Raw genomic sequence first — 57,671 nt, forward strand, 5'->3', positions numbered from 1 at the left:
CATTCACGTGCCAGAAGGAGCAGTACCAAAGGATGGACCTTCAGCAGGAATTACTATTGCCACATCAGTTTTATCTGCACTAACAAAAAGACCTGTTAGAAGTGATGTCGCCATGACTGGAGAAATTACACTTCGTGGCAAAGTCCTTCCAATAGGTGGTCTAAAAGAAAAACTTTTGGCAGCGGAAAGATATGGCGTTAATACAGTAATAATTCCATCTGAGAACAAGAGAGATCTAAGAGAAATCGAAGAAGCAGCAGTAGAAAGACTTAATATAAAAACTGTTTCAACTTTTAAAGAAGTTGCAGAAATTGCAATAGGTGATTTTAGTGAAGATAAGTAAAGCAGAATTAGAAAAAGTTGCCGTTTTAGAAAAACAATATCCAATTTCAAATCTTCCAGAATTTGCCTTTGCAGGAAGATCTAATGTAGGAAAATCCTCCTTTATAAACGCAATGTTGAACAGAAAAAATCTTGCGAGGACATCTTCCACACCGGGAAAAACTAGGACAATTAATTTTTACAAAGTAAATGAAGCACTTCGCCTTGTTGACCTGCCAGGTTATGGCTACGCAAAAGTTGCAAAGACAGAAAAAGAAAAGTGGGCAGGAATAATCAATAGATATTTAGAAAATAGAGAAAATCTTTTGGAGACAATTCTACTTGTAGACATTAGACATGAACCTACAAATTTAGATAAGCAAATGTATGACTACATTATTCATTCAGGATTTTCTGGAATAGTCATTGCAACGAAAAAAGATAAACTAAAAAGATCACAAGTAGATAAACAAATATCTCTTATTTCCAAAAAACTTGGAGTTGAACATAGGGAAAATATAATACCTTTCTCCTCATCAGAGAAAAAAGAAGTAAAGGACATGTGGTTTATATTTGAAGACATGATGAAGTTTCACGAAGACAAATAAAGGGCGAACTTAGTTGGCTTCCTATTTGTATTATAATAAAAAATTAAACTTTCACATAAATTTTAAATATTAATCATATACCTATGCTAAGATGTAACAAGTGGAGGAGATTATGAAAATTAGGAATAAAATAATTATAGTGGGACTTTCTTTACTAATGCTTCCAACTGCAGTTTTTGCAAAATCAGATAAAGAGATAGTAACTCTCGGAGCTGATTTAAGCGAGACTCAAAAAAGTGAAATGCTTCGTGAGATGAAGGCTGACGAAAATGCAAAGATTATCGAAGTTACAAATAAGGAAGAATACAAATATTTAGGGGACGTGCTTTCCTCAAAGGAAATTGGGAACAAGGCTATTTCTTCTGCAATTGTAAAATATAAAAAAGCAGGTAGTGGAATAAACATTGAGCTTTCAGACAATATTCGCATTGTAAGTGAAGCTGCATTTTTAAATGCACTTAATACAGTAGGAATTGAAGATGCAGATATTTATGTAACTGCACCAGGAAAAGTTAGCGGAACAGCAGCACTTACTGGAATTTTAAAATCCTATGAAGAAAATACTGGCAAGAAACTTCCTGAAGATTTGAAAAAAGTTGCAAATGAAGAATTAGTTGTGCAAAGTAAACTTTCTGAAGAACTTGGCGATAATAAGACTAACGATATTATATACGAAGTAAAAGACGCAATGGCAAAAAATATGCCAAAGGACGAAAAAGAAGTTAGAATTTTAATTGAAAATGTAGCTAATAAATACGATATTAACTTGACCAAAAATCAAGAGGACAAACTTGTAAATCTATTTAACAATATGAAAAATGCCGATGTGGACTGGAATAGAGTTGCTGACACTGCAGTAAAATACAAGGATAAGGCTTCAAAATTTTTAAATTCCCCCGAAGGAGAAAAGGCTGTAGAAAATACAAAAAACTTTTTAGAAAAGTTTATCGACTTTATAGTTTCACTTTTTAAATAATTAAGAAAGTTCACCTTAGGGTGAATTTTTTTGGCTCTATAATATCTGTTGGGGAGTAAAATCTCTAACAGATATTTTTATGTAAAAAAATTGCACTTATACGCATTTAGTCCTAAACTTAAAATAACAACAAACTTTGTTAGGAGGTGCATATAAGTGCAAAATAATAATAACACTAATTTGTTGGGTTTTAAAGATGTAATTTTTGATAGTTTTTGTGAGGATAAGGAATTTGTTCACATTCATGCTTCTGTTACAAAGATGGATACTTGTCCTCACTGTGGTTCTACAAAGATTTGGGTTCAGGATCATAGAATTCAAAAAAACCTTCCTACTAAACTTAGGAAATATTTTAAAAGAAGTAAAAGTTTACTCACGAAGCCTGCTGCTAAGTTAACTTCTGAACAGGCTAAGGAAGTTACTTTAATGCTTGATTTAAACAACGATTTGAAGTTAGCATATAGGTTAAAGGAACTGTTTTACCAATATGTTCTAAGTCAACCCAATAGAGTTAGAGCATCTAAATCTTTAAGGGAATGGATAAGAAGAGCTGAAGAATCTGATTTAAAAGAATTTAAATCTTGTATCACTGCTTTTAATAACTGGTTTGATGAGATATGTAATTCTTTTGATTATCCTTGGTCTAATGGTCCACTTGAAGGTACTCATACTAAGATAAAGACTTTAAAAAGAAATTGTTTTGGTATGAAAAATTTCAATTTGTTTAGGAAGAGAATCATGTTTGCTTGTAAGTAATGATATGAAAACGGGAAAATTTTGCAAAACTCCTAGGGGTTTTGTTTGCTATACCTATTTTTAGTAATTTTTTAGTTATTTTAGTTTTGATATTCTAATAGCGCCTAAGTATTGATTTTTTAATGGAAAGAGAGACTCGAATTAACGAGTCTCCCCAATATTTGACATAGAGCCAATAATATTTTATAAATCTTTAAAATTTACTTTTAAAACTTCTTCAAAAATATATGGATTTTTTCTTTCATATTCAATTTCTAAGTCTGCAATCAACTGTCTAAAAACTATACCTTCGTTATAATATTCTTCCTCAGAAACTCCTTTAAATAAATCCAATTCTACTGATAATAACCCACTGCTAGATGTTATTATACCTGATTTTCTTTCAAAAATAACATGTACATCTTTTGCATTTCTAGTTTCTATATCGTCATAATAGGCTTTACTTTTATCATTTTCTAAAATTGTAAAAAGTTTAAATTGCATATCTTCTTCTTTTATATTTTTACATTGAGAAATATTAAAAACTATACATTCATAATAAGCTTTAGTAAAATTTTCAAAACTAACCTCTACTACATCTAGCTTATTTTTTAAATATTTAATCATTTCATCTTGAGTTTTTACACCTATATTAACAAATCTTTTAAACTTTTTTTACTTTCTTCATATCTCATAAAATTTTATTCAACTCAATTAATTTATTTTTGCTAATACAGGAGTCATATATGCGGATTGCCAACCAGATTTTAGGTTGTATCCCTTTAAATCCTCTATTATAACTCTAGCTTCTTTTTGATTATATGGGATTTTTACATTTGCTATCTTTACAGAACCAATCTTTTTTGCCGGATTTACTCTAACACTTCCTGAGCCTATGGTTGCGAATTTTTTTATAATTTAAAGCCTGTCCATTATCTACAGTTATACTTGAAAATTTCCAATTACTATATGTGCCAGTCCCACCCCAATACAAGTATACTTCACATTCTCTTGTTGTCCCATTTCTAATTACTCTTCCATAAAAATCTTTTAAATGTTTATTTATCTACTGCTATAATAACATTAATTATTATTTTTTCAAACGATAAAGTCCATATAATTGTGTAAAAAGTAAAAAGGTCATATAAGTCCCTTTTTGGTACAATATATTAAATAAACAACATACAAAGGAGGACAAATATGACCCAAGTACATTTTACGCTAAATCAAGAAGATATACAAAACATAATTAATGAATCAGTAGAAGATGAATTGAGCAAGAATATACTCACTAAAGTCTTTAATGAGCTAATGGAAATGCAAAGAGATCAATATATAGGTGTAGGAGAATATGAAAGAGGAGAACAAAGAAGGAGCCAAAGAAATGGATATTACCAAAGAGATTATACTACCCAAGTAGGAACTTTAAACTTGAATGTACCTAGAACAAGAGATGGCAAATTTTCAACAGATCTTTTTGAAAGATACCAAAGAAATGAAAAAGCCCTTATCGCTAGTATGCTAGAAATGTACATCCAAGGAGTCTCTACAAGAAAAGTATCAAAAGTAATAGAAAATCACAAAGTAGTATCAAAAGCATGTCATATAGCAATAGGAATAAATGAAGAAGGTAAAAGAGAAATAATAGGACTAAGTTTAAGCGAGAGTAAGAGTTTAACAACATGGAATAACTTCTTTGAATATTTAATAAATAGAGGCTTATAGGGCTTAAAATGGTAATATCAGATGCTCATAAAGGATTAGTATCAGCTATAAAAGAAAGCTTCTTAAACGTAAGTTGGCAAAGATGCCAAGTTCATTTTATACGAAATATATTAAACAAAACACCAAAGAAAAACACTAAAGAATTCAGAGAAGATTTAAAAGCACTATTTAAAATCACGGATATAAACTTAGCAAGAAAAATGAAAGAAGAAATATTTAATAAGTATGAAGAGGATAAGAAATATCAAAAAAGCTTAGAAACATTAGATGAAGGATTTGAAGATTCCTTTGCTTACTTAAACGAAGAACAAATTCACTCAAGGATAAGAACAACAAATAGTCTAGAAAGATTAAACGAGGAAATAAGAAGACGAGAAAAAGTAATAAGAATATTTCCTAATGAAAGATCAGCAATAAGGCTAATAGGAGCTATATTAATCGATATAAATGAGGAGTGGATAACTACTCAAAAAAGTTACATTAAATTTTAGGTACTTATCATTTGCCTTAAAAGATTGTAAATACTAAAAAGAACCTGTCAAGGTACGCTTTGCTTTACCCCTTGACAGAACCTTTTAAGTATTTATTTGAAAATTAAGACAAATGATAGAAATAAATATTGTACTAGATTAATTTACACAATATTATGGACTTGACAAAAAAATCCGGAAAACCGGATTTAATTAAAATTTATTGTAGTGAACTTTTGGAGAAATATCAAATTCTTCGTGATTTTTTGTGCCTGATTTTTTGTATCCCATTGGTATTAAACATTGTGCTCTATATGGTTTTTTAACGCCAAAGTTTTCAGCAAAATATTCTTCGTAAGAAATTTTTTCGGCAGTGTTACCTTCTTTTACATTGATCCATGAAGATGAAATTCCTTCTTCTTCAAGTAAAAGCTGAAGATAAGCAGCTGTAAGAGAAGCTTCTTCTACCCAAGTTTTGCAAATTTCTGTGTTTGCGATAACTATTACGATTGTTGGAGCTTCTTTTAGATATAAAGTTGCGAAGGAATCCATTTGAGATAATTCTTCTATTTTATCTTTGTCGTCGACAATTATAAATTCAACGGGATGAGAGTTTCCGTTGCTTGGTCCCATGGATGCGTACATCAAAAGTTCTTCCAATTTTTTTCTGTCAATTTCTTTATCTTTATATTTTCTAACTGTTCGTCTTTTTAAAATTATATCTTTTAACAAAATATCACCTCAACTACATTCTACCATAAAAAGCACATAAAGTAATCTGTGCAAATATATTCATAATAATTTTTAATTTTAAAAATATTCATCTAAATATCAATACTAAATGTCTTTAATAAACAAAAATATTCTCTGAAAATATTTTCACAAAAGCTTGACAAAAATAATTAAGTAAAGTATAATACAAGAGAAGTGAAAACTTCATCATCTTTTTTCTTCCCTTAGAGAACAGTTATCTAATTACATAATCTGTTCTCTTTTATTTTGTAAATTTTTAATTAAATTTTAAAATTCATTTTATAATTTTAATAACGCAAATTCTTTAATAGCCACTACATAAAGTATAAATTTAGCTTATATTTCAATAATATTACAATATATATTCTTTGTAACAGAAATTTAAAATAGAATCTCTTTCAAAAAGACATTATTAAGTTATAATAATATTGAAGGTGATAAAAATGAAGATTTTTAAAAAGACTTCATTGATCATTATCTCCACAACATTGATTTTAACAAGCACTGTATTTGCAAAATCCTTTAGAGACACGAGAGGTCATTGGGCGGAATCATCTATTGATTTTATAACAGACAAGGGAATAATGTCGGGTTACAATGATAATACATTTAAACCTAACGATAATATGACGAGAGTTGAGTTTTATGCTGCAGTTAATAATTTAATTGGCTATGATAAAACTTATACAGTTACCTTTTCTGATGTAAGCACTTCTGACTGGTATTATGGCGATGTAGCTAAGGGCATAAAAGCAGGATACATTGTTCCAACTACGGGAAAGCTAAATCCAGAGAGGGAAATTACAAGGGAAGAAGTTGCAGAAATTCTCGGTTACGTTTATTCGCTACAACAAAGGGTAAGTGCAACTAATGAATTTGGAGACAGAGGGAAGATTGCTGAGTCGGCAAGAGGTTATGTTGGTGCTTTAGTCGAAGCAGGAATACTTAGAGGTTATTCTGATGGAAATTTCTATCCGACAAGATCAATTAGGAGATCGGAAGTGGCGACACTTTTTAGGTCGATGATTTCTAATTACAATTATCCACAAAAAAAAGCTATAAATAATAGTAAAATTAAATTTGGAAGCAGAGATCTCTACGAATAAGGCAGGCGACTGTCTTATTTTTTTGCAAAAAGAAAAAAACTCGTGCAGATATAACATATCATTACAAATATACATCAGTTGCAAATCACATTTAAGATTAAAGAGTAGGAAGTTAATAGAAAGATTAAATGAAGAAATTAGAAGAAGAGAAAAGTAATCAGAGTCTTTCTAAGTATAAAATCACCAAACAGATTAATAGAAGCTATCCTAATAGATAAACATTAAAAATATATAAAATATACAAAAGTTATTCTCTTGTATGCTAAAATATTCTAATTTCTAAAAAAGGTAGTAAGAAAAATAAGTAAAACTTTGTACTATGAGTTTTACACAAAAATTTGGAGTTGACAGTTTCTTCATTTTTATTTTAAATTGAAAATTAAAGTAAAAAAAAGGTATAATTTTATATTATAAACAATAAATTATTTTTATTTACAAATTATTTTAAAAGGAGATATGAAAATGGATATTTCAAAAAGCGCTTTAATATTAATAGATTTACAAAATGGAGTAACAGCTGTTGAATTGAATCCCCACAAGGCAATACAGATTATTGAAAAGGCTAATCACTTAATAAATAAGTTTAGAGAGGAAAATGGGTTTATAGTTTTTGTTAGAACTGCTTTTATTGACAATAAAGATATCTTACCTGCAGATAAAAAATTACGATCCCTATCAGATGTAAAAGAAAGTTTTGATCAAATTGATAATAGATTAAGTATTAGACAAAATGATTATATTGTTACAAAAAGAGGATTTAGTGCATTTTTTGGTACTGATTTAGATTTGGAATTAAGACGTCATGGTATAGAAAATCTTGTATTTGCTGGAGTTTCTACACATATAGGCATTGATACATCGGCTAAAGACGGCTATCAACTAAACTACAATATATACTTTATAGAAGATGCAATATCTGCACCAAAAGAAAAACAGCATGAATTTATAGTAAAGGAAATATTTCCATTATATGGTAAAGTTATAAAAACAGAAGATTTAATATTAGATTAAAAAATAAAAAATGGAATACAAAAAATAAATTAGAAATATTAAGTGTAAAAAACTATTGCAGCACCCCAATAAATTTTAACGTAGACTAGGAGGAAAGCTTTTTCTGATTATTAAAAGATGTATAAGAGTCTGTAATAGTTTTGCGTGGTTCTGTGAAAAGTTTTGTGTATCAGCTCTCCTTATTAGGTTGAGCTGATATTTTCTACTTAATATATTCTTTGCAATTGGTTTAAAGTTATTTTTAGTTTAAAATAAACTAAATTAAAGTATTTTAATTATAAATTTCTAAAATAATTTAAAAGTATTTCTGATATTTCTTTGTCGTAATTTTTTAATACTTTTAATTTTTTATACATGTCAAAGCCGCCAGCACCTGTGGCTCTATAATTATTCATGACAATAGAAAATTTATCTTCATCTTCTATTTCTCTTTTTTTAAAATAAATTTTTCCAATTTTGTTTCCACTTTCTTTTTTCAGATTTAATTCAAAGCTTATGCCATAGAAAAAGTCGAAATTATAATGTTCTTCCTTTGGCTCTAAAAATATTTTGGCAATTTTGTATTCTCCATCGTACTCTATATAAGTGTAGTTTTGTTCAAGAGCCTTGCGAAGAGTTTTGCCGTCAATTTCAAGGACAATTGCAGTGTTCGGAAATCTATAAGTGTTTAGAACATCTCTTGTAGTTAAATTTTTCTTTAAGCCTGATACTACATTGGCAAAGGATGTAATTGAAATATCTGAAGATGTGTATTCTCTTTGAATTTTATTTATTAAATCAGCTAAGGCGGAACCTTCTGTTGCCATTTTTATTTTGTCTTCTGGAAGGTAATCGCGTGATAATTTTGCAATGGGCATGTCTAAATAGTCTTGAACTTTTTCTTCAATGCTTTCATATTTTTTTATTAAATAATTTTCTTCTAGCTTTGGTTTGATAAAGGAAGCTGAAATTTTTTTATCTTCTGTGTCTATTTCTATAACAGCTGCTTTTGTTCCATTTGCAGGAGTTTCTATTGCAAAGGTATTTTCTATCTTGCCAGATAGTTCCATGTGTTGATGTCCAGCTAAGATTAAATCATAGTCCAGTTTTTTTGCAATTTTCCCGCCTACATTTTCATTGGTATCGGAAAGCTTCTCGCCAGTTTTTAAATCAATTTCGTAGCCACCATGATAAATTAAAATGTTAAAATCTGTTTTTTCTTCTTTTAATTTATTTAAAGTTTCTTTTGCAGTTTCAAAGGAATCTTTTATTTCAAAATTTTCTAAATTTTCTTTTCTTTCCCAAAGATTTACCCAGTCTGTTACAATTCCTACTATGCCAATTTTAAATCCCTTAATTTCTTTTATTGCATAATTAGCTAAATTTATTTCGCCACTTTTGTCTATAACATTGGCACAAAGTAATTTTCCACGCATATTTTTTGTGTAATTTTTTAAATAATCGTAGCCATAATTAAAATCATGGTTGCCAAGAGTGTAGTAATCTACATTTTGCATCATATCTGCTAAAATTTCTGAGTTCATAAATTCTTTTACATAATATGCAAAGGATGAGCCTTGGAGAGTGTCGCCGCCATCAGTTAAAATTGTGAACTCATCTTTTTTTATATTGTTTAAAAGAGAGAGATAGCCAATAGCTTTTCTCTCTCTATCTAAGTAATCTGTGGGGAAAAAATATCCATGTAAATCCGATGTGTGAACTATTTTTATTTTCATTTTTCACCTACTAATTTTGCTCTAATTTTTGTTGAGAAAAATTCTATAAATAACACTAGGATTATTAATCCTAATAAAATTGCACCAACTTCACGCCATTTGTAGGAATTTATTGCAAACATGAGAGGAGAGCCAATTCCACCTGCGCCGACAAGTCCTAAGACTGCTGCATCTCTTAAATTTATGTCGAAACGATAAATTGTAGTGGAAGCAAAGTTTGCCCACAGTTGAGGAATTATTCCAAAGCGGATTTTTTGGAAAGTAGTTGCTCCAATTGAGGAAAAGGACTCTAATATGGACTTATTTAAATTCATTATATTGTCGGAAAATAATTTTGTGAGCATGCCAATGGAGGTGAAGCTCATAGTCATAAGCCCTGCAAAGGGACCAGGACCTGTAACTCTAATAAACATAAGACCATAGACTATGGAAGGTATTGTTCTTATTAAAATTATAAGGAGTCTAACTACATAGGCGATTGGTGCTGCAACAATATTTGATGATGCTAAAAAGCTAAGAGGAATGGAAATTATTGAACCCACAAGTGTGCCTAAGAAAGCGATACATATTGTTTCTAATAAAAGGTAGGGTACGCCCTTTTTTGTCAAGCTAAAGAGCATTTCTTTATTGGGATTTAAAATTCCCTTTATAATATTTTTTGCAACATTTATTCCTTCATCAGTTGCAGATTCAAAATTAATTACAGATGAGGACCAAATTACCATGAACAAAACTATGGCAACTATTAAAAAAATGTAGCCGTGATTTTTCGGTTCTGATTTTAGTTTTTGTATTACTTTTTCTGACATATTAATTCAACTTTCTTCTAAAGTGTGCACTGACATTTTCGATAATAAATACTGTTACAAGTAGTGTTAAAAGTATCATGCCCACACGGTTGTAATCTCTCCAGTTAATGTTTTCGTTTATTAGAAGTCCGAGTCCGCCGGCGCCTACATAACCGAGTATGGCAGCGTATCTTACATTTCCCTCAAAGTTATAGAGTGCTGTTGAAAGATAGAAGGGTAAAATTTCTGGAACAATGGATTTGAAAAAAGCCATAGTCCTTGTAAAACCCATGGAAATCATCGCCTCAAAGGCTCCCATATTAACTGTTTCGATTTGCTCATAAGTTAACTTTCCAACATAGGAAAAGGAAAAAATAAAAATCGCAACTGTACCTGCAAAGGCACCAAGACCAAAGACATATGTTGCTATAAGTGCAGATACAAGTGTTGGGATTGTACGAAGTACTGAAAATAGTAATTTTACAATCCAATTAATTATATTATTCTTCACCATATTATGTGCAGCCAAAAATGCAAAGGGAACAGACACCACTGCACCTAAAAAAGAACCGAGGAAGGACATTTTTATAGTATCTAATAGTGGTTCTACAACTGATGAGAAGTAGGAAAAATTTGGCCTAAACATTGGAGATAATATTGTAAAAAGTTTGTGGGTATTTTTCACAAGTATGTTAAGTGAAAACCCAGTGATTTTTACAGATACCATTGTAAACAATATTAGAACAATAATTATTGGAAGAGTAAATCCAGGATATTCATAAACTTCCCTTCCTGAAGGCATAATATATTTTTTTGGTTTAAAAATTTTATAGTAGAGGTTCATATTTCCTCCATTTTTAATTCCTCAAAGGAATCTCCATAAATAGATTTTAAAATTTTGTCGTCAACATCCCTTGCTGGACCATAATAAATTATTTCGCCATCTCGGACGCCGAGAACCTTTGTGGCATATTCAAGGGCAAGTTCAACATGGTGAATGTTAAGAAGGATGGTAATTCCGAGTTTTTCATTAATCTTTTTGAAATAGTCCATTACTTGTCTTGCAGTTACAGGGTCAAGGCTGGCGACAGGTTCATCTGCTAATATAATGCTTGGATTTTGAACAAGAGTCCTCGCTAGAGCAACTCTTTGTTGTTGACCACCAGATAAATTGTCCGCCCTTTCAAAAGCTTTCTCCAAGATGTCAACTTGTTCTAGAGCTTCTAAAGCCTTCAACTTACATTTTTTTGGATAAATGCCGAGAATTGACTGAACTGGGTTTAAATCGGGGACAAAGGAAGACATTACATTTTTTATAACAGAAATTCTTTCAACTAAGTTAAAAGATTGGAAAATCATTCCGATATTTCTCCTGAATTTTCTAAGTTCCCTTCCCTTTAAACTTTTCACATCAACTCCATCCACAGTTAAAGTTCCAGAATTTATGTCGTGCATTTTATTTATAGTTCTAATAAGAGTGGATTTACCAGCTCCACTTCGCCCTATTATGGCAACAAATTCGCCATCTTTTATAGTGAGATTAATATTTTTTAGTGCCTTAAATCCACCAGGATATACTTTATCTACATTTTTAAATTCAATCATAATACTCCCCATAAAAAAGAGCTTCTATTGAAGCCCCTTCTTAATTTTTAATTCTTTAAAGCTTTGTAATAAAAATTATATTAAATACAATGCATTAGTTTTTAAGATCTTTTAAAAGTTTTTGTGCTTCTCTTTCACTATCGTAATCAGAATCTTTTGCAACTTGATAGCCTTCGTGGTTGTAAATTGAAATGATCTTTTTACCTTCGTCAGTGTTTGCAATTTCAATGAAGGAATCAGAAAGAGCTTTTTTAAAGTCGTCAGTCATAATTTCTGAGTTTTTAGAAACTGAAATTGTGTCGTTGTAAATTTTATCAGTAACGCCAATTACATTCGTTTCGTCCCAGATGGAAGCAGTTTTATTAAATTCACTTTGCCATTTTTCAGCATTATCCATTCTGACATCAGCAAAGCCAACCATTACATCAACTTGACCAGAAGCAAGTCTAGCCATAGAAGAAGGATAAGAATCAGCTTGAACAATTGAAGGAAGATCAGTCAATCCCTTTTCATAATTTTTTTGTAACCAAAGGTATGGATAGATGTAACCCGCAGAAGAAGAGGATCCCATTACAGACCATTTAGCACTTGCAAGATCTTCCCAAGTTAAATTTTCACCATTGTTTACCTTAGCTGCAAGTTCTTTACCCTTTTCAGAAGGACCAGCAATTATAAGAGCTCTGTAGAAATTAACTTGATCCTCAACTTTCTCAGTTGGTTTTTTGTCGTTCCAGTCCTTAGGATTATCAGAATCAACAGAAAGTCCATTTCTAGTTGCAGTAAGAAGAACTTCAGCACCATCGTCATAGATTGCATAAGTTCCACCAGGAATAAATCCAATGTCGACACTTCCTGCACTTAAAGCCTCACCAGTAGCTTCATAATTTGTACCAACTGTTATATCAATATTTTTGACATCGTAACCCTTTTCGGCAAGTTTAGCCTTTAAGATTTCCTTTAAAGGTTCAGTTTGAGTAACAATTTCTTCAGGTTCCCTAGAAGGAACAAATTGAATTTTTAAAGTTTCAATTGCCTTTGCGTCTCCTTCAGCCTTTGCCTCTTCCTTTTTATTACCACCACAAGCAGTAAGAGTCATTAACATTACAAGGAGTAATACTAACCACGTTTTTTTCATATAAAACCTCCGTAAATTTAATGGATAGCCATTAGTAAAATTCTATCAAATTTATTATACCAAAAAAAGGAAAAATAAATATTAAAGTAGCATAAAAAATAAAAAATATTATGAAAATTATTTTAACTTATTAAATTGAGGAGAAATACATAATTTGATATAATTTTTTTAAGGAGTGAGGAAATGAGCATAATTGTTAAAGTAGAAGAGTCAAGATTCCCAAATGTATCTAGGGCAAAATTTGAAGGAAGAAAATATGAATTTAAGGGGGGAATAGTTGGGCAAAGAGTTGAAATTAAACAAAAAGGCAAAAGATCTAAAAAAGCAAAATTATTAAATGTAATTGAAAAATCTGAAATAGAAAAGGGAACTCCATGTCCTCACTTTGAAAAATGCGGCGGCTGCACTTATCAAACGCTAAAATATGAAGATGAGCTAGAATATAAAAAAGGTTTGGTAGAAAAACTCTTTAAAGAAAAGGGAATAGAAAGAGAACTGGAAATAATCCCATCTCCAGTACATAAATTTTACAGAAACAAAATGGAATATACCTTTGGCGATGAGTACAAAGGAGGACCTCTCGCCCTTGGACTTCATGTAAAAAATAGATTTCACGAAATAATAAACACAACTGAGTGCAATATTGTAGATGCAGACTTTAATACAATTAGAAGTGAAGTTAGAAATTATTTTGAAAAAATAGGCGAAGCCCATTACAACAGAAGGAAACACGAAGGATTTTTGCGACATCTTTTAATAAGAAAGGCTACAAAAACTGGCGAGATAATGGTTTTACTTTCCACATCAACGCAAAGTGAGTTAGACAAAGAAGCTTTCATAAAATTTTTACTTGAATTAGAGCTTGATGGAGAAATCGTGAGCATTTTCCATGTAAAAAATGACGCCTTATCTGACGCAATTGTGCCAGAAGAGATAAATTTAATCTATGGCAAGGATTACATTGTAGAAGAAGTTCTTGGACTAAAATTTAAAATAAGTCCCTTCTCATTTTTTCAAACAAATACAAAATCAGCAGAAGTTTTATACAAAAGGGCACGAAAAAAAATTGACACAAAAGACAAATTAGTCTTCGACCTATATTCAGGCACAGGCACCATTACACAAGTTTTAGCAGAATCTGCAAAAAAAGTAATTGGAGTAGAAATTGTGGAAGAAGCAGTAGAGGCAGCAAGAGAAAATGCAGTCTTAAATAAAATCGACAATGTAGAATTTATAGCATCAGACGTCTTAAAAGTCTTAGATGATTTAGAAAAAAATCCAGATTTAATAGTCTTAGATCCGCCAAGAGAGGGAATAAATCCAAAGGCAATAGAAAAAATAATTGACTTTGCACCAAAAAAATTTCTATATATATCCTGCAACCCAGTTACATTAGTACGTGATATAGGAGTATTTATGGAAAGAGGATACGAAATAAAGGAATTAGAAATAGTCGACCAATTCCCAAAAACTTCTCATGTGGAGACGGTAGCGCTTTTGTCCAAACTGGATGTCAATAAGCATATAAATATTGAAATTGAGCTGGATGAGCTTGATTTGACAAGTGCTGAAAGTAAGGCAACATATGCTCAAATCAAAGAATATGTTTGGAATAAATTTGAATTAAAAGTTTCGACATTATATATTGCACAGATAAAAAAGAAATGTGGAATAGAATTACGAGAACATTACAATAAGTCTAAAAAGGAGAAACAAATTATTCCACAGTGTACACCTGAAAAAGAAGAAGCCATCATGGATGCCTTGAGACACTTCAAAATGATTGAATAGAAAGGAATGACTGCCTATGACTCTCAGCATTTAAGACATTCATGCTCGGTATAGGAAGAGCTATTATTCCTTTCTTGCAAGGTATCAATTAGAAAATAGGCTCAATATAAAGATTGATAGGATCATTTTTATATTTAAACCTTTTGTAGGACTATATTTAATAAACCAACAAAAACTGTATTTTAAAGATTTGAAGGAAGCACTTAATTATGAAGAAGCAAGTCATGTTCAAGTGTTATGAAAATAATGAAATAGATAAATTGGAGTAGCCTATTCATATATTTATATCTTTTCGAAAGGATAAAACAATGATAGAAAGTAGACCTAAGTTTGATAAAATCACATCGTTTGATGAGTTTAATAAATACTATTGGTATCATGAAGAACTTTCACAGATATGCAAGTCATTAGGATTAGAATACAGAGGTACAAAACAAGAACTCACTTATATTATTGAGCAGTACTTTAAGGGTGATGTGATTAAAAAGTCATCAATAAAAAACATAAAGAAACAAGTTGATTATATTACTTTAGATATGCCTTTACTTGAGTGTGGATTTTCCTTTAATTCAAAATTCAGAGAATATTTTTCTGTTGTAACAGGTGTTTTGCCTTTTAAATTTACTGCAGATATGGCAACGGCTTGGAGAAAAGTAAAAAGACAAAATGATTTGAGTTTTACAATTCAAGATATGCTCAAAGTTTATTATGGAAAATCAGATTATGCTAAGTATGATAATTCGGTTTGTCAATGGAATCAATTTTTAAAGGATTTTTGTGCAGACGAAAATAGTTGTAACTACTCTAATAAAATACAAGTAGCTGCAATTCTTTGGAAAGAAGTCAGAGATTCAAAAAACAAAAAAGTTTATTCACGAGAACTTATAAAAAAATATGAGGATAAAATAGAAGACTATCACAAGTAAACAGAAACTATTTTTTTGAATGAAAAAAATTAATACAGATAGATGTTAGGCGATAGAAATTAAAAACTCTATCGTCTTTTTTTATATTAAAAATTAGGAAATTAAGGGGGTTGAAAAAAATTTTTATTGGTGGTATTATTAAAACGATAAGTACACATAAGTACACTTCTGAAACAGGAGGTGCAATATCAATATTATAATAAATACCGATTCTAGCGAACCGATTTATGAACAAATCGAAAATCAGATAAAAAAACAAATTATGATTGGAGATTTGAAAACTGGAGATTCTATACCATCTATGAGAGTATTGGCTAGAAATCTTAAGGTAGCTGTAATTACAGTTCAAAAAGCTTATGAAAATTTACAAAAAGATGGATTTATTGAAACTATTCATGGCAAAGGCAGTTTTATATCAGCAAGAAATATTGAATTACAAAAAATAGAAACATATAAAGAAGTGGAAGATTTAGCAAAGAAAATTGTCAAGAGCATACAATCAAGTTCTATTTCAATAGATGATTTGATAGATTTAATAAAAAAGATATATGAGGAGGGGCAATGATGGATTCATATGAAAATAATTTAGCATTAAGGGTATCTGGATTAAATAAAAAGAATAAAACAAATGATTTTTCTTTGAAAAATATAAATATTGAAGTACCTTATGGATCTATTGTAGGAAATATAGGAAGAAATGGAGCGGGGAAAAGTACTACTATTTCTTGTATACTTGGAATGTTTCAAAAAGATGAGGGAAAAGTAGAGATATTTGGTACTGAATATTGTAATCAAATAGATATTAAAAAACACATAGGTGTTGTTTTAGATGACCCAAACTATTCATTATTATTAACACCTAATGAGATAAATGAGGTAATGAAATTTAATTATAGTAATTGGGAAGAAGATAGTTTTAAAAATTATTTGAATAGATTTAATTTACCAATAGACAAGAAGACTAAACAATTTTCTTTTGGTATGAAAAAAAAGTTATCGTTGGCTATAGCATTGTCTCACGAAACAAAACTTCTCATATTAGATGAGATTACTTCAGGTTTAGATCCAGTAAGTAGAGATGAAATCTTATGTATATTATTAGAATTCATAGAAAATCCAGAACACTCGGTTTATATATCATCACACATTACAACAGATTTGGAAAAAATAGCTGACTATATAGTTTTTATGGACGATGGTAGAGTTGTGTTGAGTGAGGAAAAGGACGAATTATTATATAATTATGGGATACTTCGTTGTAATGATACGGATTTAGAAAAAGTGGAAAAAACGGACATCATTTCATACAGGAAGGAATTTGGAAGGGTAGATATTTTAGTAAAAGATATATCGAAGATAAAGAATAAGTATAAAGAATTTGTTGTGAATAAACCAAATTTTGATGAAATGTTATTAATATTAACATGGAAGGAGGACTAATAAATGAAAGGGTTGTTGTTAGAAATATATTATAAAAACATTAAAAATATTTATATAATGAATGCGTTTTTAATTTTAGTATGGATTCTAATAAATTTATTTGCTGACATACAAATGATTGTTTTTGCGTATTTTGCAGTAGTAATCTTCGCTAATAGTTTATTGCTACTTTTATCTCAAAGAAAAGATTATGATTTAAAATTATATAAATATGAATTCATGCTACCAATAAAAAGTAAAAATATAATACTATCAAAATATGTAAGTCAAGTAGTTATTATTCTCTTCTCTATATTGATGTTGATTATTTTGAATTATATATCAATTTATCTAGGTAAGCATTATTTTGATTATGGATCTTCAGACTTAATATCTTTGTTAAATGTTCTATTAGGTCTTATATTACAATTAGTATCAATCTTCTACTTAGCCATGTACTTTATTGATTTAGAGAAAGGTGATTTGTGGATGGTTTTAGGCTTGATTGGGTCTATAATGCTAGTATCAATAGAAATATTTACATTAAATAGGCTTGGATTTTCTAAGTCAGGTGGGAATATTGTACTTTGTATAATATACTTGGTAATATTTTCAATGTCTTTTGCATTGAACTCAAAGAAAATGGAAAATTTGAAATTAGACATTTAGGATAAATGATAGATATAGAATTAATAAGTGTAATAAGTAATTATAATATGATTCAGATCTGCTAGGATTAGAATATAGTATTGTAGTATGGAGATAAAAACTTATTAAATTAGAAAAATATTAAAAAATGGATATCTTAGGCGATAGAAATTAAAAATTCTATCGCCTTTTTAGTACCATAAATAGTGTAAGAAAGGAGTTTTGCATGAAAAAATTAGAACAAATAAGACAAGAATCAAAAAACATAAAAGATAAAATTGATCATACAGAAGAAAGATTAAGACAACTAAAAAATCAAGAAAAGAAGATATTAAAACAAGACATAGTGAAAAAAAGAAAAGAAAGAACTCATAGGCTAATAACAAGAGGAGCAATATTAGAAAGCCTTATAGAAAATGCAGAAGAACTAACAGATGAAGAAATAAAAATCCTACTAGAAGAAGCAACAAAGACAAAAGAATTTAAAGAAACACTAAGAATAATGAGAGAAAATTAAGAAAAATAAAATAACCAAATCTCCCTTAGATTTTCTAAGGGCGCAATTATACACCCTAAAGGGTGCTTGCGTGCCTTTGGAGCCAAACCCTTGCAGGGAGCAACAACCATTCGCTTTTTAAAAGTCAATGGTAAATAAACTCGCTAACGCTCGCCCTTGACTTTTAAAATTTGAAATGAACAAAACAATTAAGCCGACATACTGAAACAACAAAAATTAATTCAGTAGTCGGCTTTTTTAATTCTATCATTTCAAAACGCTCATTCACAAAGTGGTTATAGAAAATCTTCTAAGCCTCCGCCTAAAACAACAAAGAAAGAAAGGAAGTGATAAAAATGGCAGACAGTTTTCATTTTTCAGTAAACATAATATCAAGAGGAAAAGGCAAAAGTGCAGTAGCAAGTGCAGCATATATAAGTGGAGAAAAAATAAAAAATGAATGGGACGGAGTAACCCATGACTACACCAAAAAACAAGGAGTAATTAGCAAAGAAATATTTTTACCAGATCACGCACCAAAAGAATATAAAGACCGAAAAACATTGTGGAACTCGGTAGAACTATTTGAGAAAAACTCTAATGCCCAACTTGCAAGAAACTTTATCATATCCCTACCAAAAGAGTTAAATATAGAAGAAAATAAAAAGATGATAGAAGAATATATAAAAACCAACTTTGTAAAAGAGGGAATGATAGTAGACCTAGCAATCCATGATGAAAGTAGAGAGGGAAATCAAAACATTCATGCTCATATAATGACCATAGTAAGACCAATAAATGAAGATGGAACATGGGGGCAAAAAAGTAAAAAAGAATATATCCTAGATGAAAAAGGAGAAAAAGTATTAAACAAAAATGGAAAACCTAAGACAAGAAAAGTAGAACTAACAAGCTGGAATGATAAAGGCAATGTAGAAAAATGGAGAGAAAATTTTTCAGATCTTTGTAACAAATATTTAGAAAGAGCAGGAGCAGAAAAAAGAGTAGACCATAGGAGTTTTAAAAGACAAGGCATAAAACAAATACCAACAATACATCTAGGAGCAAGTGCTAGTGCAATGGAAAGAAAAGGAATAAGAACGGAAAAAGGAGATATAAATCGTGAAATAAAAAAACAAAATGAACTATTAAAAAACATAGGCAATGAAATAAAGAAAATAACATCATGGTTAGCAGGCTTTAAAGATAAGCTAAAAGAATCATATAGGGAATATAAAGACCAAAGTAAAAAGCAAATCGAAAATGAATCAGGACTCTTTAACCTCTATGAATATTTAAGCTTTTATCAAGAAATGCAAGAAAATAATAGAGGTGGATTATCATTTTATGGGAAAAGAAACAAGGCAATCTATGATCTAAAAAGATATGCAAGTGGAATAAATTATTTAAGAGAAAACAAAATAAAAACCATATCAGACCTACAAGGACATATAAACATCCTAAGAAGTAAAAACTCTGAAATATATAAGACCATAAAAGAAAACAGTCAAAAGATAGAAGACCTTAATAAGTGTTTAGCCTATGCAAAGACTGTAAGAAAAACAAAAGCAACCTATCAAGAGTATGAAAACAAGAAAATATTCAAAGAAAGCTTCTACAAGAATAACCAAAAGGAAATAGACCAACATATAAGGGCAAGAACCTTAATTGAAAAAATCAGTGGAAAGAAAAAATTAAGAGAAAAAGAATGGCTAGGTGAAATTAAAAACTTAGAAGATGAAATCAGTAAATTAAATACAGAATCAGAAAAGATAAGGGAAAGATACAAGGAAATAAACCATATTAAATATGCAGTAGAAGTAGTGAATAAAGAATATAGTATCGACCTATCCATAGAAATTGACAAGGCAATCAAGAGAGGAGAAAAAGAAAGTATCATAGAAAAGATAAAAGAGTATAAGCAAGATAGTGATAAGTTTAATAAAAAAAGACAAATGACTAAAGACTATTACAAAAATCAAGAAAGATAAGACCTGGTAAAAATATCTTATCCAAGCTATAATATGACCAAGAAAATAAAGGCAGATCTAGGAGGTAATAGAGATGAATAAAAGGCAAGAGCTAATAGATGAACTCACAAAAGCAAATGAAGATAACAAACTTAAAAGTAGAGGTTGCTTTAAATATGAATTGTAGGGAAATTAGTCTTTTCACGGTTATTAGATAAAGAGTGAGGCATCAAAAGATAGAAAAATCTTGCGAAATTTGGTATAATCAAATAAAGAAATCATTCCAAATTAGAGTGCTTTTGATAGATTAGGATAAGTATGCATGAAAGAATACATTTGGCTCTTCCCTATTATTTTTATTTTTCATGATATGGAAGAAATCATAGGTGCTAAAGTATGGCTAAATAAAAATTCAGATTTAATCAACCATAAATATCCAAGACTTCATAAAATGTCAAAAGATTTTAGTACAGAAGGTTTCGCATTTGCGGTTTTTGAGGAGTTGATTGTTTGTATCATTCTTTGCATTGCAACGAGTCTTATAAATAATTCGCTTGTATGGGGAATATGGTTGGGAGCGTTTATAGCGTGTACCGTCCATTTTGTGGTTCATATCATACAGGCAATCATTTTTAGAAAATATATCCCTGCTGTTATAACAAGCATTATTTCTATGCCTCCAAGTGTTTGGATTATCTTAAAAGTATTGGATTATTTTTCTGATTATCTATCAGAAATGTATGCTTTTATGGTAATTGGGTTTATAATCGTTTTTGTGAATTTGATTTTTGCTCACAAGCTGATGGGAGTTTTTACGAGGTATATCAATAAAAATGGGGATTAGTAAAAAGTGAGGTCAATATAAAAATTGCTTTTTTGGACAGAGATGGAACATACAAAACATATAAAAGCACAGAAGAAATAAGAGCAATGAACAATGAAGAAGTGCAGATTATATATTCCAACATGAAAAACTATCTATCAGATAAAAGAACACACATAAACTACTAAAGGTGGAAAGGCATTGTAAGCTATTTTAAAGTATAAAAGGTACAAATACCTAAGTAAGCTATAAAAACATCAAAAATAAGCATTCCACCACCAAGAACAACCAAATAAAAACAATCAAAGGGAAGTATAGAAAAATTAAAGTCTATACTTCCCTTTTTTAATTCAAACAAAGGAGATAAAACATGATAAACGAAGAAATAAGCAAAGAAGCAGGGCAAGCAGCACAAACCATAATAACATACACAATAAAGGCAGCAAAAGAATCAATCAACTTAGACAAAGAAATAAGAAAAAAGATGAATGAAACTTTAGAAAAAGCAAACGGAAACCTAAAAAGTCTTATGGGCGATGAAATGAAAATAAAAGACCTCTACAAGAAAGGACAACTAGAAAATATAAGCATAGATCAAAGCGACCTCAAAGACTTAAAAAAAGAACTAAAAAAACTTGGAGTAAGTTTCTCAGTAATGAAAAACAAAGAAAGTAAAAACTATGAAGTATTTTTTCAAGCTAAAGACATAAAAGTAATGGAATATGCCTTTAAGCAAGTTATAGCAAAAGAAAATAAAAAAGAAAAAGAAAGTATCCTAAAACAAATAAAGAAATACAAAGACCTATCCAAGAACAAGGATAAGACAAAAGAAAAAGTCAAAAGGAAAGTAAAAGAAAAAGTAAAACCAAATAAAAAAGATATGACCAGAGAAATCTAAGGGAGTAACGAAAAGTTACACCCTTAAATAACCACAATAACAAGACTTCCGAAAAGAAGAAGTCCAGAATTCCGAAAATCGGAAATCAAGAATTTCGATTATCGAAAATCAAGAAAGTAGCAGATATGGCAGCAAACAAAAGATATTATTGGATAAAATTGAAAGAAGAATTTTTCACAGACAAAATAAACAGAGGACATTGTCCTTAATGAGTCCAACCCATGTCCGACAAGAGATAGAGAAAGATATAGAGATAGATAAAGAGAGAGAGGGAGAGATAGAAAAAATTTAACATTTTTGGTATAATCACATTAATTAAACTAAATGTGTAATGATAAAATGAGCTTGTTTACCGTAAGCTGATTATGATAAAAAGATGTAAACTTCCACTATTGGTGCAAAAAACAGAATAAAATAAAAAATTAGATTGGAGTGATGAGAATGGATAAAAAAGATTTAGCTATTGTAGGAGATAGTGAATATATAAAAATGCTTGAGAAAATAAAAAAATCATATACAAGCAGGCAACTTAAAGCAGCAGTTTCGGTCAATTCTGAAATGCTAAAGTTTTATTATAGTTTAGGTGAAGAAATTATTAGCTTAAAGGCAGAAAGCAGATGGGGAAGCGGATTCTATAAAAAATTAAGTTCGGATTTAAAAAATGAAATTCCAAATGTCAAAGGATTTTCTGTTACTAATTTAAAATATATGAAAAAATTTTATGAAATGTATTCGCCATTAAATCGTCCACAGCTTGTGGACGATTTACAAATATCTAAAGTCGGTGGAGATTTTAATATGATTTTTAGTATCCCATGGGGACATCAAAGATATATTATGGATAGATGTGAGGGAAATTTGAATAAAGCATTTTTCTTTATATCTAAAACATTAGAAAATAGCTGGAGTAGAGCTGTGCTTTTAAATTTCTTGGATACATATCTATTTGAGAGACAAGGAAAAGCAATAACAAATTTCACAAATAATTTGCCTGCTACACAAAGTGATTTAGCCAATGAAATGACGAGAGATCCGTATAATTTTGACTTTATATCTATAAGGCAAAATTATGATGAAAAAGAATTGAAAGACGCTTTGATGGATAATATTCAAAAATTCTTATTGGAGCTAGGAACAGGCTTTTCGTTCGTGGGCAGAGAATATCGACTTGTAGTTGGAAATTCAGAAGAATTTATTGATATGTTATTCTACAACATTAAGCTACATTGCTATGTAGTTGTGGAGGTTAAAATTTCCGCATTTAAACCTGCGGATATAGGACAACTTGGAACCTATGTAACATCTGTAAACCATATATTAAAGGGAGATGGGGATAATCAAACAATAGGTCTTTTAATCTGTAAGACAAAGGATAATGTATTGGCAAAATATGCTTCTGAAAGCTCAAGAGAGCCTATTGGAATTTCAGAATATCATCTACAAAACTTAATTCCTGAAAGTTTAAAGGGAGCATTACCAACCATAGAAGAAATTGAAAACGAACTAAAATAAATTTTAAAAACATAATAAATGTACAAAAGGCGGTAGAAGTAAAAACTATCGTCTTTTTTATTTAAAGAAAGGTAGGAGAGCATGGCAGATAAAAGAATGTTTTCATTAAAGATAGTAGATAGCGACTTATTTTTGGATATGCCACTAAGTAGTCAATGCCTATATTTTCATCTATCAATGAGGGCAGATGATGATGGTTTTGTAAATAATCCTAAGAAAATCATCAAGATTATCGGAGCAAATGAAGATGACCTGAAAATACTTATTGCCAAAGGCTTTGTAATAGTCTTTGATCAGGGAATTATCGTCATTACTCATTGGAAGATAAATAACTATATTAGAAAAGACAGATATAAGCCAACAATGTATATAGAGCAGAAACAACAGCTTTATCAGACGGAAAATGGAGCATATATTTCAGAAGAAAAAGTTGGTTGTCATCTGGTTAACCAAAGGTTGTCAAGTGGTCAACCCAGTATAGATAAGGGTAGATTAGATAAGGTTAGTATAGATAAGGGGAGAGAAGAACAGTCCACCCCCATATTCTATGGAGAATTCAAAAATGTAAGGTTAAGCAAAGAAGAATATAAAAATTTAAAAGAAAAATTAAACTCACACACAGAAATAATGATAAATAAACTATCAAGATACATGGAAAGCAGTGGTAAGACCTATCAAAACCACTATGCGACAATCTTAAAATGGTATGAAGAAGATAAAGAAAAACTAACACAGAAAGGTTTAAATAAAAAAATGAACTATGATGTAGGAGAATCTTTATAGATAAAAAGAGGTGGAAAGCCACTATTAAAGACTTTAAGTCTAAAAAGGTATAAAAGTATGCCAGAGATAATAAAAATGTAAATATGACACTTAAAAGGCGATTAGAAAATTAAAGAAATGTTAGAAGACTTTTAGATGACAGTTACCAAGAGGGTCTAATTTTCACTGCAACTTATGCATTGGGAATTGGACCTTTTTACATAAGCAAATTCTATTTCAAAATTGGTTACCAAGAAAGACTTCTTTTCACTGTTAAGTATAAGAGGGTAATTTTAAAGAATTTTGTTTCATCAAGATAAGTATTTTCTGATGATCATATTTTAAAAAGATTAATAACTCTCGATAAATTTTGAACCTTAATAATTGAATAGACCAAGACAAGACGTTAATTATTTTTGGAGCGTAATAACCTATCCGTCAAGATCTTTCTGCTGAATAATTCGGCATAATAAGTACTGCTAAGCTAAAAGCAAGGGAAGAAGAAAGAGAGCGATAAGTAAGAGTTTGAATATAGGGAGGGATACCCTATCCGCTATGAAGAAAATGAGGATAATGATACTTCTAAGGTTGAAGCTGGCTCATCCGGAATAGAGGCGGAGGTGAGATTCCTATGTTGCTAATCCAAAGCACTTGTCAATGTCGTAAAACTTAATTAAACAAATAATTATTAGATATAAAACTTTAGAGAGAGGAGGTATATATTGGACAATGACTGGAATGGATTGGCTGATTTAATAGCAAATCTGATTGCAAAATATGCTGGTGTTTTAGATTTAGATAATCTGCCCGATCCAACGCCAGCAAAAAATCAAGAGATGAAAAATAGTTTTGACATGGCAAAAACACAAATTGAGACGGACTAATAAAAGTGTTATAATATACTTGAAATGATAGTCCAAACTTAAATTCGAAAAATTATATATGATATAGAAAAATTATATTGAGGTTAATGCTATGTTAAAAGAAAAAATAAAAGTATACCTCTATACACGAGTATCTACGTCAATACAGATAGAGGGGTATTCGTTAGAGGCACAAAAATCACGAATGAAAGCTTTTGCTATTTACAACAATTACGAAATTGTCGGAGAGTATGAAGATGCCGGAAAGTCTGGCAAGTCTATTGAAGGTAGAAAACAGTTCAATAGAATGATGGAAGATATAAAATCTGGAAAAGATGGAGTATCTTTTGTTCTTGTGTTTAAGTTATCAAGATTTGCAAGAAATGCAGCTGATGTTCTTTCTACACTTCAGATAATGCAGGATTATGGAGTTAATCTTATCTGTGTTGAAGATGGCATTGATTCATCTAAAGATGCTGGGAAACTAATGATTTCTGTTTTATCAGCTGTGGCTGAAATAGAAAGAGAAAACATTCGTATTCAAACAATGGAAGGTCGAATTCAAAAAGCAAGGGAAGGAAAATGGAATGGTGGCTTTGCTCCGTATGGATATAAACTTGAAGATGGCAAACTGTTTATAAATGAGGAAGAGGCAGTTGCCATAAGAACGATTTTCGACCAGTATGTAAATACTACGATAGGAGCCAATGGGCTATCTAAATACTTAGAGAATCATGGAATTAGAAAAATCCCAAGACAGAATGGTAAAAATCCTTTGTTTGATGCAGGTCTTATAAGAAAGATATTAAAGAATCCTGTATATAATGGGAAAATAGCATTTGGAAGAAGAACTTTAGAAAAAGTTCATGGTACAAGAAATGAATATAAGCAGGTTGAACAAGATGAATATCTAATATCAGAAGGAATACATGAAGCTATAGTTTCCGACGAAGTTTGGCAAGCTGCTCAGGTTAAGCTAAAATCTCAAGCAAAGAAATATGAGCATGTGAATAAAGGAAAAGATACACGCACACACTTGCTTTCTGGTATTGTAAAATGCCCTATATGTGGAGCGGGAATGTTTGGAAACAAGTGTACCAAGAAAAAGAAAGATGGCACAAAGTATAAAGATTTTTATTACTATGGTTGTAAACATAGGCAGATGATAAGAGGTCATAAGTGTACATTCCGTAAGCAAATTAGAGAAGAATTGTTAGATGATGCTGTTGCAGAGGTGATTGTCAAGATTGTAAGTAATCCGAAATTTGCTTCTATGATGCAAGAAAAAATCAACATGAAGGTGGACACCTCTGAAATAGAAAAAGAAATAGATAATTACCAAAAGGAATTGAGGAAGAGTCATTCTACAAAGTTTAAGCTAATTGAGGAAATAGATAATTTAGATGTTGAAGATAAGCATTATAAGAGAAGAAAACAGGATTTAGACGATAGACTTTATCGCATGTATGACAAAATAGATGAATTAGAATCATCACTAATTGATGCGAAAGCAAAGAAACAGACTATTGAAGCTGAAAAACTCACAGGAGATAACATATATAAGGTTCTGATCTATTTTGATAAACTCTATAAAGTCATGAATGATGTAGAGCGTAGGCAGTTAATTACAGCTTTGATTTCTGAAATTCAAGTTTATGAAGAAAAACAACCTAACGGACAATGGCTAAAATCGATTACTTTCAAGCTCCCAATTATAGATGATGACTTGAATATAAGTATGGACAATAATGAACAAGTTGAGACTATAGCGTTGATACAAAAGATATAAATTTAGAAATCCTGCATTTTAAGCAGTTTTATAAGCATTTTGTATTCGATAAAGATGAGGAAGGATACGTCAAAAAAACTCAAAAAAACTATATGGACGTAAGAGTAGTTTTGCAACTGGTATGAGGAAACACAAAAATATATTTAACTCATTTTGTACTTTCTACAAGAGTAGCTTAAAAGGCTGCTCTTTTTTTTGAAGGGAGTAAGGATTCGTTATATATGTTATATAAAATGTAAAACCATTGGATAATGACAATGTATTGACGTTGTACGAATAAACCTATATAATTATCCTAAAGGAGATGATGAAATGGCTACAACGAATTTGAATATAAGAACAGATAAAGAAATAAAAGAGGCAGCAGAAAAAATCTACTCCAGTTTAGGCTTAAATATGACTACAGCAATCAATATGTTTTTAAGGGCAAGCATTAGAGAAAGTGGTATTCCTTTTGATTTAAAACTTGATATTCCAAATGATGGAACTATAAAAGCTATAGAAGAAGGAAGAATGATAGCAAAAGATAAGAAGGTCAGAGCTTACGATAATATGGATGATTTGAGGAAATCCCTTGAAGTATAAAATAAAGTTTACAAGTAGATTTAAAAAACCTAAAGTAGGCTAAAAAGCAAGGAAAAGATATTGAAATGCTCTTTGATATTATTGAGAAGATAGCAAAAGATGAAACTCTTGATGAAAGATATAGGGAACTTTCATTAACCGGAAATTACAAAGGGACTCGAGAATGTCATATAGAGCCAGATTTTTTGTTAATATATGAAAAAATAGAAGAGGTTTTAATATTATCATTAGTAAGAACAGGCTCACACTCAGATATATTTAAGTAAAATAACACGAATGAGAGACTTCTATGACTAATACACCCTCTACAAACTTAAAAAAATGAGATAGATTGTGAAATCTTAAAAGAAGCAACGATTGACCTGAACCCCAAAATCCGGAATACGGATGGAGGGGTTTTTAAAAAAACAAATGTGATATAATTATAAAAATAAACTTCATCTTTACATAAAAAGGAGATAAAAGAATGAAAGTTAATTACAAAGGCCTCTGGAAAATATTAATAGATAAAAATATGAATAAAAAAGATTTATCTGAACAAGTTGGTTTAGCACCAGCGACTGTTTCAAAAATGGGGAAGGGTGAATTTGTGTCTATGGAAGTATTATATCGTATTGCTAAAAAATTAAATTGTGACTTTGGTGATATGGTGTCCATTTATTTTAGTCAGAAATAAGATTGGTGTTTATTTAAGGGGAGGTTGAAATGACTATTTTTTTGGGAGATTGGTTTCACTCTAGAACTACAGGGAAATTATCTGAGTTAGCTACAATTCAGAATCTTTATATTGCAAGTAGAAAAAATGAATATATAGGAAAAAGTTGGAGTATTGATCGAAGGAATCCCAAAAATGCTTGGTTATACAATTTCTCAGCTGAAGGAATAACAGGATCAAAATCTATACAACCTTCCACTATGCAAACAAAAATAAGAAATTTCATTCGATTAGGTTTCCTTGAAGATAGTACTTTATTACCTTTGAAATGGACTAGTCTTGGCTTATTATGGTCTAACTCAGTTAAAAATGGTGAAGGCGAAGATAGCAATTTGTTGTATAAAATGATTATTGCAAATTCTATTGCTACTCGTTCATTTACACACACAAATCGCGATTATGATGAATATCCTAATGAAGACACATTGGTTGTAAAAAAATTAATTAAATACTTGAGAAAAAATACAGTGATATCCTACGCTAAACTATCAGATTTAATTGATGGTGATACATCACGAGTAGGCAAAAACACTTCTTACTGGATCAATGATTTAATACAATCTGGATTATTTATTGAAAAAATTATGGAAAATGAACGAGTATATTCTTTAAATGCAGAGTATGAACCAATGATACAAGCAATTGAAGATTATGTTCCAATGAATAGAATTAGAGCCAAGGAAATAATTGCATATCCGTTAGCAATAGGTGCTCCATTTCGTGAAGGATTAATAACGATATTTAAGCAGTATGCTTCAGATAATTTACTAGAAGCAATAAATACTTTGAAAAACATTAATATATCTGACAAATTAATTGATGAAAGGATCTTAGATAGAACTATTGCTATTCAAAGAGGAAGAAATTCAGGCTGGGCCAATGATATCAAAAGTCTTTATGATTATAAATGTGCTATTCCAGGTTGCGATGCAGAAGGCTCTATTTTCATAGAAGCAGCACATATAATGCCACACAGAGTAAATGATATTTTGCGTCCTAACTCAAAGGAAGATTTAAATAATGGTGTAGCTTTATGCATGAGTTGCCATAAAATGTATGATGCGGGTTTATTTACTTTTGACTTAACAGGAAAAATTATCATTTCAAATTTTATTTATTCTTACGAAGCTGTACAAAATGTTGAACAGGAAAATGTTCAAAGAATTCTAATTAGTAGTAATAAAAAGCTAAACATGGGTCATGGAAGAAATCAATTTGATGGCCACTATACAAACTATCATAAAGAGCATATATTTTTAGGGGAGTAGATTAAGGTATGTATGAAGATACAGAGTTTTTAAAGGGACTTGAAGAAAAATATAAAATCTCTAAAAAAACAGAATACGAGAGTCATGTTAATTTTCAGGAGGCTATCAATCAACCTTACCAACGTTGGTATCCGTATAGAGAAGGATATTCATATTTGTTAATAGATAAAATAATAAGTGATAATAATATAAAAGGTAATTTATTGGATCCATTTGTTGGAAGTGGTTCTTCTCTTCTCGCAGGAAGAAAAAATGGATTAAGAACATTCGGAATAGATGTTAACCCATTATCAGCATTTATTTCAAATGTAGAAAATAGAATATATTCAGATCAAAATATAACAGACATTGAGGAAATTCAAAAACAATTTTTAACAGAGGAGCAAGATAAAAAATATCGTAAAACAAATTTTGATTTAGCTACAAAATACTTTAATCATGATATTTTACAAAGTTTATTGCAGTTTAAAGAAAATATACAGAGTATTGAAGATAACTATGTAAGAGATATATTTTATTTATCTTGGTTATCTATTCTTGAAAGTGTTTCAAACGTAAAAAAAGAAGGCAATGGATTAAAGTATAGAAATAGAAAAAGAAATAAAAAAGGGTATATCAATATACCAATTGAAGAATGGGAAAAAGAAAAATTTCCGGAAAATAAATTTGAATATATAAAGTCGGAGTTATTATCTAAAATCTATGATATTTTATTTGACTTGAGAAATTATCCTATTGAAGCAGCTGAGCCTAAAATTTATGTAGGAGATAGTATTGACATAACTCATGATTTTGATGATGTATTTCAATTGACGATATTTTCACCACCTTATGTAAACTTTTTTGATTACTTTGAAATACATAAGATTGAATTATGGATGGGCGATTTTGTTGATAGCAGAACTGAATTTTCAAACTTAAAGAAAACAGGATTTAGATCAACGTCTTCAGCATTAGGCTACAAAGAAATATCTTATAAAAACAAGTCTGTAGAACATTTAGTTAGCTTGATAAGTGAAAAAAAACTTTGGAGCAATAAAATACCTGAAGTTATAGAAGGTTATTTTGATGATATGCAGGCCTTGCTAATTAACATCTTTAATAAGACAGAACAAAATGGATATGTCTGTATTATTGTTGGAAACTCAGCTTATGGTGGAATCTTAGTACCAACGGATTTGTTAATAGCAGAAATTGCAGAAAATATTGGTTTTAGTGTAGAAGAAATAATAGAAACAAGACACTTAACCACTAGTCCACAACAAAGAACAAAACTTAATGATGTACTCGAACATATGAGAGAATCAATAATTGTTTTAAAGAAGAAGGAATATTGATAATGATAGAGAAAATTAAGTATGTAAAAGACCTTCCTTTAGAAATCGATAATGGTACAATTTTTAATATTGAAAATCAAGATGTCTCATATTTAACGCATGGATTCCATAAATATCCAGGAAAGTTTATACCACAAATCCCAAAATGGGCCATTGAAAAATATGCTAAAAAAGAGGAGACTAAAATCATCGACCCTTTTTGCGGAAGTGGTACTACCTTAGTGGAAGGTTTAATAAATGGGTATGATTCTGTTGGAGTTGATATCGATCCTCTATCTTGTTTAATTACGAAAGTAAAATCAACACCGATACAACCAGAAATTTTAGAAGAAATGATTTCTTGTGTTATCAAAAACTCTAAAATTGAAAATGAAGTTTTTCAACCGAAGACACACAACATAGACCATTGGTTCACTGAGAAGGCTCAAAGAGATTTAGGAAGAATAAGGACTAGTATCGATAAAGTACTAGTCAAATTTGAAACAATAGAAGATGTTGAAGACTATTATGATTGCTTAATTGTGCTTTTTAGCTCAATTATCCGACGTGTATCTAATGCAGATAATCAGTCCCAAAAGACTTATGTGTCTGGGACGAAGGAAAAAATTCCAGCTGAAGTAGATACACTTTTCAAAAAACAGTCACAATATTATCTTCAGAAGATTAATGAGTTATATGATATTTGGGATGGAAAAACAAAAGCTAAAGTTATTCAATCAAATGGAAGTCCAAATATTGGAGAGTTTGTGAATTCTGAATTTGATCTAGTTATAACTTCTCCACCATATATAAAATCAATTGATTATGTTTATAATCAAATGGCTGAATTGTTTTGGGTTGGAGACTTATTTGAGCTTGACACTCAAGAAAAACAAAATAAGAAGCGAAGAAATTACACAGGGACAACATTGATTTATAAAAAGGAATATGGTGATTTCGATATTTCCGATATAGAAATTGAATGTATTAAAGGTGTAATAGAAGAGATATTTAAGGATGAGAAAAATGGCCAAAAGCATGCCTATATAGTTAATGACTATTTTAATTTCATGAAGAAACATTTAGAGAGTATGTTTGATTTATTGAAAGAAAATGGGCACTATGTAATGGTTATTGGAAATAGTACTGTTAGTGACATTTTAGTCGAGTCCGCAGATTTGATTGTACGAATTGCTGAATTAGTAGGTTATGAATTAGAAAATCGCTGGTCATATGAAATAAAAAATCATTTCATGGGCTTTCATAGGTTGGGAAGAGGTGGGAAAATTAAAGAAGATCATGTGTTGATTTTTAGAAAACCAAATGAAGGGTGACGATAGATAGGATCTATAAATAATTTTGTGTATCAACCTAAATCCTGATATGAAGTGTACCCATAAAACTGGACACAATATTTAATTAATTAGTTGTAAAATGACTTAACAGTTTTTTGTATATCATTTCTTGTGTTAGGTGATAATGGATTTTCCCATACCAATAGTCTAAATATTAATCAAGTTCTACTTTTAAGAGTCTATACATTACACTATCCAAAAGTTTTTTAGCACATCTTGATTATCTTATACATTTAGAGGATTATATACCTCAGTTAACATTTTAGCTATTTTATTTTTATTCTTTCATTTCTAAATTTATTTGCCATTTTATTCTCTTTTATAAAATATATTTCGGGGTCTTAGGGTTCTCCCTAACAAGGTAAAAATTAAAAAAATGGAGCATTCCGTGAAGGTCTGCTCCATTAATTTTTTCGTAAGTGTCCGTACACTTACTGTGCTTGCTATTAAAGTTATAAGCGTTAAGCGTGTTATTTATAGTAAATAAAATTATACCATACTCAGAATATAAATTCAGGGCACTATTGACAAAAGTATAAGAAAATGATAATTTTTATTAAAGAACGAGTGTCGGTCAATAGGTGGTGAGGTTTTGGTAAAGAGAAATGTAAAAGATCCAGAAGAAAGAAAACAGGAGCTTATAAACATAGCATCCAGACTTTTCGAGAAATATGGGTATGAGAAAGTTTCTGTTAGAGATATTCTCGCAGAAGTTAACGGAGCGCCGGGAATGTTTTATTATTATTTCAAATCAAAAGAAGATATTTTCTTGGCTTGTATGGAAACATATTTTGAAGAAAAACTAAAAAATAAGTTGGATATACTTCAAAATAAGGAAATAGATTACGAAAAAAGAATAAAAATTTTAAGAGAACTTATAGTAAAAGATATCGGTCAGTTTACGACAAAATATAATTTTTCAAAAGAGAATTCAATTACAGATAACTCGTACAGGCTATGGGAATTGATTCATTACATTGGAAAATTTATAGATGTCTATTCAGAGTTTATAATTGAAGGAATTGAAAATAAAAAAATAGAAAATAATATGGGAATAAACAGGAAAAATGTGAGAAGTTTTGCAGCTTTTATTTTATACGGAGCTGTTGGAACAATATATAATGACTATATTATTAAGGGAGAAAACAAAACAAATTCAAGTGAAGCCTTTGGAATAATAAGCGAACTATTTCAAAGACCTCATTAGAGAAAAATAAAATATAAGGATTTTACAAGGGAAACATCAATGGTGTTTTCCTTGTATTAGTTTTAAGGCAAATGAACGAACTCGTTCGGTAAGGAGGTATGTTTTAGATGAAAAAGAAGAAATCAATCAAAGATATTATTTCCTACAGTGAAATAAAAAAAGGACAACTTGTAGGAGGGATATTATTTGTTAGTCTTGGTATGCTATTAAGTATTTGTCCAATTTTGGTGATATACAAAGTCATAAAATCTCTATTTTTATATGGAAAATTAGAACAAAGTACAATACAGTTCTGCATCTATGGACTTGCAGCAGTGGTATTGTCATACTGCTTAACTTACATTGGCGGTATTTTATGCCATAAGTTTTCTTATGTTTTAATAGCTAACTTAAAAAAGAAGATATTATTTCATATTGGGAATCTTCCTTTAGGATTTTTTACCGGAGACAACAAGTCAAAAATAAGGCAAGTATTAGGATCGGACATGAATCAAATTGAGGGTTATTTTTCTCATCAATTACCAAATCTAATTTCAACTTTAGCACTAATTTTAGCAATGATAATTGTTATGTTGAAGATAAATTTAATATTAGGTCTTACGACCTTGTTAATTATATTTGTAGGTTTAGGAATTCAGATTGCAATCATGGCAAAGATTATAAAGTCGGGTGGACTTGAGAAGAACTTTGCGATTCTGGATCAAATTAATTCAGCAACTACTGAATACGTTAAAGGTATGCCGGAAGTGAAAATATTTGGAACAGGAGCAAAATCATTTAAAACTTTTTCAAAGTCAGTAGGAGAATATAGAGACTTTACAAGTTCGATGACATCAATGATAAGACCGGGATTTGTTTCATTTAGAATGTTTATTTTATCTGTTGCTACATTCATAGTTCCAGTAGGAATACTTTTAATGTCACGAAATAATAACTTGGATTTTGCTACAGTTTTTATTTTCTATTTAATTCTTGCACCTGCCATTAGCGTACCTGCATTAAAACTTAGAGATTTTGCAGAAGGAATGAATTTACTAAATGAAGTTGTTTTGAGAATCTACGAAATTATAGATCAAAAAGAATTGGCAATTGAAAATAGCGAGGAAGAGATAAAAGGTCATGATCTTGAATTTGAGAATGTAAGCTTTTCTTATGGAGATGAAGAGGTTTTAAAGAATATAAGCTTCTGTGCTAGACAAGGAGAAGTTACAGCATTAGTTGGCTATTCGGGAGCTGGAAAATCCACAATTGGAACGCTAATACCGAGATTTTATGAACCTTCAGAAGGCTCTATTAAAATTGGTGGAGTCAATATAAAAAATATTCCGATGAACGCCTTAATGGAGAGGATAGCATTTGTTTTTCAAGACAGTGATTTAATCACAGATACAGTCTTCAATAATGTTGCTATGGCAAAGACAGGTTCTACAAAAGAAGATGTCATAAAAGCATGTAAAAAAGCAAGATGTCATGATTTTATTGTAAAACTTCCTGATGGGTATGACACTGTTTTGGGTAAAGGAACTTATTTATCTGGAGGAGAGAAACAACGTATTGCTGTAGCAAGAGCGATTTTAAAGGACGCACCAATATTAGTATTAGACGAGGCAACAAGTTTTGCTGATTCTGAAAATGAATATCTTATGCAGGAAGCTTTGTCTGAATTGGTTAAAGATAAGACAGTTATCATGATTGCTCATAGGTTAAATACCATAGAGAATGCAAATCAAATTTTAGTAATATCTGATGGAAAAATTGCAGAAAGAGGTAAGCATGAAGATTTAATCGTTGCAGATGGAATATATAAGAGACTCTTTGATATTTATAAGAAGACAAATATTTGGCAAATGGATATAGAAGGGAGTGAGAATGAATGATAAGAAATATTACTTTAGGAAAGATGAATAATATAAGAAAATCAATTATATTAAATGTTTTGGCATCTATTTCAAACCTTATACCATTTATTGCTTTGGCGAAAATTGTAGAAACACTATTTTTAAATAGAGGTGCAAATAGTATAGATACGAGCCTTTTATGGAAGTATTTTGGGATAATGGCAATATTTTTCTTAATAACATTCTTATTGGAAAATTTAGCCACAAAATATACCTATGAACTTGGATATAAGACAAGTGCAGATGGAAGAATAGAGCTTGCAGACCACATAAGAAAACTGCCAATAGGTTATATTTCAGGAAAAAGTTCAGCAGAGATCTTAGATACATTAATGAATGATTTTTTCAAAGTTGAAACGGCAGTAACTCATCAATTACCTCAATTTTTCAGTGGTATATGTGTAGCGGTTCTTTGCTCAATATTATTTTTGATAATTAATGTAAAAATGGGAATAGCAACACTTATTGGTTTGCCGATTTCTGTTTTACTTCTTACACTCATGCAAAACTTTCAGAAAAAAATTTATTTGAAAACAAAGAAAATGAGGATAAAAGAGGAAGAAGATATAAACGAATATTTGGATGCTATTAAGACTCTAAAAGCTTATAACAGCTTAGATGATACATTAACAAAGCTTGAAGAAGATATAGATAACTCGAGAGACGCAAATATTAAGAGTGAGAAAGGGGTTGGTTCATTAACTACTATAGCAAGTATGATTTTAAGAATAGGACTTCCTTTGATGAGTTTAGTTGGTTCCTATTTATTTATAAATGGATCTTTGGGAATTGATACATTTTTAATGTTCTTATTTGTAGGCACAAGGATTTTTGATCCCTTGGAGCTTGCACTTGTAAATTATACAGGTCTACAAATGGCATCAGTTTCAGGAGAGAGAATCATTAACTTACTTAACGCTAAACCTATGTCAGGTAATTGCGATGTAAACGAAAGCAACAAAATTGAAATCCACGATGTTTCATTTTCTTACAAGGAATCTAAGGTTATCGATAATGTTTCATTAGACATTAATGAAAATGAATTAACTGCTTTTGTTGGTTACTCTGGCTCTGGAAAATCTACACTAATTAAATTAATTTCCAGATTTTATGATCCTAATGAAGGGACAATTAAAATTGGTGGAGTAGATTTGCTAACAGCCGACCCTGATAAATTAATGGATAAATTTTCTGTTGTTTTTCAAGATGTGTATCTTTTTAAAGACACAATTTATAACAATATAAAATTTGGAAATGAAGATGCAAGTAAAGATGAAATCATGAATGCTGCAAAAATGGCAGGAGCTTATGACTTTATAGTCAAAAAAGATGATGGATTTGACACTATGATTGGACAAGGAGGAGCGACTCTGTCTGGAGGTGAGAAACAAAGAATATCAATAGCGAGAGCAATATTAAAAAATGCACCAATAATACTACTTGATGAAGCAACATCTTCACTTGATCCTGAAAATGAACTTATTATACAAGAGGCAATATCAAATTTAATTAAAAATAAAACAGTTGTGGTTGTAGCTCATAAATTAAGAAACGTAATGGGAGCTGATAAAATTGTTGTTTTAAACAAAGGAAAGGTAGAGGAAGTTGGGAAGCATGAAGAACTTATTAAAAATGAAGGACTATATAAAGACTTATGGAATTATCAAGAAAAGTCTAAAGAATGGAAGATTGTGCAGTAACAATCAATTTTAAAGGAGAAAACTTATGAAAACACAAAAGAAATCATCAAAAAACGCAGTTACAGCCGGTGTTTTAATTGCACTTTACTTTGTAACATATTTAGTAATTGGGGCAATATCAATGCCTGTCCCTGTTTTATTTTTACTAATGCCTATGCTTGTGGCACTACTTGCTGCACCAACCTATCATATGCTTCTTGCAAAGACAAAATCAGCTACTGCTATTGTAATCGCAGCTATATTACCAAGTATTTTATTAGTTGCAACTGGACATATTCCAATTGCTCCATTAGTGGCAGTGCCTGCTGGAATAATTGCTATGTTCATAGCAAAAGGTGGAAATTATACAGACTTTAAGAAAAATACAATTAGTCATATGTTTTTTTCTCTAAACTTATTTGGAGGATTCTTACCAATTTGGGTTATGAGAGAAGCATTTTTTGAAAGTGTAATAAAAGGTGGCTTAGATCAAAGCTTTTGTAACACAATAAGGGCATGGACACCAATATGGATGTTACCAGTTATGATTATAGGAACATTTATATTCTCTTTGATTGGTTCTTATTTTACAAAAAAATATTAAATAAAAAGTTGGAATCCGCAGGAGTTTTATAATGGATAATTCAAAGTTTGTTCTGGGGTCAAAATATGACCTCAGAACAAAACTTATCTTGCTTATAGGTGCGAATATTTTAATTTTTTTAGGGTTTGATTGGATCTATCAAAGTCTTATTACATTATTTTTTCTTGTCATTATTATTAGTGATGGTTATAAAAAATCCGCTATAAGGTATATTTTATTTTTTGTAATAAGTGTCGTATTAGAAAAATCTTTAGCCTATTTGAATATAAATTTTCTTATGAATTTAATTTTATTTCTCTTAGCAATTGGGAGAAAATTTTTGCCATGTATTATCGTGGGTAAATGGATTTTAAATTCCACATCTGTTTCCAGTGCAGTAGCAACTTTACAAAAATTAAAACTTCCAAAAGACTCGCTCATAATGATTTCTGTAATATTTAGATGTTTGCCTACGATTAAAGACGAATGGAGTCATATAAATATGGCGATGAAAACTCGAGGAATTAATTTTAACTTAATCAATTTAACAAGAAGACCAACATTAATTATGGAATATTTTTTTGTGCCCTTATTCGTAAGTGTGATAGAAATTGGGGATGAGCTCTCTCAATCAGCCATTATAAGGGGACTTGATGCTCCTGTTAACAAAACAAGTAGATATCTTATTAAATTTAAAAGAAAGGATATTTGTGTCTTACTTTCTATTATTTTAATTATGTTAATCGTTGTATTTATGAAAATCTCGGGGTGGGACTTATGATTGAAATTAGAGAATTAAGTTTTAAATACAAGGGAGGAGCTAATTACTCATTAAAAGGAATTAATTTGAATATAAAAAAAGGAGAATGCATTCTTCTATGTGGTAGGAGTGGTTGTGGAAAGTCTACTCTCTTAAAGCTTATGAACGGTATAATACCTGAGTTTTATGATGGGGACATTTCTGGCAGCGTTATGGTCAATGGTATGAATACATTTACCACACCAATTTATAAATTATCTAAGAATGTAGGTTCGGTTTTTCAAAATCCTAAAACACAATTTTATACAACCAATACAACCGATGAAATCGCTTTTGGTTTAGAAAATTACGGCATAGAAAGAGAAGTAATTAACAAAAGGATTGAAGAAGTTGAAAAAGAGCTTCATCTTGAAAACTTGATGAATAAAAATATATTCAATCTTTCTGGAGGAGAAAAGCAGAAGATTGCTATAGCAAGCATTTACGCATTAAACCCTGAGATATTTATTCTTGATGAACCATCTTCAAGCTTAGACATAAAGTCAATGAAAGAACTATCGCTTACAATAAAAAAGCTTAAATCTTTAGGAAAAACTATTATTATTGCAGAACACAGGTTGTGGTATTTAAAAGACATTGTTGATAGAGCAATATACTTAGAGGATGGAAAAATCATCAGAGAATATAGTATGGACGAAATTGAAAATCTAAGTGAAGATGAACGAAAGAGAACAGGACTTAGGCATTCTGATTATAAAGCTATTGAAAGATTTGATGATTTTGAAACTTCAAATAAAGGGACTTTATTAGAGTTAAAAAATCTGATATTCAAAAGAAATACCAGAATAATTTTGTCCATTGAGGATCTTAAATTTTGCTATGGGAATATTATTGGGATTGTTGGAGAAAATGGAATTGGGAAGTCTACATTAGCAAAAATTATATGTGGCTTATACAAAGAAAATAAAGGTAAAATTTTAAAAGATGATGAGAATTTAAATATAAAAAGTAGGCTAAATGAGAGCCTGCTTATTATGCAGGAAGTGAACTGTCAGTTATTCACGGACACTGTCAAAGATGAAATAGTATTAACATCAAATATTAAAGATGATAATGCTTTAGATACTTGGTTAAAAGAGATGGAGTTAAAAAATATCAGTGATAGGAATCCTCACACCTTGTCAGGAGGACAAAAACAGAGAGTAATTATCTTATCAGCTTTACTATCCGACAAGAAAATTCTATTTTTTGATGAACCAACTAGTGGATTGGACTATAGAAATATGAAAATAGTAGCTAAAAACATAAAGAAAGCAAAGGAAGAAGATAAGTTGATTTTAATAATATCCCATGATGTTGAGTTTTTAGAGTCAGTTTGTGATAAAGTGATTGATTTTACTTACTTATGAAAATGCATACATTAGTAAATTACAAGATAGACATATGATTAAAACGGAAGAAAAACGAGAAGTTATGAATAGTATTTTTTAGAATACCCTATAATATAAACTTTATAATATTTTTTTATTTTTGAGGATTTATGCCAGTAGCATAAGTCCTCTTTTTATGTTCAAATTAATCTTTAAAACTCAAAAATACTATAAAAAAATAAAAATTCTGGTTACCAAAGAGGGCAAATTTCACTTTATAAAGTGAGGGGTATTTTGTCATCTTTCTATAAAAATCCAAATACTTTGAAGTGTGAAGATTCTTGAAATTGATTATGTGAGATTAGTATATTTCAAATTTAATCCACTTATCAAGGTAAAAAAATAACTTACATAGGAGGTAAAATGCAAGCAATAAAGATTTATAGTTTGAGAGTAGCAATGTTATGTAGACTTTATGATCTTAAATTAATTAATGATAAGGAATATACAAAAATTAAAAACAGATTAGAAAATGATTATAAGAAGAGAGATAGAAAGTAGTTAATCTCGTGATATAATAACACTGTAGAAAGATACAAAATGGGAAGGAGGTAAAATGAATACTAAAGTAAAAGTAATAAAAGCTTCAAATACTGGAGCAAGAAATAGAAATGCACTAGATTTAGATTTAAAACGTGTTGCAGCATATTGTAGAGTAAGTACAGATAGTAAAGACCAGCTTGAATCATATAAATCGCAAGTTGATTATTATACAAATCTAATAAAAAATAATAAGAGCTGGACTTTGGCTGGTATATATGCAGATGAAGCAACAACAGGAACAACTGCTACTAAAAGAGCAGATTTTATGAGACTAATAAGTGATTGCCAAAATGGAGATATAGATATGATAATTACTAAATCTATATCAAGATTTGCTAGAAACACATTAGATACCTTAAAGTATGTAAGACTCCTAAAAGAAAATAATGTTGGTGTAGTATTTGAAGAAGAAAATATAGATACTTTGACAATGGATGGAGAGCTATTACTAACAATATTAAGTTCAGTAGCTCAACAAGAAGTAGAAAATACCTCAGCCCATGTGAAAAAAGGACTGAAAATTAAAATGGAAAAGGGGGAGCTTATTGGTTTTCAAAGTTGTCTTGGATACGATTATGATCCTACAACAAAAAGTATCTCTATAAATGAAGAAGCAGCCAAAATTGTTAGGTATATCTTTAAAAGATATTTAGAGGGCAATGGTGGCTCAGTCATTGGTAGAGAACTAGAAGAACAAGGATATCTCACCCCTAGAGGTAAAACAAAATGGTCTGACACTACAGTGTTAGGAGTAATTAAAAATGAAAAGTATATTGGCGATATACTAATGGGAAAGACCTTCACAGTTGATCCCATAACAAAAAGAAGACTAGCAAACTTTGGTGAATCTGATAAATACCGCATTGAAAATCATCACGAGCCAATTATATCAAGAGAAGACTTTGAAAAGGCACAGGAGATTAGACTAAGGAGAGCACAAAACAGAAACGCCATTGCTAATAAGGATAGAAAAAGAGAGAAACTATCAAGACAATACGCTTTTTCAAGTATGCTGGAATGTGGATTTTGTGGTGAAATACTTTCAAGAAGAACATGGCACACTAGTTCAATTTATAAAAAAATTAACTGGCAATGTGTAAAATCAACAAAAAAAGGTAAGAAATATTGGCTCTATAATATCTGTTGGGGAGTAAATCTCTAACAGATATTTTTATGCAAAAAAAATTGCACTTATACGCATTTAGTCCTAAACTTAAAATAACAACAAACTTTGTTAGGAGGTGCATATAAGTGCAAAATAATAATAACATGAATTTGTTGGGTTTTAAAGATGTAATTTTTGATAGTTTTTGTGAGGATAAGGAATTTGTTCACATTCATGCTTCTGTTACAAAGATGGATACTTGTCCTCACTGTGGTTCTACAAAGATTTGGGTTCATGATCATAGGATTCAAGAGATTAAGGATACTCATATTCATGGTAAGAAATGTCTTATTCATTTAAAGAAGACTAGGTATGATTGTAAGTCTTGTGGTTGTCGTTTTGAAAGAGAACTTGATTTTATTGCTAAGGGTCATACTATGACTTATAGGCTTGTTTTTGCTATTGTTGCTGAATTTAATGAACTTCATTCTAGCTCTTCTATTGCTAGTAGGTATAATGTTTCTTCTAATACTGTTTTGAGAATTTTACATTGTTTATGTGTTTCAAGAGCAAAACTTTCAAGTGTATTGTGTATAGATGAGTTTAAGGGAGATAGCGGAGGTTTTAAGTATCAGACTTCTCTTCTTAATGGTGATAACCACTCTGTCATTGATATTTTGCCTACTAGGGATAAGAACTTTTTGTTTAAATACTTTAAAAAAGTTCCTAACAAGGAGAGACAAGAAGTTAAGTTTTTTGTAAGTGATATGTCCAATACCTTTAAGTCTGTTAAGAATAGGTTCTTTAAAACTTCTATCCATATAGTTGATAGGTATCATTTCATAAGACAAGTTTCATGGGCTTTAGAGAATGTTAGAAAGAGGATTCAAAAAGATATTTCTTCTAATCTTAGAAAGTATTTTAAGAGAAGTAGGAGTCTACTTACAAAACCTGCTTCTAATTTAACAACTGAACAAGCTAAAGAAGTTTCTTTAATGCTTGATTTAAACAACGATTTGAAGTTAGCATATAGGTTAAAGGAACTGTTTTACCAATATGTTCTAAGTCAACCCAATAAAGTTAGAGCATCTAAATCTTTAAGGGAATGGATAAGAAGAGCTGAAGAATCTGATTTAAAAGAATTTAAATCTTGTATCACTGCTTTTAATAACTGGTTTGATGAGATATGTAATTCTTTTGATTATACTTGGTCTAATGGTCCACTTGAAGGAACTCATACTAAGATAAAGACTTTAAAAAGAAATTGTTTTGGTATGAAAAATTTCAATTTGTTTAGAAAGAGAATCATGTTTTCATGTAAGTAGTTGTTGGGAAAACAGGAAAATTTTGCAAAACCCCTAGGGGTTTTGTTTGCTATACCTATTTTTAGTAATTTTTTAGTTATTTTAGTTTTGATATTCTAATAGCGCCTAAGTATTGATTTTTTAATGGAAAGAGAGACTCGAATTAACGAGTCTCCCCAATATTTGACATAGAGCCGAAATATTGTCCTCATTCAAAGGGAATACAAGAAGCGGCAATAGAAAAAGCTTTTGTTGAAAGCTATAGGCAATTATGCCATGCAGATTCAACAGTAATAGATGACTTTTTAAAAATTGTTGAAGAAGAAATAAATGATAATACTTTAGTCAAGGATCTGAAAAAGATAGAAAATCATTTAAATAGAATCATTAGTCAAGAAAGAAAGTTAGTTGATCTCCATTTAGAAGATAGTATAGATGAAGAAGTTTATGCTAAAAAGTATAAAAAACTTATGAAACAAAAAGAAGAATTACTTGATGAAAAGAAAACACTAGAGCTAACTATCAAAGATGAAAACTCTATTAAAGAAAGATTAAAGCAATTTAAAAAAGTCTTAGAAAATAGAGAAATTATAGAGGAATTTAACAGAACAGTATTTGAAAGCATAGTTGATAAAGTCGTGGTGGGTAGAATCGACAAAGACGGAACAGTTCATCCATATGACTTAACATTCTACTTCAAAACAGGAATTAAAGATAGTCAAAATTCTAATAATTTCAAAGATAAAAGAAAAAATGCTAAAGATAATGACAATAATAAATTGTGTTCTTACAAGAATGACGAGGATAAAAAATTATGTTCCCAATCAAAAGACAACGCATTCAGAATCTGTGGCTCTTCTTAACAAAATTAAATAAACAATTTATAAGGACTTTTGGGTTTAAGAAATACCCTTAGGTCTTTTTTTATTTATTTGTGTCCCAATCATTTTTATAAATTATCATAAATAAGAAAATAAGCAAAGTACAAAATATAAGTTTTATCCTTTGCTTAATTGTTAGTTTATTGTTTTAAATATTAATCGTAAGGAATGATATAGGATGGATTATTGAGGATTTTTTTTAGCTCTTCTAAAAGAACAGGCAAAAATTCTGTGTAAGCTTTTCCTCCTGCTGGATAAAAAAGTTTTTCTATTTCATGTAGAGAGTGTAAACCGGATTGGCTGAATTCCAAAAATAGACTATGCAAAATAGGGATAAGGGGCAATAAAGCTAAGACCAAAAAGTAGACCAAGTGGGCTCTTGCGTTTTCTCTATCTTTTTTCAAAAAGAAAAACAAAGTTGAGAAAAGTAAGTACCAAAAGAGAATAAATCCTACTATTAAGCCTATAATTGAAAGCAGAATGAAGAAAATTCGAAATGGCCATTGATATGCAGGACCCTGAAAAAACATAGCCAAAGCCGAGTTTAGAGGACTGATTAAGAATAGAAAAATTCCTATTTTAATAAGCCTATAATAGTTTATATGAGGAAATTTGATTTTATTCATGTATATATCCTAGGATTATTCTAAATTACGTTCAATTACAAGTCCATCAATATACACATTAAATGTATGAGTATTATTTATGGGGTCTAAAAATTGAATAAGGTAATTGTACATAGTGTTAAAATCATAGACATCATATAGGCGAAAAAATGTTTTACCATAGTACATTCTATGATAACATAAGTTTGTTGTACCATCAATTGCAAGCCCTAAATCTGAGTTTAAAGCGAACTCAAAATGGAATCCATCTTGATTTAACTCGTCATTTCCAGAATAACCAAAGTTTGCCACATCTAAATTAAATTGGGAAACATACATTCCTTGTTTTATATTTGATTCAATGCCATATCCATCATATCTATTTACAAGTTGAGCAGGATAACCTACAATATTAAATCTTAGGTCAGAAGGAGAAGAAGTAAGAGAATGATTATAAAAATGATAAGAAATAGGAAGTCGATTTACCCTAAATATACCTCTAATAGCCGAGATACTAGATGTTTGGGATAAAGAATTAAAATATTGTTCTTTTAATTCCTTAGGTATAGAAGGGAAAGCTGCATTTACGGTTTGCTTAAGAACCTCATTATCTGTTTTTAAGCAATTCAAAGCAAAAATATAATCGGAAGTTGCTTCAGATTTATGAAATTTAGAAATTTCTAATGGAATATCTGTATTTATATGTACTTCAGGAATTTTGGATTTTTTAGATGGGATAGTAATCATTTTTTTAGAATAATTTTCAAGTGCATCAAAATATTTTATCCTATATTCTAAAGGTATAAAGGAAATTTTATTTTGTATCATAGAATCAACAAATTGTTCGTCATTACGACCAATTTCAGGAGTCCACTCTATAACATTGCTATCTAAAGGTTCAAAAATAACGTTGTCAAAGTAATTAAAATTTTCACTTAATGCATGACATGAATTGAAAAAATTCAAAGATAGGACACATAAAACCAATGTAAATAAAAACACAAATATTTTTTTTATATTTATTCTCCTTTCAAGATAATGAAAATACAACAATAATCTTTTATTTTATATATATCCAAAAGCAATGTTTTTTAAACAATCACATTGAAAAAATGTTTTATAATTATTAAATAAATATATAGACATAGAGTTCATATATTACATTTAAGTCAGTATTTGAAGTTCATATATAAGACTAATAAGAATTAAAAGTAGATCTAAAATATAGTTAACAGTACAATATAAACCTCCTTAATACAGAACGAAGAAGTGTTTTTTGAATGAAGAAATTAGCCATAAAGCGTATTATAATACTTATTCCATAATTATTAAATCATAATAATTTAGCAGCTTTCAAATCAAAAAAAACAATTAAATATTTAAGCAAACAATAAATACAAATTCATAGAAATTAATATAAAATTTACTTTGAAGGTGTTAGAATAAGAAATGTAAATTAAATTTCACGCATATAGAACAAACTCATTTAAAGGAAAATATGATAAATAACGAATAATTTTTTTAAAATTTTCACTAGATAATAAGATTCTAGACTTATAATAAATCACATGTTAGTTATGGAAATATTCCCATATACGAGGCTTTTGAAAAGTTTCAAAATTTATCCATACTGACCACTCAAGCCACGTTGAGTGTATCGCATTGATGTCAAGGAATAGAGTATAGATCATCTATTTCAGACTTCTACTTATATTAAGCGATATTAAAATAGCTTTTATCGCAAAAATTGGGTGATGCATTTGTATGCTTCACCCATCAATTTTTAGTCTATCATTTACATATTTACTTTTCATACTTTAACGATTTGTTTGCAAGATAGGAGAATACAATTATCTCTGCAATAGCAAATGCAAATAATAAAGTCAAAGTTTGTGTATTAATAAACCTTCCATTATTCAGCCATAGGGAGAGGTAGTTAAGACCCATGACCTTTGCTAAGAGAGGAAATATATTTTGTGTGGTTAAAGCAAAGCCTAGTATTGATGTAAAAGTCGATAAAAGAACTATTATACCCAGCGATTTTATTTTTATTGCTAAAAATTGAAAAACAAAAATCATAGGCATTGAAAGTACAATACTAAGACTTATATGGTAAATGTAAATTCCAAAATCTGTATCAGAAAAGTGACAAATAAACTTTCCTTCAAGATAAAATAAAAGTAGAAAATACATCTGTGTCAAAGCAATGATAAGTAAAGACCAAATTCCCTTAGAGATTATAAAGGATATATTCTTTATTGGGCTAATTCGTATTAACTTAAGATTCGCCTTATGCTCTACGGACCATAGACTTGCTACGACTATTGCTATAAGAGGTATAAGGAAAAATGAAAAGTAAAACAATGTTACTTGTGTCCAAAGACTCTTCCATTCAAGAACTAATATTTCAACGTTACTAAGATAATTTATTAATCCGAAAACATTGGCAAGTAATGGTATTATAATTGATGCCAACAATAAGTTCAAAAATTTTGTTTTCTTTAATTCTAATATTAACATTTTGTCCTCCTTATTCTTTTTCTAAAAGGAATTTTTTCATGTTCTTCATGTAAACTATACTGATTACTAAAAATAAGAGTGCTATTATTGTGATATAATATTGTAATGGATTTAATATTTTTATAAATTTATCTCCTTCTTTGATATAAGATATATTCATTAGGCAAGAAATCCAAGCAAAAGGATTTATATAGCTTAGCAATCGAGATGTTAGCATACATATGATTCCGGATAATGCTCCAATAATTGACAAAAAAGAAGTAAGATAAACTTTTTTTGTCTTCATTTCAAGGATCATAAATAGAGCAAGGGAAAATAAATTGATAAACAAGATTGCTATAAATAAAAGCAAAAGTCTAATTATAACGTCCATATTAAAAACAAAATATTTTGATTTTTCTGAAAGAACAATTACGAGTATCCATTGAATAATCTGCAATAATAGTAATTTAGAAGATAAATTTTTAAATTTATTTAATAAAATATCTGTAACTTTTTCTCCCAAGCGAATTTGTAATTGCCACATATTGTTTTTCTCTTCAATTTCAATTACTTTTTTAGCCAATGAAGATATCAAAATTGGATTGACCAATAAGCTAATAAAAAAATATGCATCTAAAAGCTCATATAAAAAATATGTAGAATTTAATGCAGTTCTGGAAAAAGTAACTCCTACTGGAATCAAGGTTTGAGATGTAAAAATTATAAACAATAAAAAATTTATTCCTAGCTTTTTATTTTTTTTACTTTCTAAATTTTTCATTATTTAACTCCTTTGGTTTCTGCTATAAATAGTTTTTCAAGACTTTCCCTTTCTTCTTCGATTCGATAGATGTCTACTTTTCCGTGTAGATAATGAACAATTTTTCCAATTTCATCATTAGATTTTTTTCCAAGGATTAGTTTTTTATTTTTAACATTTTTCTGAGAAAGATTTAACAGGGAAGCGGTTTTAATATTATCAGATGTTTCAATGGAGATAAATGGAGGATGAATCATTCTATAATCAGAAAGCTTTCCATTATAAATTAATTTTCCACTTTTTAATATCCCAATATGGGTAGATATTTTTTCTATTTCGTCTAGGATATGAGATGAAATTAAAATGCTAGTGGAAGAATTCGTCACAATATTATTAAATAGATTTCTCATTTCCTCTATCCCCTGTGGATCTAGTCCATTAATAGGTTCATCCAGAATTAACATTTTGGGATGTCCAATTAAAGCGATACCAATTCCAAGTCTTTGTTTCATTCCAAGCGAGTATTCTTTAGCTTTTTTATTTGCAGCATTTGTAAGTCCCACAAGTTCTAATGTCCTTGTGATTTCATTTTTACTTATATTTTTGAGTATACAAATAATTTCTAAATTTTCGTACCCTGTGAGATGTTCGTAAAAAGATGGATTTTCTATTAAAGCTCCAAGGACTCTATTGAACTCTTTTTGATTTTTTTCATTTAATTCTTTTCCAAATAGAAAAATTTTTCCAAAATCTTTTTTTACAAGGCCTAAAATTAGCTTCATCAGTGTAGACTTGCCGGCGCCATTAGGTCCAATCAAGCATAGATAGAACTTTCTTTTATTTCAAGATTTTCAATATCCAACACACAATCACTTGCATAAAATTTTTTCAAGTTTTCAATCTTTAGTATGGTATTCATAATATTTCACCTTCCTTAAATGTATTTTAGCAATTAAAAATAAAGACATGATTTCAGTAAGATCACTTTTACATCACAAATTGAAATATTGAGTAATATTCACTGGAGATTTAAGAAAGTTATTATATAATAAAATAAAAGGAGAACTAATATGATTGAAAATAGACAACAGGCTATTTTAATAATTGATGATGACAAGGATTTATTGGAAAGTTTATATAAATACTTAATAAGTAAGGGATATAAAAAAGTTCTAACTGCAAAAAATTTAGCAGAAGCTGAGTTTAAGGTCATCAATAGCAACTTGGACCTTATCGTCTTGGATTTAATGTTGCCAGATGGAAGTGGTTTTGAATTATTAAAGAAAATCAGAAAAAAATCTAGAGTACCTGTCATAATTCTATCGGCTTTAGATGGAATTGAAGATAAAAGAGAAGGTTTTGAAAGTAAGGCAGATGACTATATAGTAAAACCTTTTTTACCTGAAGATCTTCTTTGGAGAATAGATGCAGTTCTTAGAAGAAGTTCCGGTTCCATGTCTGAGGGTAGAGTGAGATTAGGTAAAGTTATCTTTGATAAACAAAGGGCAATGTTAATTAGAGATGATAAGGAAGAAAACCTAACGGCTAAGCAATTTCAAATTTTAGATCTTTTGGCAAACAATCTGAACAAAATTGTATCCATTAATCAAATATTAGATGATGTATGGGGAGAAACTTACGGTTATGAGAACACACTAATTACTCATATTTACCGAATACGAGAAAAATTAGAAGAAGACCCCAAGAATCCAAAAGTTTTAGTAACAATAAGGGGTTTAGGCTATAAATTAGTTTCTGATGAGGATGTTTAAATGCTTAATTATATTTTAAAAAGATTTACAAAAATTTTTGTTCGAATCATTTTGTTATTATTTGTTCTTGGAGTAATGTTGTTGAGTATACTCTATGTTAGTTACAAAAGTAGAGCGAATAATCCTTATCCAAATGAAGTGTTCGATTTTGTAGACAAAAATAAAAGTGAGATATATTTAAACGAAAAAAACAAAAAATATTTAGAAGAGAGAAAGATTTGGGCAATTAGAATTAATAATGATGGAGAAGTAATTGAAAGCTTTAATAAACCAAATGATGTGAAAGATAAATTTGAGATTACAGATATAGCAAGATTTACTAGGTACTATTTAAATGACTATCCTGTTTTTACTTATATATTAGGAGACGGATTAATAGTATTTGGCTATCCACAAAATTCCTTTGATAAGTTTCCAATAAATTTTGTGGATTATAGAAGTTTTACCTTTAACTTAAAGTTATCAGCTGTCTTTTTGCTGATATTTTTGTTTTTAGTATACTTAATGTATAAAATTGATGTAAAAAGCATCTTTAAAAAGTTAGAACCTGTCCAAAAATCAATAGAAGAGCTTTATGAAGAAGACTTTGATCTGTTAGAAGAAGTTGGTGAACTTTCAGATCTATCCAAAACAATAAATGATGCGAATATGAAGTATCACGACTTGAAATCAACACAAGCAAAGTGGATTAGGGGAATTAGTCATGATATAAGAACACCTCTTGCAAAAATAGCTTGGGGGCTAAATGAAATAAAAGAAGATAAAAATTTAGAAGAAATCATGAAAATTCAAGATCAAGTACTAAAAATCTCCAATATAATAGAAGATTTAAATCTGACAATGAGTATTAGTTCACTTAGTAAAGATAAATTTACCATAGCAGACCCTGTACCTATACTTAGAAAATTAATAGTTGAAAAATTAAATGAATTTCCTGATAGAGAAATAATTTTTGACAATGAGCTAAAGAACGCAAAAATAAATATGGATAATAATTTATTTTATAGAATGGTAGAAAATGTATTGAAGAATTCATTAACCTATACAGATGGAATAATAAAAGTATCAGCTTACTCTTTGAATGATAAGATATTAATTTCCATTGAAGATGAAGGTCAAGGAATAGAAGAAGAATTAATAGAGAAAGTTCAAAAATCGGATATAAGTCATGTGACAACTCATGGAATGGGATTATTTATATCAAAACAAATAGCGGAAATTTTAGGAGGAAGTATTTTAATTGAAAACACTTATCCAGGTGTCAAAGTGTTATTTCGCTTTGATTTAATTTAAAATTTATAAATGCTAGTTTAAATAATTTTTCGATTTTAAGTTTAGATTGATTCCCACATACAAATCTTTTGAAAAATCTCAAATAATAACCATACCGACCAATCAAGCCATGTTGAGACGATAGTATTGATATCAAGGATAGAAGATTAATAACAGAACAATGGCGAAGTCAAGGGGTTGGAGATTTTATGCTAAATCTAAAAACTCATAAATATTAAAACAAGTTCTATGGAAAAATATAGAAAGAGAAAATGCAGCGTAAAAATTTTCTACAACTGGGTAATAAAGAACAAAAATACCAGAGAAAATATTATACTCACTCTGGTATTTTTACAACTTTGTGGGTCAAATTATAACCACGTTTTTAAGATTAAAAGTTAATTTTATAAATCAAGGTCAGGAACAATTTGAATTTTATAATCTGGATAAAGGCCTTTGACTTCTTTATTTATTATTTTAAGGGCATCTTCTATTTTAATGTCAAAGCTCAAAACAACATCAAATCTTAAAGAATTTTTATCGATATCGCAGTAAAATCCATGGACTTGTAGAGCCCAATCATGAGATAAAATTTTCTTTTCGACAGTTTTTCTAATTTCTGTAGCTTTTTTGTCTTTAGTATTAAAAGAATATACACCGAGAGCAATTAAAATTACTCCAGTTTTTTTATAAATCTTGTGTTGTAATTTTCTTGTCAACATGTCAACCTCATCGACTTGCATTTTGTCTGGAAGTTCAACATGAAGGGAAGAATAGTATTTATTAGGACCGTAATTAAAAAGCGCTAAGTCGTATACTCCAAGAACTTGTTCTTCTTCACTAACTAACTCTTTTATTCTCTCTACCATTTCATGATCAGCTCTGTGACCAATTAAATCATCAACAGTTGATAGCATTATTTCAATTCCAGCCTTAATCATGAAAATTGAAATAATTATACCAATATAAGCTTCAAGAGAAATTCCCCAAATTGTAAAAATAATTGCAGACAAAAATACAGAAAAAGAGAGAATTGCGTCAAATAAAGCATCAGAACCCGATGCAATTAATGCAGTAGAATTAATTTTTTTGCCTTGTTCTTTCACATAATTTCCCAACATAAATTTTACGACAACTGCCAAACCAATAACTACAATAGAAAGTATTGTATAGGATGCAGGACTTGGATTTAAAATTTTCTTCACAGATTCAACCAAAGAAGTAATTCCAGCGTAAAGAACAAGAGCAGCAATAATCATCGAAGATATGTATTCAATCCTTCCATAACCCATTGGATGCTTTTTGTCTGGAGCCTTGCTGGCAATTTTTTCGCCTATGATAGTTACAACAGAAGAAAGAGCATCAGATAAATTGTTCACAGCATCTAAAATCAGTGCAATAGAATTAACAAATAAACCTAAAATTGTCTTAAATATTGCGAGAAACACATTGATTAAAATAGCAATTATGCTTGTCTTTATAATTGCCTTTCCACGATTTTTTAAGATATTTGAAATATCATAACTCTCTTGTGACATAATAACCCCTTTTTATTTAAAATTTATGATTAATTTTTACGCCTTTTTAATACCCATAATTTTATTGTTTAAATAAAGAATAGAGAATGGATAAGAATGAAAAGTATATAGTATAAACAAAATAGTAAACGACATGCCACTTATCATTTAAGCGAACCAAGTACTGTTTTTTGATTTTAAAATAGTTTTAACTAATAGTATCAATATATTTGGGACAATATTGATTTGCCAAAATTCAAAGCTCAGGATGATTTAGGAATTTTTTCAATCATGGAGCAAATAAAAAAAGAATAAAAATCGCTTTGTAGAAATCGAAGAGTTTATAAGTGCAAACTCAGTTTTAAATTATGTAATTTATTACAATGTATTAAAATCATTATAATGGAAAAGATAAGGATGAAAAAATACTGTTATTCATCTTTTAAGTTAAAGAATTATAGAAATATCTAATTATTTTTGGAAAAGTGATATTTGCCGGTAAGTTAAATAATAAATTTTAGTATTTGACTAGTCCCTTAGGGACGGTGATATCCTTTAAATAGAGGAGGGATATTATGATTATAAGTGAAGTTCAAAACAGGACGGGTCTTACAAGAAAGGCTATTAAATATTATGAAGAAAGAGGACTAATTAATCCCAAAAGACTTGAGAATGGGTATAGAGATTACAGTGATAAAGATATTAAAATTTTAAAAAAAATTTCTGTACTTTCTAAAGTTGGATTAAGTGTAGCTGAAATTAAAGGAATACTACATTCACAAGATTCTTCATTATCTACGATTTTAAGGAATAAGGAATTTGAATTAAATATTGAAGAAAAAAAGAAAGAAATTCTTGAACTTATAATCAAGGGAGAAGAGCAAGCTACGATAAATAAAAAACTTGATTTGTTAGAAACTAATAAAACTATTTATGAAAGATTAATGGATAAATTTCCGGGCTATTTTGGACAAGTTTTATTTTCAGCCTACAAGATATTTTTAAATGAAAATCTAGAAGAAGATGGGAAAAAAGCCTTTGAAAAATATATAGAGTACTTAGATAATTTACCAGAATTTCAATTGTCTAATGACGAAGGTAAATACATTGAAAAATTAACTAAATCTTTTTCTATGGCAGATTTAGAAAAAATTAATGAATCAAAGATTGAAGCAGTGAATAATATAAAAAAATGGTTTAAAGATAATGAAAAATTTATTTTTGACTATGAAAAATATAAAAAAAGTGATGAGTATTTGAATAGTGAGGTTAAGAAAATACAAGATAGATTTCAAAAATACATGGTGGACAATGGATATTATGAGATTGCAATTCCACTCATTAGAAAATTTAGTAAATCCTATGATGAATATTATAAGAAATTAATACAAGCCAATAAAAAATATTTAAAAGAAAAAAGTTCTTATTCTAGATAAAAATGTATTTTGGGAATAGGGTTGTGGACTTTAAGTATGATTTAATTAATATACAATTAAGAAATTGAAATGTCTTAAATTATGAGGAATATAGAAGCTTATGTAAGAATTCTAATTAACATAATATCATAATAAAAAGTTGTGCTTTTTTTGATACAACTTTTTATTACATATTTATTATATTTCCAAGAATAGATGCCGCAGCTGGGATTGAGCGAGACTTGCTGCCTATTATTGTGAGATCGCAAAGGGTATCTGTTTTATATTTAACAGCTTTGTTCTTACTATTTACGAAGTATAGACTGTCATTTTCTGAAACTAGGTGCATTTATATAGCTTCAATTGAATTTATTTCAGCTCCTGCGAGGTCATATAACCACCTATAGTACACACTATTCAAAGATGTAAATTTTTTCCTTTGCAAGATTATTTAGTTTTTTATATATTGGATTAAATCTGAAAATCTTTTAGGAATTTAATAAATTTTTTTTCTTTATTGGAAAGGGCTTTATTTTTAAGAAAAAATAAATTTACATTTCTTTTAGAATACTTACTTTTTATCTTATAAAAATATAAAGAATCATTAAATTTATCGTATTCAGCCATTCTGTCCCTTATAAAAACAATGCCTTTTCCAGCCTTAGCCACTTCATAAGAAGTTTGAAGCTGGTCCATATACATTAAAATATTTGGTATGAATCCATACTCGTAACAAATATTCATAGCTCTATCGTGAAGATCATTTCCCTCTTTTAAGAAAATGAACTTTTCATCTTTAAAAACTTTTAAATCTAAATAATTTTTATTATTTCTAATACCTAAATTCATAATTTCTTCAGGCTTTAAGGTAAATTTTTCAATGCCTAAATTTACGGGATTTGATTTAGGTACAGCGAGGATTAGCTCTTCTTCAAACCATATATCTTTATTAAAAATTTTTAAATTTAAATTTTCCACACATACACCTAAATCAGCCAAATTGCATTTTAAAAAATCTTCAATCTCGCCAGTTCCTATTTCTACAACTTTAATTTTTATTTCGGGATCTATCTCTGAATATTTTTCAATTAAATCAGGAAAAATGTAAGTGCAAAAATAGGTAGGTCCACAAAGTGTAAAAGTATTTTGTTTGGAGTTTGAAATTTTCGCAAGATTTTCTCTAGTTAATTTTTCTAAATTCATAACTTGTTCAATTGATTTAATATAAATTCTTCCTGCTTCAGTAAGTTCAATTGGATTAGATTTTCTGTCAAATAAGATAACGCCTAATTCGTCCTCAACTTTTTTAACGGTACTACTTAAGGCTGGTTGAGAGATAAAAAGAGATTTCGCAGCTTTTGAAAAACTTTTATTTAAATAAACAGCGTAAATATAATCATTATAATTAAACATAAGAACTCCTATATAATTAAATTAATATAACATCATACAATAATCAGTATTAGACGTGAAAAAGGTTTTATTGATATGATTATAACATAGTAGATTTGCAGAAGAGGAGGTAAACATGACTAGAATTGAAGAAAAATTTAAGAAACTGGGAATTGATAATGCGCCTGGTCAGGAGTCATTACAAGATAGTGCTATTTTAGATCTTAGAGGGGAAAAGCTAGAGGGAGAATTTGTTGATTTTTCTCATGGAGATGTGGATGCCCATCCCCCAATCCCAGGTTCTCTTGATAGATTTATAAAATCCTATGAAGATGGTGGAAAGCAAGCTTATTCGGAGTACAGAGGCCACAAGTATATTAGAGAAAATGTTGCAAAAAAAATCACAAAATTCACAGGGGTTGAAATTAATCCTAATAAAAATATTATTATAACGCCAGGAACACAAGGAGCTCTATTTCTCGCTATGTCATCACTTATTGCAGCAGATGATAAAGTAGCCATATTAGAGCCAGATTATTTTGACAACAGGAAGTTGGCGGAATTTTTAGAAGCGGATATTTATCCAATTCAACTTGATTATTTAAATGCTCCTTCAGGAAGTTCGGGAATAGACTTTGATGCACTTGAAGCTGCTTTTAAAGATGGCGTTAGAGTATTTCTTTTTACAAATCCAGGAAACCCAACAGGAGCTGTGTATTCTAAAAAAGAGTTGGAAAAAATTGCAGCTTTGGCAAAGAAGTACAATGTAACTTTACTCGCAGATGAGCTTTATTCAAGACAAATTTTTGATAACCGCAAATATTATCACATGATTAATGAAGATGTTGATTTTGATAAATTAATTACAATAATGGGTCCTTCTAAAACTGAATCAATGAGTGGATTTAGACTTGGAATTGCCTATGGATCAGAAAAAATTATTGATAGAATGGAGAAGCTTCAAGCAATTGTTTCTTTGCGTGCCCCAGGTTATAATCAAGCGATGCTAGAGCTTTGGTTTGATGAGCCTAAGGGATGGCTAGAAGAGAGAATCAAAGTACATCAAGATATTCGTGACGATTTAGTAGAAAAATTTAGAAAGGTAGAAGGCGTTAAGATTAGACCAACAGAAGGGGGATCTTATATTTTTCCTAAACTTCCAAAACTAGATATTAATATTGGAGATTTTGTTAAAGTTTTAAGGGTTCATGCAAATGTTATAGTTACTGTTGGGACAGAATTTGGCCCACAATTTGATGATTGTATTAGGCTTAATTTCTCTCAAGATCCAAAGAAAGCATCAGATGCAGTTGATAGAATAATTGAGATGATAGAAAGGTATAGGGCGAAATAATGGAAAAAAATCCAATTCCTCAAGGTAAATATATTCCAGCGAAAAGATCGAGAGATTTAATTTATTCAGCAGGAATGACTCCAAGAATAGATGGAAAATTAATGCTAGAAGGAAGGGTAAAGGTTTCTGAAGATATTTCTAAATATAGGGATGCAGTTGTGCAAGCGACTAAAAATGCAATTGTAGCGATTGAAAACACTCTTGAAGGCAATGAAAAAATTAAAGATATTATTACAATGACAGTCTATGTGAATGCAGAAGAAGGATTTACAGCCCATTCCAAACTTGCAGATTTTGCATCAGACTATATTGTTAAAAAGTATGGAGAAAGGGCAATTTGCTCAAGAGCAGCTATTGGAGTTCAATCTCTTCCAGGCAATGCTCCTGTAGAAATACAAATAATTGCATATTGCGAGAAATTATTGCAAGGATAATTATAAGTATAAAAGAGTTTTTAGTGATGAATTTTTAGGTAAACTTAGGTCAAAGTTTGCTTATTTAAATTATGATCCAACTTATGGAAAGAGATTATTTATGGATAATGCTGGAGGTTCTTTAAGATTAACTGAAGCTATTACATCAAAAATGGATTGGGATTTATTTCCAGACTGTCCACTTCGATATCACGAAAGAGCCTTGGACTTGACAAAAATTGTAGATTAAACAATGGAAGATTGTAGAGTAAAAATCAATTTTAAAGGATGAAAATAAAATATAAGATAAAAAGCATTTAAGTTAAGAGCTTTTAGGATTTTAAAATGAATCTTAAAAGCTTTTTTATTTTGAGATTATCATGATAATTCTAAAGAGTTTTTATTAACTTTATAAGTATAAGATTAGTCTATTAAAATCAGACAGGCTAGCAAGTTTTCATGACAATCTTAAGTGTTGGAATCTTTAAAAACTTTCTTAATGCCTTTTCAAATAGGCATATAATTTTTATTGACCATGTTCATTATAAAATTTAAAAATAATGAATTGAATATTCAAACAATAATTGAATAGAAGAAGATTTTTGAATAGAAAAGATTAAAAAGATATGCTACCATATAAATGATAAAAAATATCAATAACAACTAGCGATAAACGCAATATTTATCTATTTATTTTAAGGAGGTTTAAATTTGAAATTATACAAGAAATTATTTTCTTATATGCCAGAGAGAAAAATGCATGGATTTTTATCTGTAATTTTAACTATGGCAGGGATTATAATGCAATTTACAGCTTATTATTTAATATGGCTGCTACTTAAAGATGTTTTTTTAGGAGAAAGTCTTGAGGAAGCTTTAAAAATTGCTACGATTATTTTACTTTTGTTTGTTTCTCATGGACTTTTATATCTTGCAGGAACGTGGATGAGTCATCTTGCGGGATTTAGACTGGAAACAAGATTAAGAGAAAAGGGTATAAGACATCTTTTAGAGGCTTCAAATACTTTTTTTGATGTACATAACTCGGGAAAAGTCAGAAAAATAATAGACAATAATGTGGAACAGACTCACATGATTGTCGCCCATCTGATTCCAGATCAAACGGCTGCTATTTTAACACCATTATTGATGCTGGCTTTGGTATTTACACTTGATATATATCTTGGAATATTTT

58 protein-coding genes and 4 pseudogenes (2 of these 62 only partly in view) are annotated in these 57,671 nt (G+C 29.7%); 46 read left to right on the plus strand and 16 right to left on the minus strand.

Going from position 1 to position 57,671, the window contains the following annotated elements; all coding sequences use genetic code 11:
• The 4 genes from lon to BIV18_RS07250 form a co-directional block, all read left to right on the plus strand.
• Nucleotides 1-343, plus strand: the 3' portion of a protein-coding gene (gene lon / locus BIV18_RS07235) for an endopeptidase La (RefSeq protein WP_075659963.1). 1,991 nt of this gene lie to the left of the window's left edge; the window shows 343 of its 2,334 coding nt (coding positions 1,992-2,334); its start codon lies beyond the left edge, outside the window; the stop codon is at nt 341-343.
• Entirely contained in the window at nt 330-929 is a 600-nt protein-coding gene (gene yihA, locus BIV18_RS07240) for a ribosome biogenesis GTP-binding protein YihA/YsxC (protein ID WP_075659964.1), read from the plus strand. The genes lon and yihA overlap by 14 nt, the downstream gene beginning before the upstream one ends.
• A gap of 112 nt (nt 930-1,041) precedes the next feature.
• Entirely contained in the window at nt 1,042-1,905 is an 864-nt protein-coding gene (locus BIV18_RS07245; RefSeq protein ID WP_075659965.1) for a DUF1002 domain-containing protein, read from the plus strand.
• Nucleotides 1,906-2,061: 156 nt separating this feature from the next.
• Nucleotides 2,062-2,661 (plus strand): transposase, encoded by a 600-nt coding sequence (locus BIV18_RS07250; RefSeq protein WP_075659966.1) that lies wholly within the window; start codon nt 2,062-2,064, stop codon nt 2,659-2,661.
• 183 nt (nt 2,662-2,844) lie between these two features.
• Here BIV18_RS07250 and BIV18_RS07255 read toward each other — a convergent pair whose 3' ends face one another.
• Nucleotides 2,845-3,267 carry a hypothetical protein gene (locus BIV18_RS07255; protein WP_075659967.1) on the minus strand — a complete coding sequence of 141 codons (423 nt, stop codon included), beginning with the start codon at nt 3,265-3,267 and terminating at the stop codon, nt 2,845-2,847.
• A gap of 573 nt (nt 3,268-3,840) precedes the next feature.
• Between BIV18_RS07255 and BIV18_RS07260 the strand changes: the two are divergent.
• A pseudogene (locus BIV18_RS07260) lies at nt 3,841-4,856 on the plus strand (IS256 family transposase).
• A 192-nt stretch (nt 4,857-5,048) separates the two neighbouring features.
• On the opposite strand, the gene BIV18_RS07265 reads toward BIV18_RS07260, so the two are convergent.
• The gene (locus BIV18_RS07265; protein ID WP_075659968.1) at nt 5,049-5,567 is read right to left on the minus strand and encodes a nitroreductase family protein; all 519 of its coding nucleotides are present in this window, start codon (nt 5,565-5,567) and stop codon (nt 5,049-5,051) included.
• Between the two features lie 464 nt (nt 5,568-6,031).
• Here BIV18_RS07265 and BIV18_RS07270 point away from each other — a divergent pair, with 464 nt between their 5' ends.
• From BIV18_RS07270 to BIV18_RS07275, 3 genes and pseudogenes are all read left to right on the plus strand, one after another.
• The gene (locus BIV18_RS07270) at nt 6,032-6,694 is read left to right on the plus strand and encodes an S-layer homology domain-containing protein (protein ID WP_083635554.1); all 663 of its coding nucleotides are present in this window, start codon (nt 6,032-6,034) and stop codon (nt 6,692-6,694) included.
• 85 nt (nt 6,695-6,779) lie between these two features.
• Nucleotides 6,780-6,919 (plus strand): annotated as a pseudogene (locus tag BIV18_RS11010) (transposase); the annotation flags it as partial.
• A 237-nt stretch (nt 6,920-7,156) separates the two neighbouring features.
• The gene (locus BIV18_RS07275) at nt 7,157-7,705 is read left to right on the plus strand and encodes a cysteine hydrolase family protein (RefSeq protein ID WP_075659969.1); all 549 of its coding nucleotides are present in this window, start codon (nt 7,157-7,159) and stop codon (nt 7,703-7,705) included.
• Nucleotides 7,706-7,980: 275 nt separating this feature from the next.
• Here the strand turns inward: BIV18_RS07275 and BIV18_RS07280 are convergent, their stop codons facing one another.
• The 5 genes from BIV18_RS07280 to BIV18_RS07300 form a co-directional block, all read right to left on the minus strand.
• On the minus strand, nt 7,981-9,420 hold the full coding sequence (locus BIV18_RS07280; protein ID WP_075659970.1) for a bifunctional metallophosphatase/5'-nucleotidase: 1,440 nt from the start codon (nt 9,418-9,420) through the stop codon (nt 7,981-7,983).
• Nucleotides 9,417-10,229 (minus strand): phosphonate ABC transporter, permease protein PhnE, encoded by an 813-nt coding sequence (gene phnE / locus BIV18_RS07285; protein ID WP_075659971.1) that lies wholly within the window; start codon nt 10,227-10,229, stop codon nt 9,417-9,419. The genes BIV18_RS07280 and phnE (BIV18_RS07285) overlap by 4 nt, the downstream gene beginning before the upstream one ends.
• A gap of 1 nt (nt 10,230) precedes the next feature.
• The gene (gene phnE, locus BIV18_RS07290; RefSeq protein WP_075659972.1) at nt 10,231-11,052 is read right to left on the minus strand and encodes a phosphonate ABC transporter, permease protein PhnE; all 822 of its coding nucleotides are present in this window, start codon (nt 11,050-11,052) and stop codon (nt 10,231-10,233) included.
• Complete coding sequence (phnC, locus tag BIV18_RS07295) at nt 11,049-11,813, minus strand: phosphonate ABC transporter ATP-binding protein (protein WP_075659973.1); 765 nt, start codon at nt 11,811-11,813, stop codon at nt 11,049-11,051. Before phnC ends, phnE (BIV18_RS07290) begins: the two co-directional genes overlap by 4 nt.
• 94 nt (nt 11,814-11,907) lie before the next feature.
• Entirely contained in the window at nt 11,908-12,948 is a 1,041-nt protein-coding gene (locus BIV18_RS07300; protein ID WP_075659974.1) for a phosphate/phosphite/phosphonate ABC transporter substrate-binding protein, read from the minus strand.
• 183 nt (nt 12,949-13,131) lie between these two features.
• Between BIV18_RS07300 and rlmD the strand changes: the two genes are divergently transcribed.
• The 16 genes from rlmD to BIV18_RS07370 all read left to right on the plus strand — a co-directional run bounded on the left by rlmD (nt 13,132) and on the right by BIV18_RS07370 (nt 27,430).
• A complete protein-coding gene (gene rlmD, locus BIV18_RS07305) occupies nt 13,132-14,739 on the plus strand; it encodes a 23S rRNA (uracil(1939)-C(5))-methyltransferase RlmD (RefSeq protein ID WP_075659975.1) in 1,608 nt (535 codons plus the stop codon).
• A gap of 308 nt (nt 14,740-15,047) precedes the next feature.
• Entirely contained in the window at nt 15,048-15,665 is a 618-nt protein-coding gene (locus BIV18_RS07310; RefSeq protein ID WP_075659976.1) for an SAP domain-containing protein, read from the plus strand.
• Nucleotides 15,666-15,900: 235 nt separating this feature from the next.
• On the plus strand, nt 15,901-16,230 hold the full coding sequence (locus tag BIV18_RS07315; protein ID WP_268875190.1) for a GntR family transcriptional regulator: 330 nt from the start codon (nt 15,901-15,903) through the stop codon (nt 16,228-16,230).
• Nucleotides 16,227-17,105, plus strand: a complete 879-nt coding sequence (locus BIV18_RS07320; protein ID WP_075659978.1) for an ABC transporter ATP-binding protein — start codon at nt 16,227-16,229, stop codon at nt 17,103-17,105. Before BIV18_RS07315 ends, BIV18_RS07320 begins: the two co-directional genes overlap by 4 nt.
• Before the next feature lie 3 nt (nt 17,106-17,108).
• The gene (locus BIV18_RS07325; RefSeq protein ID WP_075659979.1) at nt 17,109-17,753 is read left to right on the plus strand and encodes an ABC-2 transporter permease; all 645 of its coding nucleotides are present in this window, start codon (nt 17,109-17,111) and stop codon (nt 17,751-17,753) included.
• 205 nt (nt 17,754-17,958) lie between these two features.
• Entirely contained in the window at nt 17,959-18,249 is a 291-nt protein-coding gene (locus BIV18_RS07330) for a DUF3847 domain-containing protein (RefSeq protein ID WP_075659980.1), read from the plus strand.
• Nucleotides 18,250-18,584: 335 nt separating this feature from the next.
• A complete protein-coding gene (gene mobQ, locus BIV18_RS07335) occupies nt 18,585-20,219 on the plus strand; it encodes a MobQ family relaxase (protein ID WP_075659981.1) in 1,635 nt (544 codons plus the stop codon).
• 301 nt (nt 20,220-20,520) lie between these two features.
• Nucleotides 20,521-21,042 (plus strand): HXXEE domain-containing protein, encoded by a 522-nt coding sequence (locus tag BIV18_RS07340; protein ID WP_075659982.1) that lies wholly within the window; start codon nt 20,521-20,523, stop codon nt 21,040-21,042.
• 32 nt (nt 21,043-21,074) lie between these two features.
• The gene (locus BIV18_RS11285) at nt 21,075-21,209 is read left to right on the plus strand and encodes a hypothetical protein (protein ID WP_268875152.1); all 135 of its coding nucleotides are present in this window, start codon (nt 21,075-21,077) and stop codon (nt 21,207-21,209) included.
• Nucleotides 21,210-21,391: 182 nt separating this feature from the next.
• The gene (locus BIV18_RS07345) at nt 21,392-21,919 is read left to right on the plus strand and encodes a DUF3801 domain-containing protein (RefSeq protein ID WP_075659983.1); all 528 of its coding nucleotides are present in this window, start codon (nt 21,392-21,394) and stop codon (nt 21,917-21,919) included.
• Between the two features lie 148 nt (nt 21,920-22,067).
• A complete protein-coding gene (locus tag BIV18_RS07350; RefSeq protein ID WP_235860813.1) occupies nt 22,068-22,211 on the plus strand; it encodes a hypothetical protein in 144 nt (47 codons plus the stop codon).
• Between the two features lie 149 nt (nt 22,212-22,360).
• Nucleotides 22,361-23,431: a PDDEXK nuclease domain-containing protein gene (locus BIV18_RS07355; protein ID WP_075659984.1), complete on the plus strand. Its 1,071-nt coding sequence runs from the start codon at nt 22,361-22,363 to the stop codon at nt 23,429-23,431.
• A gap of 81 nt (nt 23,432-23,512) precedes the next feature.
• Nucleotides 23,513-24,214 carry a replisome organizer gene (locus BIV18_RS07360; protein ID WP_075659985.1) on the plus strand — a complete coding sequence of 234 codons (702 nt, stop codon included), beginning with the start codon at nt 23,513-23,515 and terminating at the stop codon, nt 24,212-24,214.
• Between the two features lie 701 nt (nt 24,215-24,915).
• Complete coding sequence (locus BIV18_RS10535; protein ID WP_142956343.1) at nt 24,916-25,077, plus strand: hypothetical protein; 162 nt, start codon at nt 24,916-24,918, stop codon at nt 25,075-25,077.
• A gap of 91 nt (nt 25,078-25,168) precedes the next feature.
• Nucleotides 25,169-26,845: a recombinase family protein gene (locus tag BIV18_RS07365; RefSeq protein WP_075659986.1), complete on the plus strand. Its 1,677-nt coding sequence runs from the start codon at nt 25,169-25,171 to the stop codon at nt 26,843-26,845.
• A 312-nt stretch (nt 26,846-27,157) separates the two neighbouring features.
• Nucleotides 27,158-27,430, plus strand: a complete 273-nt coding sequence (locus BIV18_RS07370; protein ID WP_075659987.1) for a type II toxin-antitoxin system RelB/DinJ family antitoxin — start codon at nt 27,158-27,160, stop codon at nt 27,428-27,430.
• A gap of 29 nt (nt 27,431-27,459) precedes the next feature.
• Here the strand turns inward: BIV18_RS07370 and BIV18_RS11450 are convergent, their stop codons facing one another.
• Nucleotides 27,460-27,507: a hypothetical protein gene (locus tag BIV18_RS11450; protein ID WP_416351111.1), complete on the minus strand. Its 48-nt coding sequence runs from the start codon at nt 27,505-27,507 to the stop codon at nt 27,460-27,462.
• Between BIV18_RS11450 and BIV18_RS07375 the strand changes: the two genes are divergently transcribed.
• From BIV18_RS07375 to BIV18_RS11455, 15 genes and pseudogenes are all read left to right on the plus strand, one after another.
• Nucleotides 27,496-27,696 carry a type II toxin-antitoxin system YafQ family toxin gene (locus BIV18_RS07375; RefSeq protein ID WP_416351107.1) on the plus strand — a complete coding sequence of 67 codons (201 nt, stop codon included), beginning with the start codon at nt 27,496-27,498 and terminating at the stop codon, nt 27,694-27,696. The two genes, BIV18_RS11450 and BIV18_RS07375, sit on opposite strands and share 12 nt — an antisense overlap.
• 200 nt (nt 27,697-27,896) lie before the next feature.
• Complete coding sequence (locus BIV18_RS07380) at nt 27,897-28,106, plus strand: helix-turn-helix domain-containing protein (RefSeq protein WP_075659988.1); 210 nt, start codon at nt 27,897-27,899, stop codon at nt 28,104-28,106.
• Nucleotides 28,107-28,135: 29 nt separating this feature from the next.
• Nucleotides 28,136-29,413 (plus strand): HNH endonuclease, encoded by a 1,278-nt coding sequence (locus BIV18_RS07385; RefSeq protein WP_075659989.1) that lies wholly within the window; start codon nt 28,136-28,138, stop codon nt 29,411-29,413.
• An 8-nt stretch (nt 29,414-29,421) separates the two neighbouring features.
• Nucleotides 29,422-30,750: a hypothetical protein gene (locus tag BIV18_RS07390; RefSeq protein ID WP_075659990.1), complete on the plus strand. Its 1,329-nt coding sequence runs from the start codon at nt 29,422-29,424 to the stop codon at nt 30,748-30,750.
• Between the two features lie 2 nt (nt 30,751-30,752).
• Complete coding sequence (locus BIV18_RS07395) at nt 30,753-32,063, plus strand: DNA methyltransferase (protein ID WP_144015209.1); 1,311 nt, start codon at nt 30,753-30,755, stop codon at nt 32,061-32,063.
• Between the two features lie 613 nt (nt 32,064-32,676).
• Nucleotides 32,677-33,291, plus strand: coding sequence for a TetR/AcrR family transcriptional regulator (locus BIV18_RS07400; RefSeq protein WP_075659992.1), 615 nt, complete (start codon nt 32,677-32,679; stop codon nt 33,289-33,291).
• A 107-nt stretch (nt 33,292-33,398) separates the two neighbouring features.
• A complete protein-coding gene (locus BIV18_RS07405) occupies nt 33,399-35,168 on the plus strand; it encodes an ABC transporter ATP-binding protein (protein WP_075659993.1) in 1,770 nt (589 codons plus the stop codon).
• A complete protein-coding gene (locus BIV18_RS07410; protein ID WP_075659994.1) occupies nt 35,165-36,889 on the plus strand; it encodes an ABC transporter ATP-binding protein in 1,725 nt (574 codons plus the stop codon). The genes BIV18_RS07405 and BIV18_RS07410 overlap by 4 nt, the downstream gene beginning before the upstream one ends.
• Before the next feature lie 25 nt (nt 36,890-36,914).
• Nucleotides 36,915-37,472, plus strand: coding sequence for an MptD family putative ECF transporter S component (locus BIV18_RS07415; RefSeq protein ID WP_235860814.1), 558 nt, complete (start codon nt 36,915-36,917; stop codon nt 37,470-37,472).
• A 31-nt stretch (nt 37,473-37,503) separates the two neighbouring features.
• Nucleotides 37,504-38,232 (plus strand): energy-coupling factor transporter transmembrane component T, encoded by a 729-nt coding sequence (locus BIV18_RS07420; protein ID WP_075659995.1) that lies wholly within the window; start codon nt 37,504-37,506, stop codon nt 38,230-38,232.
• Nucleotides 38,229-39,620: an ABC transporter ATP-binding protein gene (locus tag BIV18_RS07425; protein ID WP_075659996.1), complete on the plus strand. Its 1,392-nt coding sequence runs from the start codon at nt 38,229-38,231 to the stop codon at nt 39,618-39,620. Before BIV18_RS07420 ends, BIV18_RS07425 begins: the two co-directional genes overlap by 4 nt.
• Before the next feature lie 384 nt (nt 39,621-40,004).
• A complete protein-coding gene (locus tag BIV18_RS10670; RefSeq protein WP_178385781.1) occupies nt 40,005-40,142 on the plus strand; it encodes a hypothetical protein in 138 nt (45 codons plus the stop codon).
• A 55-nt stretch (nt 40,143-40,197) separates the two neighbouring features.
• Nucleotides 40,198-41,310 (plus strand): annotated as a pseudogene (locus tag BIV18_RS07430) (recombinase family protein); the annotation flags it as partial.
• A gap of 143 nt (nt 41,311-41,453) precedes the next feature.
• On the plus strand, nt 41,454-42,614 hold the full coding sequence (locus BIV18_RS07435; protein WP_083635556.1) for an ISL3 family transposase: 1,161 nt from the start codon (nt 41,454-41,456) through the stop codon (nt 42,612-42,614).
• Nucleotides 42,615-43,063: 449 nt separating this feature from the next.
• On the plus strand, nt 43,064-43,456 hold the full coding sequence (locus BIV18_RS11455) for a hypothetical protein (protein ID WP_235860815.1): 393 nt from the start codon (nt 43,064-43,066) through the stop codon (nt 43,454-43,456).
• Nucleotides 43,457-43,629: 173 nt separating this feature from the next.
• Here the strand turns inward: BIV18_RS11455 and BIV18_RS07445 are convergent, their stop codons facing one another.
• The 5 genes and pseudogenes from BIV18_RS07445 to BIV18_RS07465 form a co-directional block, all read right to left on the minus strand.
• Entirely contained in the window at nt 43,630-44,100 is a 471-nt protein-coding gene (locus tag BIV18_RS07445) for a hypothetical protein (RefSeq protein WP_075659998.1), read from the minus strand.
• A 15-nt stretch (nt 44,101-44,115) separates the two neighbouring features.
• Nucleotides 44,116-45,045: a hypothetical protein gene (locus BIV18_RS07450; protein ID WP_075659999.1), complete on the minus strand. Its 930-nt coding sequence runs from the start codon at nt 45,043-45,045 to the stop codon at nt 44,116-44,118.
• A gap of 837 nt (nt 45,046-45,882) precedes the next feature.
• A complete protein-coding gene (locus BIV18_RS07455; protein WP_075660000.1) occupies nt 45,883-46,599 on the minus strand; it encodes an ABC transporter permease in 717 nt (238 codons plus the stop codon).
• A gap of 10 nt (nt 46,600-46,609) precedes the next feature.
• On the minus strand, nt 46,610-47,362 hold the full coding sequence (locus BIV18_RS07460; RefSeq protein WP_075660001.1) for a hypothetical protein: 753 nt from the start codon (nt 47,360-47,362) through the stop codon (nt 46,610-46,612).
• Nucleotides 47,362-48,260: pseudogene (locus tag BIV18_RS07465) on the minus strand (ATP-binding cassette domain-containing protein). Before BIV18_RS07465 ends, BIV18_RS07460 begins: the two are co-directional and overlap by 1 nt.
• 151 nt (nt 48,261-48,411) lie before the next feature.
• On the opposite strand from BIV18_RS07465, the gene BIV18_RS07470 reads away from it, so the two are divergent.
• Together BIV18_RS07470 and BIV18_RS07475 are read left to right on the plus strand one after the other, a co-directional pair.
• Nucleotides 48,412-49,113, plus strand: a complete 702-nt coding sequence (locus tag BIV18_RS07470; RefSeq protein ID WP_075660002.1) for a response regulator transcription factor — start codon at nt 48,412-48,414, stop codon at nt 49,111-49,113.
• On the plus strand, nt 49,114-50,406 hold the full coding sequence (locus tag BIV18_RS07475; RefSeq protein ID WP_075660003.1) for a HAMP domain-containing sensor histidine kinase: 1,293 nt from the start codon (nt 49,114-49,116) through the stop codon (nt 50,404-50,406).
• Nucleotides 50,407-50,789: 383 nt separating this feature from the next.
• Here BIV18_RS07475 and BIV18_RS07480 read toward each other — a convergent pair whose 3' ends face one another.
• The gene (locus BIV18_RS07480; RefSeq protein WP_075660004.1) at nt 50,790-51,923 is read right to left on the minus strand and encodes a cation diffusion facilitator family transporter; all 1,134 of its coding nucleotides are present in this window, start codon (nt 51,921-51,923) and stop codon (nt 50,790-50,792) included.
• A gap of 554 nt (nt 51,924-52,477) precedes the next feature.
• Here BIV18_RS07480 and BIV18_RS07485 point away from each other — a divergent pair.
• Nucleotides 52,478-53,338: a MerR family transcriptional regulator gene (locus BIV18_RS07485; protein ID WP_075660005.1), complete on the plus strand. Its 861-nt coding sequence runs from the start codon at nt 52,478-52,480 to the stop codon at nt 53,336-53,338.
• Nucleotides 53,339-53,504: 166 nt separating this feature from the next.
• On the opposite strand, the gene BIV18_RS10675 is transcribed toward BIV18_RS07485, so the two are convergent.
• Together BIV18_RS10675 and BIV18_RS07490 are read right to left on the minus strand one after the other, a co-directional pair.
• Entirely contained in the window at nt 53,505-53,666 is a 162-nt protein-coding gene (locus tag BIV18_RS10675; protein WP_178385782.1) for a hypothetical protein, read from the minus strand.
• 122 nt (nt 53,667-53,788) lie between these two features.
• Nucleotides 53,789-54,730, minus strand: a complete 942-nt coding sequence (locus BIV18_RS07490) for a LysR substrate-binding domain-containing protein (protein WP_075660006.1) — start codon at nt 54,728-54,730, stop codon at nt 53,789-53,791.
• Between the two features lie 115 nt (nt 54,731-54,845).
• Here BIV18_RS07490 and BIV18_RS07495 point away from each other — a divergent pair, with 115 nt between their 5' ends.
• The 4 genes from BIV18_RS07495 to BIV18_RS07510 form a co-directional block, all read left to right on the plus strand.
• Nucleotides 54,846-56,063 (plus strand): pyridoxal phosphate-dependent aminotransferase, encoded by a 1,218-nt coding sequence (locus tag BIV18_RS07495; RefSeq protein ID WP_075660007.1) that lies wholly within the window; start codon nt 54,846-54,848, stop codon nt 56,061-56,063.
• Complete coding sequence (locus BIV18_RS07500; RefSeq protein WP_075660008.1) at nt 56,063-56,497, plus strand: RidA family protein; 435 nt, start codon at nt 56,063-56,065, stop codon at nt 56,495-56,497. Before BIV18_RS07495 ends, BIV18_RS07500 begins: the two co-directional genes overlap by 1 nt.
• Nucleotides 56,466-56,726 carry a Clp protease/crotonase-like domain-containing protein gene (locus BIV18_RS07505; RefSeq protein WP_075660009.1) on the plus strand — a complete coding sequence of 87 codons (261 nt, stop codon included), beginning with the start codon at nt 56,466-56,468 and terminating at the stop codon, nt 56,724-56,726. Before BIV18_RS07500 ends, BIV18_RS07505 begins: the two co-directional genes overlap by 32 nt.
• 461 nt (nt 56,727-57,187) lie before the next feature.
• Nucleotides 57,188-57,671 carry the beginning of an ABC transporter ATP-binding protein gene (locus tag BIV18_RS07510; protein ID WP_075660010.1) on the plus strand. The gene runs 1,265 nt beyond the window's last position, so 484 of the gene's 1,749 nt are visible here — the first part of the coding sequence; its start codon is at nt 57,188-57,190; the stop codon falls past the right edge of the window.

Source organism: Peptoniphilus grossensis (assembly GCF_001940285.1).
Lineage (GTDB): Bacteria > Bacillota > Clostridia > Tissierellales > Peptoniphilaceae > Peptoniphilus_A > Peptoniphilus_A faecalis.

Excerpts from the sequence above, each read along its gene's own strand:
- BIV18_RS11455 (WP_235860815.1), top strand. The coding sequence starts at position 43,064 with ATGAAACAAAAAGAAGAATTACTTGATGAAAAGAAAACACTAGAGCTA.
- BIV18_RS07470 (WP_075660002.1), top strand. The coding sequence starts at position 48,412 with ATGATTGAAAATAGACAACAGGCTATTTTAATAATTGATGATGACAAG.
- BIV18_RS07390 (WP_075659990.1), top strand. The coding sequence starts at position 29,422 with ATGTATGAAGATACAGAGTTTTTAAAGGGACTTGAAGAAAAATATAAA.
- BIV18_RS07425 (WP_075659996.1), top strand. The coding sequence starts at position 38,229 with ATGATTGAAATTAGAGAATTAAGTTTTAAATACAAGGGAGGAGCTAAT.
- BIV18_RS07245 (WP_075659965.1), top strand. The coding sequence starts at position 1,042 with ATGAAAATTAGGAATAAAATAATTATAGTGGGACTTTCTTTACTAATG.
- BIV18_RS07355 (WP_075659984.1), top strand. The coding sequence starts at position 22,361 with ATGGATAAAAAAGATTTAGCTATTGTAGGAGATAGTGAATATATAAAA.
- BIV18_RS10675 (WP_178385782.1), bottom strand. The coding sequence starts at position 53,666 with ATGCACCTAGTTTCAGAAAATGACAGTCTATACTTCGTAAATAGTAAG.
- BIV18_RS07420 (WP_075659995.1), top strand. The coding sequence starts at position 37,504 with ATGGATAATTCAAAGTTTGTTCTGGGGTCAAAATATGACCTCAGAACA.
- BIV18_RS07380 (WP_075659988.1), top strand. The coding sequence starts at position 27,897 with ATGAAAGTTAATTACAAAGGCCTCTGGAAAATATTAATAGATAAAAAT.
- mobQ (WP_075659981.1), top strand. The coding sequence starts at position 18,585 with ATGGCAGACAGTTTTCATTTTTCAGTAAACATAATATCAAGAGGAAAA.
- BIV18_RS07500 (WP_075660008.1), top strand. The coding sequence starts at position 56,063 with ATGGAAAAAAATCCAATTCCTCAAGGTAAATATATTCCAGCGAAAAGA.
- BIV18_RS07385 (WP_075659989.1), top strand. The coding sequence starts at position 28,136 with ATGACTATTTTTTTGGGAGATTGGTTTCACTCTAGAACTACAGGGAAA.
- BIV18_RS07365 (WP_075659986.1), top strand. The coding sequence starts at position 25,169 with ATGTTAAAAGAAAAAATAAAAGTATACCTCTATACACGAGTATCTACG.
- BIV18_RS07330 (WP_075659980.1), top strand. The coding sequence starts at position 17,959 with ATGAAAAAATTAGAACAAATAAGACAAGAATCAAAAAACATAAAAGAT.
- BIV18_RS07495 (WP_075660007.1), top strand. The coding sequence starts at position 54,846 with ATGACTAGAATTGAAGAAAAATTTAAGAAACTGGGAATTGATAATGCG.
- BIV18_RS07275 (WP_075659969.1), top strand. The coding sequence starts at position 7,157 with ATGGATATTTCAAAAAGCGCTTTAATATTAATAGATTTACAAAATGGA.
- BIV18_RS07435 (WP_083635556.1), top strand. The coding sequence starts at position 41,454 with ATGAATTTGTTGGGTTTTAAAGATGTAATTTTTGATAGTTTTTGTGAG.
- BIV18_RS07310 (WP_075659976.1), top strand. The coding sequence starts at position 15,048 with ATGATAGAAAGTAGACCTAAGTTTGATAAAATCACATCGTTTGATGAG.
- BIV18_RS07320 (WP_075659978.1), top strand. The coding sequence starts at position 16,227 with ATGATGGATTCATATGAAAATAATTTAGCATTAAGGGTATCTGGATTA.
- BIV18_RS07460 (WP_075660001.1), bottom strand. The coding sequence starts at position 47,362 with ATGAAAAATTTAGAAAGTAAAAAAAATAAAAAGCTAGGAATAAATTTT.
- phnC (WP_075659973.1), bottom strand. The coding sequence starts at position 11,813 with ATGATTGAATTTAAAAATGTAGATAAAGTATATCCTGGTGGATTTAAG.
- BIV18_RS07255 (WP_075659967.1), bottom strand. The coding sequence starts at position 3,267 with ATGATTAAATATTTAAAAAATAAGCTAGATGTAGTAGAGGTTAGTTTT.
- BIV18_RS07485 (WP_075660005.1), top strand. The coding sequence starts at position 52,478 with ATGATTATAAGTGAAGTTCAAAACAGGACGGGTCTTACAAGAAAGGCT.
- BIV18_RS07405 (WP_075659993.1), top strand. The coding sequence starts at position 33,399 with ATGAAAAAGAAGAAATCAATCAAAGATATTATTTCCTACAGTGAAATA.
- BIV18_RS07480 (WP_075660004.1), bottom strand. The coding sequence starts at position 51,923 with ATGTCACAAGAGAGTTATGATATTTCAAATATCTTAAAAAATCGTGGA.
- BIV18_RS07445 (WP_075659998.1), bottom strand. The coding sequence starts at position 44,100 with ATGAATAAAATCAAATTTCCTCATATAAACTATTATAGGCTTATTAAA.
- BIV18_RS07270 (WP_083635554.1), top strand. The coding sequence starts at position 6,032 with ATGAAGATTTTTAAAAAGACTTCATTGATCATTATCTCCACAACATTG.
- BIV18_RS07415 (WP_235860814.1), top strand. The coding sequence starts at position 36,915 with ATGAAAACACAAAAGAAATCATCAAAAAACGCAGTTACAGCCGGTGTT.
- BIV18_RS10670 (WP_178385781.1), top strand. The coding sequence starts at position 40,005 with ATGCAAGCAATAAAGATTTATAGTTTGAGAGTAGCAATGTTATGTAGA.
- BIV18_RS07360 (WP_075659985.1), top strand. The coding sequence starts at position 23,513 with ATGGCAGATAAAAGAATGTTTTCATTAAAGATAGTAGATAGCGACTTA.
- BIV18_RS07300 (WP_075659974.1), bottom strand. The coding sequence starts at position 12,948 with ATGAAAAAAACGTGGTTAGTATTACTCCTTGTAATGTTAATGACTCTT.
- BIV18_RS07375 (WP_416351107.1), top strand. The coding sequence starts at position 27,496 with ATGCTCTTTGATATTATTGAGAAGATAGCAAAAGATGAAACTCTTGAT.
- BIV18_RS07370 (WP_075659987.1), top strand. The coding sequence starts at position 27,158 with ATGGCTACAACGAATTTGAATATAAGAACAGATAAAGAAATAAAAGAG.
- BIV18_RS07280 (WP_075659970.1), bottom strand. The coding sequence starts at position 9,420 with ATGAAAATAAAAATAGTTCACACATCGGATTTACATGGATATTTTTTC.
- phnE (WP_075659971.1), bottom strand. The coding sequence starts at position 10,229 with ATGTCAGAAAAAGTAATACAAAAACTAAAATCAGAACCGAAAAATCAC.
- BIV18_RS07345 (WP_075659983.1), top strand. The coding sequence starts at position 21,392 with ATGATAAACGAAGAAATAAGCAAAGAAGCAGGGCAAGCAGCACAAACC.
- rlmD (WP_075659975.1), top strand. The coding sequence starts at position 13,132 with ATGAGCATAATTGTTAAAGTAGAAGAGTCAAGATTCCCAAATGTATCT.
- BIV18_RS07395 (WP_144015209.1), top strand. The coding sequence starts at position 30,753 with ATGATAGAGAAAATTAAGTATGTAAAAGACCTTCCTTTAGAAATCGAT.
- BIV18_RS07475 (WP_075660003.1), top strand. The coding sequence starts at position 49,114 with ATGCTTAATTATATTTTAAAAAGATTTACAAAAATTTTTGTTCGAATC.
- BIV18_RS07410 (WP_075659994.1), top strand. The coding sequence starts at position 35,165 with ATGATAAGAAATATTACTTTAGGAAAGATGAATAATATAAGAAAATCA.
- BIV18_RS07455 (WP_075660000.1), bottom strand. The coding sequence starts at position 46,599 with ATGTTAATATTAGAATTAAAGAAAACAAAATTTTTGAACTTATTGTTG.
- BIV18_RS07340 (WP_075659982.1), top strand. The coding sequence starts at position 20,521 with ATGAAAGAATACATTTGGCTCTTCCCTATTATTTTTATTTTTCATGAT.
- BIV18_RS07490 (WP_075660006.1), bottom strand. The coding sequence starts at position 54,730 with ATGTTTAATTATAATGATTATATTTACGCTGTTTATTTAAATAAAAGT.
- BIV18_RS07325 (WP_075659979.1), top strand. The coding sequence starts at position 17,109 with ATGAAAGGGTTGTTGTTAGAAATATATTATAAAAACATTAAAAATATT.
- phnE (WP_075659972.1), bottom strand. The coding sequence starts at position 11,052 with ATGAACCTCTACTATAAAATTTTTAAACCAAAAAAATATATTATGCCT.